Genomic DNA, 53,431 nt, shown 5'->3' with positions numbered 1-53,431 from the left:
AAACATTGAAGGTTTGCTGCTATCTGCAACATTTCCATTAACATCCATTTCCAAAGTCCTTATTCATTAAATTAGCGGATCATTAACTAAGCCCTATTATGAATAAAAAACTACTTCTACCAACCTTACTCCTATTTACCTCTTCTTTTGCTTTTGCGCAAGACAGGAAAGTAATCGACAATATCATCAAAGAAGTAAATGAAAACTCTCAATTAGAGAAACTGGCACATGAACTTTTAGATGTTGTTGGTCCGCGATTAGTGGGCTCTCCGCAAATGAAACAGGCCAACGATTGGGCTGTAAAAAAATATAGCGACTGGGGCATTTCGGCTAAAAACGAAAAGTGGGGCGAATGGGCCGGCTGGGAACGCGGTGTTACACACATTGATTTGATAAGTCCGAGGGTTAGAACGTTAGAAGGTACACAGTTGGCCTGGAGCCCGTCAACCAATGGTAAAAGCATTAATGCAGAAGCGATTATCCTTCCGAAAATTACAGATTCAATATCTTTTCAGAAATGGTTACCCAATGTAAAAGGTAAAATCGTCTTAATTTCCATGAACCAGCTTTCCGGCCGACCAGAAAAAAATTGGGAAGAATTTGCTACAAAGGATCTTTTCGAGAAATTTAAGACAGAAAAAGCCAATGCAGCAAAAGCATGGATGGCCAATCTGGCTAAAACTGGTTTTACAGCAAAAACGCTTCCTATAGCTTTGGAAAGTGCAGGCGCAGCAGCTGTGGTGATCAATAATTGGTCGCAAGGTTTTGGTGTAGATAAGATTTTTGGTGCCAACACCACCAAAGTACCTACTTTAGATTTATCCGTAGAAGATTACGGCCTTGTGTATCGTTTGGCTTTAAATGGCAACAAACCGATGCTTAAAATCGAGTCGGGATCAAAAAAACTGGGAGTTGTACCGACGTTTAACACTATTGCGGAGCTAAAAGGCAAGCAAAAACCGAATGAATATGTAATGCTTTCAGCTCATTTTGATTCATGGGATGGTGCAAGTGGTGCAACGGATAATGGTTCGGGCACCATTTTAATGATGGAAGCCATGCGTATTTTAAAGAAATTTTATCCTAATCCAAAACGAACAATTCTTGTCGGCCATTGGGGTAGTGAAGAACAAGGTTTAAATGGTTCGAGGGCCTTTGTAGAAGATCATCCAGGGATTGTGAACAACCTGCAGGCTTTGTTTAACCAGGATAATGGTACAGGTCGTGTGGTTAACATTGGCGGACAGGGATTTGCCAAATCGAAAGATTACATTACCCGTTGGTTGACAGCAGTACCAGACACGATTAGAAACCAGATCAAAACCAGTTTCCCAGGTACGCCGGGCGCAGGGGGATCAGATTTTGCGTCATTTGTAGCTGCAGGAGCATTGGGTTATTCGCTAAGCTCTACCAGTTGGGATTATGGCACCTATACCTGGCACACCAATCGCGATAGTTATGATAAATTGGTTTTCGACGAAATCAGAAGCAATGTGATCCTGGCCGCCATTATGGTTTATATGGCTTGTGAAGATCCAGAGAAAACTTCAACCGAAAAAGCAACCGATTTACCGGTAAATGAACGTACGGGGAAACCAGCAACATGGCCTGTACAAACAAAATCGAATAGAAGAGGTGGAATGTAAATTAAAATTTTGAATCGTTTTATAAAAGAGCATTTGAAAACAAGTGCTCTTTTTTGTTACCCTCAGTCGTCAGTTCCGGCGGCGTGTAACATAGATGAGAACCACGCAATACTCAACGAAGTTTAAGTTTATTTAGGTGGATTTCCTCATTTAACTGTGCTCTAGAGATGACGACGCTTTTATTGAAATCTGCTCATAATTTGAGCGTCGTCACCCTGAATTTATTTCAGGGTCTTATTGCTGAATAGATGCTGAAATAAATTCAGCATGACGATTGCGCAAAAACATCTACTCCTCTTTCTTCTGAAACTTATAAAATAAATACCCTAAAAAAGGTAAAATCAGCACACTCCCCAATAAAAGCGCCAAACCTAAACTGTAAATGGTTTTTTCAGGTCCGATCGTTTCAAGAAGTGATATAGCATCTCCGCTTTTTAAACGGATAAAATTTGGAAAGTGGGCATAACTGATCGCCAAAAGGATCATCGTTACCTGGAAGCCTGCTAAAACGCGTAAAACTTTGGTTTTGCCTTTGATTAATAGGTACCAAAGAAGCACGAGTGATAAACTGGCCAAAATAATGGCCAATAGCCCTACATTGCTTTTAAAAACCCAATCAATCAATGGAATTCTATCCCGTTGTGCGGCAATAAATACCATTGCACCAAAAACAACCGCTGCCACATTCATAAACATCGCCTTTTTAATAAACCGACGTTTGTCATGAGCTTCAGTTGTTTCGCCGATGAGATAAATGGCTGCCAGGAATCCACAGAGTGAAACCGTAAAAAACCCCACAGCGACCGAAAACCAGTTTAACCAGCCTGAAATATAGGCCGTATAAAAATCGGTCGCCTGCGCATCGATATGTCCAGAGATCAGACTTCCTGCAATGATGCCCAAAAACAAAGCGGTTAAAAAACTGGAATATCGGAATATTCGGTTGTACAACCATTGCATATCATCTTTCACAGCATCATAATGGCGAAATACAAAGGCGGTACCACGCGCTATAATACCAATAAGCATAATGGCTAATGGGATATGCAGGTAAACCGACATAGTGGTATAAATAAAAGGAAAACCGACAAAGAGGATCACAATCGCGATGATCAACCACATATGATTCGCTTCCCACACCGGACCAATAGCATGATACATGGTTTTACGTGTTCTACTCCTATTTTTTGTGGAGGTAAACAGTTCGATAATCCCCGCGCCAAAATCAGCCCCACCCAATAAAAAGTAAAGCAGAATAGCCATGCATAAAAATGTAATTACTACTTCTTTCATATTTTATATGATTACACCGATGATTTAATTACACAGATCATCAATTCATTTTGCAATTAATGGTTATCGACATTAGGCTTACTATACAGTACAGGCACCATCTTAATCTGCCGGTAAAGCAAAAACGTTACAATGATACTTAGCGATACGTAAATGGCAGAGAAGATATAAAAGGAATACGAAATACCTGGCATAGGCGTTACCGCATCCTTAGTACGCATTACACCATAAATAATCCAGGGCTGCCTTCCCACCTCTGTAACTACCCAACCAGCCTCTAAAGCGAGGTAGCCTAAAGGAATGGCAAAAACAAACAGTTTTAGCAACCAACGTTTTTTGGTTAATGGTTTCTTTTTAAAAAGAATGAAGAAGTAAATTAATGATATTAAAAGTAGCAATGTACCGATCCCGACCATTATCTGGAAAGCATTATGTGTAATGGCTACCGGCGGGCGTTCATTTTCAGGAATCTGATCCAAGCCTTTAACTTCAGCTTTGAAATCGCCATGTGCCAAAAAGCTTAATGCACCCGGAATTTTGATTGCGCCGGTTACGGTTTTATCTTTTTCGTTTACTATACCACCGATTAATAACGGGGCAGGTTTTTCGGTTTTGTACAAGGCTTCCATTGCGGCCAGTTTTGAAGGTTGACGTTTGGCAACGTCTTTTGCAGAAATATCTCCACTTATTGGCTGTAACAAGGCAGCAATGCAGGCAAATACAGCTGCTATTTTAAAGGCTTTTAAATGAAAATATGCATTTCTGTTCCTTAAGATCATCAAAGCGTGTACGCCTGCCACCGCAAAACCTGTTGCGGTAAATGCCGCTAAACACATGTGCAAAGCCTGACTGAACCAAGCCTTATTGAACATGGCCTGTATAGGATCGATGTTGAGGTATTGTCCGTTTACAAAGTCAAATCCTGCCGGACTGTTCATCCACGCATTGGCGGCAACCACTAAAATACCCGACGCCAAACCACTCACCCCTACTACCATGCCTGTAAACCAATGAAACCACTTATTTAACTTATTCCAGCCATAGAGAAAAAAGCCAAGGGCAATGGCCTCGATAAAAAAGGCTGTTCCCTCAAGTGAAAAAGGCATCCCGAATATCGGTCCGGCATGATCCATAAATTTAGGCCAGAGCAGGCCTAACTCAAAAGATAACATAGTACCCGATACCGCGCCTGTAGCGAAGAATATAGCCACACCTTTACTCCAGGCTTTGGTGAGGTTCTTATAAACCTCATCATTCGTTTTAAGCCATTTATAGTGTGATACAGCCATAAAGAAAGGCATTACCATACCTATACAGGAGAAAATAATGTGGAAGCCTAGCGATAAGGCCATTTGCGAGCGGGCTGCGATAAAATCATCCATGGGCAGTAGATTTTGAATGGTAACAAATATAGTTGTTAATGCTTAAAGCCTATGGTAATTCAGTGACATTGAAAGGATTATTTGAAATATAGAACGTTTATAAATTGAAAATAGATTTGGAAGGCTACATCTGGAGAATATGTAAATTTTTAACAAAATATAGGTAAAGATAATACAGAAAGATCATGTCAGTTCGACCATAAAGTAGTGGAATGATGAAATCTTGAATTATGTTAAAAGATCTCTCCCCGCCTGTACGGGCAGGCCTGTCCGCACAGGCTGGCACTTCGCGTTGCTTCGGTCGAGACGATTTTTACTCAAAATATGAAAATTAAGCTCCCTTCAATTCATCATAAGCAGCGGTTAAGCTTCTTTCAATTCCTTCGCCCTTCCATTCTGGTGCATTTGGGATCGTAGTGGTTTTTAAAATATCTTCCTTACTCTTGCCCGCTTTAATTTCGTTACCCACAAAGGTTAAAAGGTTTTGAAGATAGTTTTGATATGCCTTCACATCAGCCTTGTTTCCAGTTACTTTTTCCGGATCCAAACTATGTCCCCAGATAAATAAGGTATCATTGTCAAACTGGTTTTGTATCTTATCTAAAGCTGTAATCCAGTTACCAATATGGGCACCATTTTCCCTATCAATATATGGAAATTTGCGGTTGAATACCAGATCGCCTACATGTACAATATTGGCATTTTCGAAATGATAAACGGCATCACCATTGGTGTGACCGGAACCATAATAATAAGCTTTTATATTTTCGTCACCTACTTTCGCGCTCCATTTTGTGCCAAAAGTGCTATCAGGCAAAAGCTGTTTATCTAAATTATTTGCTTTCTCTGCCCCTCTTTTTTGGTTTACCAGCGAGTTTTGGTGAGCAACAACTTTTTCGGCCAGTCCTTTAAAAGAAATATTCCCCGCGGTATGATCGCCGTGGTGATGTGTATTAATGAGGTATTTGAAAGGTTTTTCACCCAACTTTTTCAACTCATCAATTACATGAGGTGCCGTGGTCGGGAATTGCGCATCTACTACTACAAAACCGCTGCTTGAATTTAACCAGCCGATGGTTCCACCCTGCTCGGTAAATATACCAACGTTATTACGAAGTGGCTTAAAATCATAAGCGCGCAATAATTCTTGCTGCGCAAAAACATCGGTTTTATAAACTGAAAGCAAGGCCATAGCAAGCGCCGAATTTTTAATAAAGTTTCTTCTTTCCATTTTTGGGATTAAGCTAAAAAACCACAGCAAATGCTGTGGTTTAAATTTAATGATTTAAATGCTGAAATAAGACAATTATATACCTGCGCCTGGCGTAGTACCTGGTTCATGCCCTGGACCAAATGAATTATTCTTACGGTCTTTATCTTTGTTAAACAGATTGGTAGTAACTTTCGATGATTTATTTTCATCTAAATTTCTATCCTCTTTAATATCTTCTGCTGTTTTATCCAGTAAATCGTTCTCAACAACTTTACCTTGTTCTTTATTCGTTTCCATAGTATTTGCAATTTGATATACAATAGGAACAATCGAAAAATAAGATTGTTTTTAATAGTTGTTTTTGGAATGACTTTCGGCGATTAAATGTTTGCTAGCTCACCAAGCACTAATGATGTTACGGTTAGTGAGGCACCAACCAAAAAATGTAAATGAAGTACACATTTAAAACATTGCCCCGGGTAATTTTCCCAATTCATGAATATCCCCGAAAGAATGGAACTTCCTTTTATGGATTTTATTGAAATGGTTTGATGATTCGAATGAAAAAGGATTAAGGATAAACTTGTAAATGTGTTTCCTTTTTTCATTTAACTTCTGTCCGGATTTAGCATTTTCCTGATGCTGATTGTTGCGATTTGTTTCCATGATGATATAAATTATTGAAAACCTGGCGGCTTTCAGGGTTAACAATTTTAATACCTGATAAAAAGCATTTTAAAATTTGCATAACCTTATACCATGGGGTGTTTGATAAGGTTTCGTACTGGAACAACAGGTTAAATGGCGTGGATTGCCTTATGTAACGTTTAACTAAATATAGGCTTAATTTTTAAGTTTTGCAAGTTATTTTTAGTGCTCCGATTTAGTTAATTACATTTTTTCCTAAATCATCTTTTTTGGAAAGCAATTACAGTATTACTTATTTCAATACAGTCCTGCTCTTCACTTTACTACACTATGCTTCGTGTCCGTTCCGATCAGGTTTAGGTGGCACGGCCAGGAATACTATTTGGGGTTGCCGGGAGCAGAGAATTTATCTGTAAGAAAAAATATCCTCTTTGTACCATACAGCCATAAATAGCAGCACTGGCATAATAAGCTAGACCTCATTGAAGCAGAAAACCCGGAGTGCCGATTTTTGATCGGCATGAGGATTTGGAGCGTAAAGCAGGACAAACATTAAAATAAAATGCCGCACCTGCTTTCCTAAAAACTCTTATAAATTACTCCTAACAAAAAAGTCTGGACTTACACCAAGACTTTAATCTCAAATTTGGTGACTTACCTTAGGATGAGGAGTAAATAGAAATAATATGGTTGGTGATTCACCAACCAAGGAAAAGTATTTTATGCTAAAGCATTTTGTTTCACTACCATTTTAACTTTTTCAATCACGTAATCCAAATCCCCTTTTGTAGTGTATTTACTGAATGAAAAACGCACTGAAGGACGGTTTGGATCGGCCTTAATACCATTTAAAACATGCGACCCAATGTTCGAACCTGAAGAACAGGCACTACCGCCAGAAGCGCAGATTCCATTGATATCCAAATTGAACAATAACATATCGGCCATGTCCATCTCTGGGAAAGAAACATTTAATACCGTGTAAAGACTTTTATCTGCATCGGTTTCGCCATTAAAAGCAATTCCAGGGATTTCACTAATTAACTGTGTTTTTAGATAATCTTTAAGTCCCTGAATATAGGACTGATGCTGCTCCATTTCTGCATAAGCAATTTCTAAGGCCTTGGCTAGGCCAACAATTCCGTATACATTTTCGGTACCGCCACGCATGTTGCGCTCTTGTGCACCGCCATAAATCATAGGTGGAATTTTAATATTGCTATTTACATATAAAAAACCAACGCCTTTAGGTCCGTGCAGCTTATGCGCAGCACACACAATAAAATGTGCTTTAAGCTCGCGTACGTTATGCGGATAATGGCCCATGGTCTGAACAGTATCAGCATGGTAAATGGCATTATATTTCTCGCAGATATCGCCAACTTTAACCATATCGGTTAATGTACCCAATTCATTATTGGCATGCATCAAGGAAACAAAAGTGCGTTCGTTATTTTGAAGCAGTTCTTCTAAATGGTTGTAATCTATATTGCCTTTTTCGTCAATATTAACGAAACTTAACTTATCAATCTCACCATTTTTAAGCATTGTATTTAAAGTATGCTCAACGGCATGGTGTTCTATTTTTGAAGTGATGGCATGTTTAATACCATAGGCTGAAATGCCGCAGCGAATGGCGGTATTATCGGCCTCCGTACCACCAGATGTGAAAAATATTTCAGATGGAGACGCATTTAACAGACCAGCAACCGTTTTACGGGCCTTCTCAACCAATGTTCTCACCTCGCGGCCAAGTGCATGAATGGCAGATGGATTACCAAAATAGTTTTCCATCACGTTTGTCATTTCCGCGATTACTGACTTGTCTAAAGGCGTTGTGGCCGCATTATCTAAATAGACCCTTTTCATTTTATGAGTATTAAAAAGTTAGTTTTGCAAAGCAGCCTGGTAAAGGGCAGCCTTGTTTTAAATGTTCGCGATTTAAACATTTTGTCAAATCCTGAACAGGTATTTTTGATCCCAGAATCCGTTTTAGAGATTAAAGGTGTAATATTTCTTTAATATCAGAAATAATTTTGTTTGCCAAATTTTCAGCAATGGTTTCATTTTCTGCCTCGCTGTAAATCCTGATGATGGGTTCAGTATTAGAGCGGCGCAAATGTACCCAAGTTTTATCAAATTCTATCTTCAAACCATCAATGGTGCTGTAGGGTTGATTTTTATACTTCTCTTCTACCTGTTTTAACAAATGATCGATATCCATTTCCGGAGTAAGGGTAATCTTATTTTTAGAGATGTGGTATTGAGGATAGCTGCCCCTAAGTACCGAAATAGATTTTCCAAATTTAGCTAAATGCGTTAAAAACAAAGCAATACCCACTAAGGCGTCCCTACCGTAATGCGATTCAGGGTAGATGATCCCACCGTTTCCTTCTCCACCGATAATGGCATTGGTAGCTTTCATTTTATTTACAACATTTACTTCGCCCACAGCCGAAGCATTGTATGCTGCACCTGCTTTTTCAGTTACATCGCGTAAAGCACGGGTTGATGAAAGATTTGAAACTGTATTTCCTGGTGTGTTTTTTAACACATAATCAGCTACTGCTACCAACGTATACTCTTCGCCAAACATGCTGCCATCTTCATTCACAAAACATAAACGATCAACATCAGGATCTACTACAATACCCAAATCAGCATTTTGTTTCTGAACTTCTTTCGATATTTCTGTTAGGTTTTCTGGCAGTGGCTCAGGATTATGCGGGAAGTGCCCGTCTGGCGTGCAATATAATTCTATTACTTTATTTACACCTAGTGCTTTTAATAAAGCCGGGACAAAAATACCGCCGGTAGAATTTACACAGTCAATTACCACTTTAAAATCAGCCTTTTTAATCGCTTCAATATCAACCAATGGTAAGGCCAAAACCTTATCAATGTGTTTTTGCAGGTAAGTATCATTTTTGATTACTTTCCCTAGCTTATCTACCTCTGCAAAATCAAAATCGGCACTTTCTGCTAAATCCAATACTTCTTTACCATCAGCATCATTAATAAATTCTCCACTTGCATTTAATAACTTTAAGGCATTCCATTGCTTAGGGTTATGGCTGGCGGTTAAAATTATTCCACCTCCGGCATTTTCATCAGGAACCGCTACTTCAACAGTTGGTGTGGTTGATAAGCCTAAATCGATGACTTCAATACCTAAACCCTGTAGTGTTCCAATGACCAGGTTATTCACCATTTCTCCGGAAATCCTTGCATCGCGTCCCAAAACTATTCTTTTATTACCTGTTTTGTTTACTACCCAGCTACCGAAAGCAGCAGTAAACTTCACAATATCAAATGGTGTTAAGCCTTTTCCAGCACTTCCGCCAATGGTTCCCCGTATTCCTGAAATCGATTTTATTAGAGTCACTTCTTATAATTTATTAGAGGTCCAAAAATAAGAAAAAAAACAAGATAGCTGTTATTTAACCGAGTTACAGATATTAAATTACATAGTTTTTATATCTACCAATACGATCAGTTTTGTAGAACAGTGTGAAGCGCCGAACCTAAATGGGCGGTTATTCAAATTTGTGATTGATTTTTGATATAATCTTGTCCAGCTTCGATATAAGAAGTTGATTTGCTGCCAATAAAAAAATCAATACATAATATTCTTGCAACATTATTGCATAAAAGTGTATTCTGACTTTACCAATGATTGTAAAACCTTATATTTGCATCTTTTTAAATACAAACGGCTTTTATATGCAGCGCAAGTGGTTTCAATATTGGTTCAATTCGCCATATTATCATATTCTTTATCAACAAAGAAATGATGCTGAAGCTGAATTTTTTATTGATCAGCTTACCGCTTTTTTAAATCCTGAAGCAGGTGTTAAAATGCTTGATATTGCCTGTGGAAAAGGCCGGCATTCGATTTACCTGAATAAAAAAGGTTTTGATGTTACGGGTATAGATTTATCGGAACAAAGCATAAGGTACGCGAAACAATTTGAAAACAGCAAATTACACTTTCTGGTTCACGATATGCGCAAGTTGTTTTACATCAATTATTTCGATGTAGCTTTAAATCTCTTTACCAGTTTTGGTTATTTTGATACAGAAAAAGAACATGTAAATGCACTTAAAACATTTCGCAAATGTTTAACTGCAAAGGGCATTTTGGTGCTGGATTACTTCAATACCGAAAAGATCGTCCGCAATTTGAATTCCTGCGAAACGAAATCACTGGATGGTATCACTTTTCAAATCACCAAAAACGTTGTTGATGGAAAAATTATCAAAAAGATCAATTTCGAGGATAAGCAAAAGGCATATCACTTTGAAGAACGCGTCCAAGCATTTAGTTTTGAAGATTTTGAACGCATGTTGGGCAAATCCGGGATGATTATTGAAAAAACTTTCGGCAATTATGACTTAGCTGATTTTGACAGAAACAATTCAGACCGATTAATTTTAATCTGTAAAAAAGCATGATAGAAAGCATACAGCAGTTTGATGTAGCATTGTTTTTGAAAATCCACCGCGGACTTTCAAATGGCTTTTTTGATTGGCTGATGCCCTTAATGCGCAACCGTTACTTTTGGTCGCCACTTTACCTCTTTATTATTATTTTTTGCATCAAACAGTATAAAAGACAAGGTTATTATATCATCGGCATGGTATTATTTACCTTTGCCATGGGCGATTTAATTGCCTCGAGACTTGTAAAACCCTGGGTATCGCGTGTGAGGCCTTGTAATGATTTAACTTTAGCGAACGATATTATCCACCGTGTACCCTGCGGAAGTGGTTTAAGTTTTCCGTCGGCACACGCTACCAATCATTTTGCCATAGCTGTTTTTTTAATCTGCATTTTTTATAGCAGGTGGAAGCCCATTCTACCTATTGGCCTCTTTTGGGCGTTTATTATCAGTTTTGCGCAGGTATATGTTGGCGTTCATTACCCAGTTGATGTAACCACTGGTGCTTTATTAGGCATAACAATTGGCATGATCTGTTCGAGAATATTTAAAAAATTACAACCTGATTTTTAACCTATGGAAATCTGGAAACTCTGCGTACTCTTTTTCTGTGCCTTTTTAGGCGGAACCGCTATCTTTTTGGTTAAAAGTGATAAATCCAAATTACTTAAACTGATTTTATCTTTCAGCGGGGCCTATTTATTTGCCATCACGGTTTTACATTTAATTCCAGATGCTTACAGCGGACCTGACAAATGGCAGATTGGCATCTTTATCCTGATTGGTTTCTTATTACAGATATTCTTAGAACAGTTTTCTGAAGGTGTAGAACATGGTCATATCCATAAACATCACGATGGTCATGTATTTCCTTTTGGAGTTATGATCAGCTTGTGTTTACATGCTTTTTTAGAAGGAATGCCACTGGCTAAAGAACAGCATAACGAATTGATTTTTGGCATTTCCTTACACCATATTCCTGCTGCCTTTGCATTGGCCAGTATATTGATGCAGAATCATTTTAAAAAAGGCAGCATCATATTTTATCTTATTGTGTTTGCCATTATGGCTCCCCTTGGCTTTTATGTAAGTGTTGGTTTAAGCAATGGAACGATAGGTGGCCTGGATGCCTACTTTAATAAGATTATGGGGATAGTTATCGGTATCTTCCTGCACATCTCTACCACGATCCTATTCGAATCAAGCGCTGATCACAAAATCAATACCCGCAAGATGATAGCCGTTTTGTTGGGGATTGGCGTAGCATTGATCGGCTTTTTTGCCGGGCACTAGTTCAGTTAAGAGTTAGCAGTTAACAGTTGACCATCGGCAGTTTCGCTTAACCGTTTTTAAACGCTTAAATCGTTTATTTAGTTAACATTTATAAAAAACATCCATAAATTTAGATATGGATGAAATTGTAAATGAACCTGCTGTAGCCTACCAAAAAAGGCATTATACTATTGAGGAATACCTGGAGATGGAAAAAGCATCGACGGTGAAACATGAATATTACCAGGGGGAGATATTTGCCATGTCTGGTGCCGGGGAGAATCACAATGAAATTTTCAGTAATGTTTTTGTGGAAATAGGCAACAAGCTAAAAGGCAAGCCTTACAGACCTTACGGAAGTGATAAACGAATGAATATTCCGGAAAACACTTTATTTACTTATCCGGATATTTCCATTTATTGCAATGGTTTAACGCATAGTGATTTTGATGAAGATACTTCCATTTTACCAACTGCGATTATTGAGATCCTTTCGCCTTCAACTAAAAATTACGATAGGAACAAAAAATTTAACCTCTATAAAGATATTCCATCTTTAAAAGAATACATCATGATTGATTCCGAATCTATTTTTGTACAGTCTTATCATATTAATGAAGAAAGAAACTGGTTGTTGACAGAATACAAAGAGATTAGTGATACTTTAACCTTTGTTTCAATGGGGTTTGATATGGCGCTAAGCGATATTTACTATTATGTTCGTTTCTGAAAATGGAACAACAAAACGATAAACAACTGATTACAAAGCATTCCGGTTAACTGCCAACTGAGAACTGTAAACTACTTTACTTTTTTTCTTTCTTCTTGCCGTAACTCCAAGGACAATGTTTGCATTTATTTTTACAGCAATAACCGCGTTTTAAATGGTAAGCTTCCGTAAAAACCATAAATCCATCTTCATTAAAATAAAAATCTTCACCTTCTTTCATTTATGAGCAATTAAAGATCCTGAAACACCCGTCCGACTGGCCGGGCGGAAGTTCAGGATGAGGTGTAACCTATATTTAATGTCAATCTCAGTAATCATAATTACTAGTTAAGAATTTTTACCTCCAATTTATCTTTAAAATAGTCTTTAAGCTGCTTACCATCACCATGTAAAGTCCATACCTGCTTTGGTTTAACTTTTTCGATTGTTTCCAAAATTGCATCCCAATCGGCATGATCAGAAATATAAAGTGAAATTCCGTTTTGCTGCTGCAGGTTTTTCCATCCCGAGGCAAAGGCACGTACAACATTAATGGCCTTATGGTAACTGTGAAATACCATTGGCGGTACAATATAAACCTGATGCTCATGGTTATTTTTCATCACTTTTCTATCGTAAATTTTGTAATCCCCTACCTTAACACCATAATCCTCATAAATTTTTACAAAAGGCATAATACTATGGTGAACCATAACATTCTTCGTAGGACAATGGTCATTAAGCAACTGAACAATTCGCTGGCTTTTACCCAATGCATAAGCACCCAGCATGATATTTGCATGGGTTTCGTTAAGTTTTCTAATCTCGGCTACTGGTGAAGGATGTTTGGTTTCTGGATTAGCAAAAGTACTTTCTGTAATTAAAACATCAGCTTCTACAAATTCAAATGGCTCACAAGTATTGTCTGGCTCAATCTTATAATCACCAGTATAAAGATATTTTATACCCTTATGTTCCATTAATACCTGGGCGGAGCCCAAAATATGTCCGGCAGAATAAAAAGTAATGGTAACCTCTTTTATTCTGAACGCTTCATGATAACTTTTGGTAAAAAAATCAACCGCTGCAAATTTACGGTACCGGTGTTTCATAAAAGTTGCGGTGGCAGCAGTACAGTATACATGCTGACTTCCACCGATGGCATGATCACCATGCGCGTGCGAAACCACTGCCTCTTTAACCGGCTGTTGCGGATCGAGGTAAAAGTCCCCATAAACACAATACAAACCCCTTGGAGTAACAGTAATAAAATCTGCTAGAATCATATTGGAATGAAAGGATTTAAGAATGGTATGATTGGAATAGATAATTAGGCATTGGCAGACTTCAGGGATTCAGCAACCTTTAAAAATTGCTGATGCAAAGCCATTACTTGTTCAATGATAGACTTTTGCTCATCATTTACAATAAAATGATTAGCCAGTTTAGATTTCTCATCATCATTAAGCTGTTTATTTATACGCGCTTTAACCTGTTCTGCCGAAACACCATCACGTTGCATCACTCTTTTTAGCTTCATTTCATAGGGTGCTGTAACCAAAGTGGTGGTATCACACATCTTGTAAGAACCACTTTCAAAAAGCAGTGCAGCCTCTTTAAGTGAGTAAGGTACAGATTTAGGCAGAGTTTCTTCCCAGGCATCAAACGCCCTAAAAACGGCAGGATGAACCAATGCATTTAATTTTGCCAGCGCTTCTTCGTTATTAAAAACAATGCCTACAATATGTTTATTATTCAGTTTTCCATCTTCGAAATAACTTTCTTGTCCGAAGGCAGATTTAATTCCGGCTACCAATACAACATCTTTGCACATGATTTCTTTAGCAACCGTATCAGCATAAAACACTGGAATACCCAATACCTCAAAAACTTTGCAGGCCGTTGTTTTACCGCTGCCTATACCACCTGTTATGCCTACTTTATACATTATTTTTCTACAATGAAATCTATTTTGGAAGGTTTTACGCTAACCAACTTACAATAATCTGGAAATTCGGTTATCTTGACCGTAAACTGATGATGCCCTAAATTTTGCCATTCATCAACATCAATAGTTGCTGTAATAAAACTTTCATCAACCTGATCGTAATTACTCAAAGCAACTAAAAAAGTAACCTTAACTTTCTTAGGATAAAGTTTGATGTTGTTGTAGCTCCGGTTATTCGTGATTTTTAAAGGCACCTCAATGGTTTTTTCCGTGAACTCATCTACAGGAAGTTTAACTTCAACAGACGATGGATAAATACTTACGTTCTTGTGAATGCTGTGCTGTAAAGCCACCCTGGTGGTAATACCGCTCTGTATTTTATCCTGTTTAAGTGTATCGGTTGGCCAAAATGCTATTTTTGAGAGCTCTTCTAAAGGGCCTGCAACCTTTACATATTTAGGATTGAGGATCACATCGCCTGATCGGCCATATTGCTTGGCAAAACCCAATTTATCAATCAATTTTACAGGAACTTTTTTTACCACACGTTTAGTAAAATCGAAATAAAGGGTATCGGGCTTTACTGAAATTACCTTTTGCGTACTTTCCAACTGCCTGTTGATATTAAAAAGCTGATCAGAAAAAACAATAAAATCTTTGGTATTGAGTTGACTCAAACTAACCGAAACAGAAGGGGGATTGATTCTTAAACGGGCAAAAAGCAACTGCCAACCCGTCCCTTCTACCTGTAAATCTATCGTATCAGACTGTAAAGGATAAAAAGCTCTTTTAGTGGGACTATTTTTAAAAACCAATACCGTTTTGGCTACATAAACATACTTATTATTTAATGCCATAAAGAGCCATGCCGCTATAGCCAGTAACAGGCAGGCCAATAGGCTAAACACACGTCTTTTTTCAATCTTCGTTAACGTAATGAAAGGCATAATAAATTAAATATGAGCTGTAAGCCGGAAAAATACTTTTCCAAAATGCATTTAATCAAATGTAATAAAACAAAAACAGTCCCGAAAGTTTTCGGGACTGCACTTAAATTTTATTGATTTATTATGCTTTAGGTGCTGCAGCCGCTTTCGTTGCATCTAACGAAACTGCCGATTTATCGAAACGGATTTTCACCCCACCTTCAACTTCAATTAAAAATGTGGTTTCATTCATATCTGCAATACGGCCGTGAATACCAGCAGTGGTTACGATTTTATCTCCTTTTTTCAATTCTTCAACCAATTTTTTATGGTCTTTAGCTTTTTTAACTTGTGGACGGATCATGAAAAAGTAGAAAACTACCATGATCAGTACCATAGGTACTATGGTAGTTAATGTACTACTTCCACCTGCTGCCTGTAATATTACTGTTGATATCATTTCTTATTTATTTGTTTTTTATGAATTTTGATCGTTGTGGATGATGCTTAAACCACCGAACCGATTTATTTTTTTTCCAGCACCTCTCCTACCAAATGAACGGTACTTATCGTAGGATTTGCATTGGATGTTACCGTTACCACCTTATCTTGCATACCCATTTTGCCTTCGCTATTAAAAACTACACTGATTACCCCCTCTTTACCTGGTAAAATAGGTTCGCCAGGTACCTGCGGAATGGTGCAGCCACAGGTTGCAGTTGCATTGGAAACGATTAGCGGACTCTTCCCCGTATTTTTAAACTTGAAATCATGCTTAACTTTTTCACCCTGTGTTAATTTACCGAAATCGAAAATATCTCGTTCGAAAACGATAACTGGTGCATCTGCTGACGCAACTTTAGCTGTTTTTGATGTATCATTGCCAACGGAACCAGCTGAAGCACTTTCACTGGTTTGATTATTTGCATTGCGACACGCTACAAATGAGAGTGCAGCAATAGCAAGTATAAATGTTTTTTTCATTTCTAATCTTCGATTAATCCGCGTCCGATCTTTTCAATGGTATTGTTTTTCTTAAGATCGCCTAAAATTTTGTCTAAAATACCGTTTATAAATGAATTACTTTTCGGTGTACTGTAATCTTTTGACAGCTCTAAATACTCATTAATGGTTACTTTAACCGGGATAGAAGGAAAGTTTAACAGCTCGCAAATGGCCATTTTCATTAAGATGGTGTCCATTAATGCAATACGTTCCGATTCCCAGTTCTTGGTCCGGTCAGCAATCATTTCCTGGTACTTTGCGTCATTCTGCAAAGTATGTACAAAGAGGTCTTGAACAAACTTGCTATCTTCAACCCAATCAGCACTAATTTCGGTCAGTTTATTTTTGAAAGGATCTTCGGATGTAAAGTTTTTTAAGGTTTTGGCTACCATTCCTTTCATCACTTCGTGATCGACCTGCCAATTAATGAATTTCTCTTCAAAAACCTGAATAATAGCCTGGTTTTTTAAGATGATTTTACGGAAAATGTATTTGATGATATCTTTTGACGATTCTAAACTTTCATTTGGATCGGCCAGATAATCAGCATATTCTTTTGATGCCTTTAAAGAACTGTAAACGGTTTTACGGATTTCAGGATCAAAACCCCAATCAACCTTGTATTTTTTAATTGCAGAAACATATTCTGGATTCTGCTGCAATAAAACGCTAAACTTATTGTGTAGCAATTTCATATTGGGATTAATATCCTCTGCAGTTTTGATAAACTTATTTGCGCGCTCTGCTGCGTCGTTAGCAGTAAATTCGGTAACTTCTACCATTAAAGATAACATCCAGATGTACATTTCGTACACGCTATCGATACTTTGCATTAGGGTCTTTAAATCACCCTTAATGTCTTTTTTGTCTGCCATGTGCCAAGCAAAAATATTTTGCAAAGCTTTGATTCTTAAGTGCCTTCTGTTTAACATGAATGTAAGAACGAGTGTGGTTAGTTAAAACCTGTTTTAATGATTATGATTTAATATGACGATTTAATTTTTTTAATATCTGCAATCCGCTTTTCGGCAATCCGGTTGGCGGCAATGTTTGTTGATATATTTTCCGCTTTACTCAATTTTATTACGCTGCGTGTAGCATCGTAAATATTCTCGGTGAGTTGTACGGTACGTTTTTTACCAAAACCCGTTAATTCCGAATAACAGGAAATTAACCCACCTGCATTGATCAGGTAATCAGGCGCAAATAAAATTCCTTTTTTTAAGAGTAATTCGCTATCCAGAACCTCATCTTTTAACTGGTTATTTGCGGAACCTGCAATAATGGCGAATTTCATTTTTTCGATGGTTCTGTTATTAACGGTAGCACCCATTGCGCATGGGGCATAAACATCAGCATCAGTGGTAAATATTTTATCAGCCTCGATTGGTTTTGCTTTATATTTGCGGGCAACATAAGTTAACTGTTCCTGGTTAATATCGCTGATCAATACTTCAGCGTTTTCTTTTCGCAATAAGGCAACCAGGTGTTCACCAACATTTCCAATCCCTTGAACTACAATGGTTCTTCCGGCAAGCATATCTGTACCAAAAACTTCTTTAACACTTGCTTTGATGCCTAAATATACACCTTGGGCAGTGAAGGGAGCCGGATTACCTGCACCACCAATAGATTCAGGAACGCCGGTAACATAATTGGTTTCCATACGGATATATTCCATATCACGCGTATTGGTGCCCATTTCTTCTGCGGTAATAAATTCGCCATTTAGGTTTTTGATAAACCTGCCATAGCTACGCATTAAAGTTTCAGTTTTGTCTTTTCTGGAATCGCCAATGATTACACCTTTTCCGCCGCCCAGGTTTAAACCCGTTATTGCTGCCTTGTAAGTCATACCGCGGGATAACCGTAGCGCATCTTCTAATGCTTCACTCTCTGTGCTATAACTCCACATGCGTGTTCCACCTAAAGCAGGGCCTAATGTAGTATCGTGTATAGCAATAATTGCTTTTAAACCTGTATCTGGATCATTACAGAAAACCAATTTTTTATGCCCGTAAGCACTTAATTGATCTAAAATTGATGAATCTGACGGAGAATTTGCTGGCATATGAACGTTCGGATAACCTGCTGCAAAATTAAAATAAAAAACCATTATTACACGTATTTAAGAAAACTATGACAAATTAATTTGGTTATCAATGCAATCCGTTCCCATCATCACTCTGCGTACCAAAGATCTATAGTGGAAAAAAGTTATAGCATTCATGCTATTGTTAGAATTTATCACTATCGTTATCACTGCTGTGCAGGCTAATCGCATAGATGCATTTTTATTAGCTTAGATTGTTGGGGTAATCACCACACTTAATAAATGAACTATCTTTCAGTATAATAAACCGCAGGAGAAATACTAGTGTCAAATGGAGACATCCGATATCACGATGATTACGGAACCAAGAAACACAGCTCCTGTAAAATAAACCTGACAGTAATGTAAAGCTCGGCCCTTCAACCGGCTTGACATGAATAGCAGGACTGCAAATACAATGAAAAGCGGAGCCACACATTTCCAAAAACAAATAGCCTGGCACGAATGGCATTTGCACTCATAATGTCATTAATATTTAGAACTCAATTTCAAATGGACAAATAAGTAGAATGAAATAACAAAATTATCTAAGTTTGTACAACATGAAACATCTGAGCCGATTAAACAAATACTTTCTCAAATACAAATGGTGGATTATTCCCGGAAGTATTTTTGTGGTGATTTCTAATATTTTTGGCGTAGTACCCGCACAGGTAATTGGCTATGCTGTTGACTTGATTAGTGAAAATATTCAGCTATTTAACCTGTTTGCCGGTTTCGACCGGCAGGCCATTATTTACGATATATTTAGCAGCAACCTTTTATTTTTTGGTTTGCTGGTTATTGCACTTTATTTATTGCGGGGTCTGTTTTTGTTCTTTATGCGCCAAACCATTATATTAATGTCGCGGCATATAGAGTTCGATATGAAAAACGATATTTACCAACATTACCAGGAGCTGAGCCTGGGCTTTTACCGTAGAAATAATACGGGTGATTTAATGAACAGGGCAACAGAGGATGTGAACAGGGTAAGGATGTATGTTGGCCCGGCGATTATGTACACCATCAATACGTTTGTTTTATCTGTGCTCATTATCTGGTCGATGTTTGATGTAAATTCCAAACTGGCCGTTTATTGCTTGTTGCCCCTCCCTTTTCTGGTGGTGATTATCTATTACGTAAATACCCTGATCTTTAGAAAAAGCGGGAAGATCCAGGAGCGTTTATCAAATCTTTCCAGCTTTGTACAGGAGCGTTTCTCGGGCATCAGGATTATTAAATCATATGTCCGCGAAGATTATACCAGGAATATGTTTGAAATCCAGAGCAATGAATATAAAAAAGATTCGATGAGTTTGGTTAAAGTATCGGCCTTGTTTTACCCTACCATGCTGCTGTTAATTGGATTAAGTACGATTTTAACCATCTATATAGGTGGCATCCAGGTGATGAACGGCAATATTACTGCAGGAAATATCGCCGAATTCATCATTTACATTAACCAGTTAACCTTTCCTGTAACCATGTTGGGCTGGGTTACTTCTTTAATTCAACGGGCAGCTGCATCGCAAAAAAGGATAAACGAGTTTTTAGACATCCCATCAGATATTCAATCCAATGAAACTGGGGAAATTGAACTTAATGGTAATATCAAATTCGATAGTGTAAGTTTTACCTATCCAGATACAGGCATTGAAGCTTTGAAAAATGTGAGTTTTGAAGTTAATAGCGGCGAATTTGCAGCGATTATTGGAAAAACGGGATCGGGAAAATCTACTTTAGCAAATCTTATCATGCGAATGTATGATGTTGAAGATGGAGCAATAAACATCGATGGCAAGAACATAAAAACATTAAATCTAAAAGATTATCGTGGCCAGGTTGGCTTAGTACCACAGGAAGTTTTTCTTTTTTCGGATACCATAAAAAACAATATTGCCTTTGGCTTAGATGAGGTTACGGATGAAGAAGTGCATGCTGCTGCAAAAAATGCTTCGGTTTATACCAATATTATTGATTTTGAAGAAAAATTTGAAACCATGCTTGGCGAGCGTGGGATAACCCTCTCCGGAGGACAAAAACAGCGCGTTTCTATTGCCAGAGCATTGATTAAATCGCCTAAGATCCTGATCTTCGATGATTGTCTTTCGGCTGTTGATACAAAAACAGAGGAGGAAATACTACAAAATCTGGGTAAAATCATGGCTGGAAAAACAAGTATTTTAATTGCCCATAGGATTTCGACCATTAAAAATGCAGACAAAATTCTGGTAATGGATAACGGTAAAATCATTGAACAAGGCACACACAATGAATTACTTAGGCTAAACGGCAGTTATAAGGAGCTTTATAATAACCAACTGTTGGAGGAAGAAACGCGAACTATTTAAATTGTATTAAAATTGTATTTTGAACTTTAAATATTTGCTTTATATTTACCGAAACCAAAAACCAACATCAATACCAACCATGGGAGAATTCGACAACAAGGAAAGAGAAGAAGTTTTTTCAAAGAAAGTAAGAGCAGGAAAGAGAACTTATTTCTTCGACGTGAAGGCTACAAGATCGGGTGATTACTATTTAACAGTTACCGAGAGCAAGAAAAGATTAGAAGACGGTGTATTTGTAAAACATAAAATCTTTTTATATAAAGAAGATTTTGAAAAATTTGCAGAAGGACTAAATGAAACTGTAGATTATATCAAAACTCACCAGGATGTGGTTGAAAAACGTTATGAATATTCTGAAAATGGAGAACATAGCACAAAAACAAGTGACGATTTTACTTTTTAAGTAATATAATTTCAATAGAAAGCCTCTCGATTTTAAAAATCAGGAGGCTTTTTTTATGAATTCGTTTTTTCTTATCTTATACCCACACTGCTTAGTGCTACTGCAAAAATTAACAGAAAGTAGCTTGCCAAAAACACAATGGTGAGTATACCCCAAAATTTAAATAGTGATTTAACATTTGCAATGGCATCATTAAAATTTTCCTGATCGCCAAACAGCACACCTTGTTTGCCCTTGGCTGAAAAACGCAACAGCAATAAACTTGGATAAAAAAACAGTAAGGCTAATAGCAGGTAAAATATGGTAATGCCTGTTGCGCCGATACCGGCCAATGGCCCTAACTGATTAAGCATTGCAGGGTTTGCAGATATTGCAGCCCCTATTCCAAATGAGCTTATGGTTAAAAATGCAGAGACCACAAAGCCTACAACCGATAAAAATCTTGCCCACTTACTCATATCGTAAAAATAGCTGCGCATTTCTTCGGTAACAACCAACTTTACTTCCTGAGGCACTTCTTTTTCAAAATCTTCCATTTAATCGCTATGTATTTTGGGCTAAACTTAGATAAAATATAGATTTGATACAAGAGCAAGGGTTTAAATAAAGGTTTTAAAAGCTTATCTTTGCGCGGAATTTGAGGTAGAAGGTAGAAGGTAGAAGGTAGAAGGTAGAAGGTAGAAGGTAGAAGGTAGAAGGTAGAAGGTAGAAGGTAGAAGGTAGAAGGTAGAAGGTAGAAGGTAAAATGGTTGTGGTTGACGGTTTGATAGATCATGGCCAGAGCATCAATACAAAAAAATTAATAATGAGCATACGGCTATTGACCATAAGACTATGAACCAATAGCCAAAATAGACATAAATACTAATAAATAATGGCATTACAATGTGGTATAGTAGGTTTACCAAATGTGGGAAAATCGACTCTTTTTAACTGTTTATCAAATGCAAAAGCACAAGCTGCAAACTTTCCGTTTTGCACTATTGAGCCGAATGTTGGTGTAATTACAGTGCCTGATGATAGATTAACCAAACTGGCCGAGTTGGTTAAACCAAATAAAGTGCAACCCAATACAATCGAGATTGTTGATATTGCAGGTTTAGTAAAAGGCGCATCAAAAGGTGAAGGTTTAGGAAACCAATTTTTAGGAAATATCCGTGCAACCAATGCCATTATTCACGTTTTACGTTGTTTTGATGATGGAAATGTAATCCATGTGGATGGTTCTGTTGATCCGATCCGCGACCGTGAAATTATTGATACCGAGCTGCAGCTTAAAGATTTGGATACCGTTGATAAGCGTATTCAAAAAGTTGAAAAAATGGCTAAAACAGGTGGTGATAAAGATGCAAAACGTACTTACGAAATTTTAACATTGGTTAAATCTCATTTGGAAAGCGGTAAATCTGTTCGTACGGCACCGTTGGCGCAAGATGATTTTGATTTTATCGAAGATTTAGGCTTACTTACTCAAAAACCGGTAATGTATGTTTGTAATGTGGATGAAGCATCGGTTGTTACCGGAAACAAATATGTTGATCTGGTTAGGGCAAATGTTGCTGATGAAAATGCTGAGGTTTTGGTAATCTCTGCTAAAATTGAATCAGAAATTGCTGAACTGGATAGTTATGAAGAGCGTCAGGAATTTTTGGCTGATTTAGGTTTGACTGAATCGGGTGTTAATAAATTGATTCGTGCCGCTTATAAATTATTAAACCTTTATACTTATTTCACTGCTGGTGTACAAGAAGTAAGGGCATGGACCATTACCAAAGGGTTTACTGCGCCACAGGCTGCTGGCGTAATCCACACCGATTTTGAAAAAGGTTTTATCCGTGCAGAGGTGATTAAGTATAACGATTTTGTAACCTTAGGTTCTGAAAACGCTTGTAAAGATGCTGGTAAATTGGGCGTTGAGGGAAAAACCTACGTAGTGGAAGATGGCGACATCATGCACTTTAGGTTTAATGTATAAGCCCTTACCCTAAACCCCTGAAGAGGCTTCGGACAAATAATATTGATCAGCCATTCGCAAGAATGGCTATTTTTTTTTGCAATGAACCTTTAGCGGAGATCCGCGGTGGCTATTTTAGAGTTGACAACTTAATAGCACGGTTGCCAAGAAAGTTGTCAACTCATCTGCTTTTATCGCACTGAAGATCCTGAAATAAATTCAGGATGACGAACGAGATAATAGAATATATATTAAACCTCCAAACCATATGCGGCTAGTTGCGCTTTGGTATCTTCGTAATTGCTATGATGAATGCCTTTTAAACCCAAACCTTCAGCAACCTGCACGAATAACATACGGTCGTCAATGTATAAACTTGTTTCTACGTCGCTTTGCGAAATATCTATAGCTACTTTAAAGATATCGGCATCGGGTTTACGGAAATGCACAAAGCTTGATGAAACAAAAAAATCTACAAACTCATTCAGTTTAAAGGTATTAATACGGTATTGATTGAGTTCCCTTCCTTCGTTGCTGATTACGGCTACCTTTAAGTTGTATTTCTTTTTTAAATCACAGATCAATTGTATCATTTCGGGATAAGGAAGCGATTTTTTAAACATGAATTCCTTAAAATCATCGTAGGTGAAATTGCGTTCTTTAAAAAAAACGATACGCTCCAGGTATTCATCAAGCGTTAATTTACCCACTTCATAAGTATCGAAGGTAAGGTGATGCCTTTCTTCGAGGTCAACAGAATCGAGGTTAAAAAGTACTGATGCCTCTCCCCTTGCCTGCCTATCCCAGCCATTGGTTAACAGAACGCCCCCGATATCAGTAAAAAGTGTGGTAATTATCTTTTGCATGATTTAAATTTAAAGTAAAACGCCTTTCAAAATCAATACGGCTACACTAAAATAAATGACGATTCCGGTTACATCTACCATGGTGGCTACAAAGGGTGCCGATGAAGTTGCCGGATCAAGTTTCAGTTTTTTCAGAATAATTGGCATCATAGAACCGATTAAGCTACCCCATAAAACAATCCCAACAAGGGTGAAGAATATGGTCGTTGCGATTAAAAGCCAGTGGGGGCCGTAATTATAAAGATGTAGTTCTTGCCAGGTTACAATGCGAACGAAACCAATTGTTCCCAAAATGATCCCTAATAAGGCTCCTGAAACAAGTTCGCGGCGCATTACACGCCACCATTCTGCGATGGTTACCTCGCCTAAGGCCATGGCCTGGATAATTAAGGTCGAAGCCTGGGAACCGCTGTTACCACCGCTACTCATAATTAATGGAATAAAAAGAGATAACACAACTGCCTTTTCGAGTTCGATTTCGAAGTGCTGCATAGCCGTTGCGGTTAACATTTCGCCCAAAAAAAGAACGATTAGCCAACCAGCACGTTTCTTCACCAGTTTTAAAATCGGGATATCCAGATAAGGCTCATCCAAAGCCTCTGTTCCCCCTATTTTGTGCATATCCTCCGTATACTCTTCATTGGCGATCCACAAGATATCATCAACGGTAACAATACCTAAAAGAATGTTGTTCTCATCAACTACAGGTAAAGCCACGCGGTTATTCATCCTAAAGATGTTAATCGCATCTTCCTGAGGGTCATTTGCTTTTAAAGCAATGAACCGTTTATCGGTCAATTCGCCGATAATAGCTTCAGGATCGGCCAATAAAACTTCACGTATCCTGATATCATCCAACAGCACTCCATCCTTATCAATTACATATACCACATCAATGGTTTCGGAGTTTTTACCGTAACGCCTAATGTGTGCCAAAACCCTTGTGATAGACCATTCAGGTTTTACGGCAATGTAATCGGGTGTCATTAAACGGCCTATACTGTCTTCTTTGTAGCCTAAAAGTGCAAGTGACTCTTTACGTTCTTCAGTCGGCAAAAGGGTGATCATTTTTTTCACTACATCGCCTTTCAACTCGCTAAAAAGTGCGGTACGATCATCGGGCGGCAGATCTTTAATGATCTGATTAAGTTTATTACCTGAAAGTTTTTTAATGATACGTTCCTGTGTAGGAAAATCCAGGATCCTGAATACATTTACGGCCCTGTTGAGAGACAAGGTTTCAATAAATTTAGCTGCATGTTGTGGAAGTTCATCTATCAGTTCTTCAACATCCGAAATATTCAGTTGATCCAGATATTGCTTTAATGCTTTGTCGTTCTCTTTTTCAAGTAGTTCCTGAATTTCTTCCACAACCATTTCTTCCATACACAGCTATTTTATTTGTTACATGCTTTAAACCTATTTAACGGTTCGCAAAGGTGCATTTTATTTCTTAAAAAGCCAACCTAAGCCCCTAAAATCCGTATGCCAAACAGCCTAATTTAAAAAGACAAGTGCATAAAGTCAACATCAGAACATATTATATAAATGATTTAATCATTTTTTAACATAAAATAAATCGGGTTAAAAAGATTTTCCTGCACACCAAATTTTATTGTATTTCCGGAGCTTTATAACCAGACTTGCCCCTTTATGAATGTGAAGATTAATCACCATATCGAAATGACATATTAAAAATTTTTGTGCTTTTCAATCAACAAAAACGTGACGATTTAAATTCTATTATCAAAGCTTTCAGATAGCCCTGATTCTAACCAAGAATATTTGTATCTTGTCATATCTAATATATCTCTCATGAATAATACAATCCCCTGCATCATTATCGATGATGACCAGTCAGCTATTGACATTCTTGAAGAATTTATCTCAGCATTTCCACGGCTCAGGTTGGAATCAACCTATGTAAAATCGGTTTCAGCTCTTAACGATATTACCATGCTGAAGCAAAGCCACATCATCTTCACTGATATCGACATGCCTAATCTTTCAGGAATTAACCTGGCAGAAAATTTGAAGGGCGAACCCCACAACATCATTTTCATAACCTCCTACCCTCAATATGCGATTGAGGCTTTTAAAGTCAGGGCAAAACATTATCTGCTTAAGCCTTTTGATCTTTCAGAATTCGCAAAAGTGGTCAATGACGTATTAAAAGAATGCTACGGAAGCCATAATTTTGAAGGAGATGGTGAAGAAGTATTCTATTTTAGAAAATCTAGAGACAAAAGCACAATACTAACCATTTCAAAAAACGACATCATCTATATCCAGGGTTCAAATAACCATATTCATTTGTATACCCCTACCGAAAATCACTCTGTTTACATGACCATCAAGGAAATGGAAGGAAAACTTAAATACCATACAAGCTTTTTCAGGGTACACAAATCTTATATCATCAATTCGGCTTACGTAAAGAAAATTGAAGGTAATAAGATAAACCTTGGAAAGTATGAAGTATTGATGGCGGCCCATTATAAGGCAGCTTTTAGCAAGTTCATTGAAGAACGGTTTCTATTATCCGGCAGAACTTAACCTGAGCTGTGACGGTAATAGCTGAATTTAACTGTAATTTTTTTATTAAAAATGCAAAAAAAATAAGTTTTCAAATCCTATATTTGCAGCCTTGCTCCCGTAGTTCAATGGATAGAATTATGGTTTCCGGTACCATCGATAGTACGTCTCAAGTTACTGATTTACAGACAGATAATTTTTAAATAATTTTAATTACAAAACATTTGTAAAATATTTCTACTGGTGTTTTTTCTTTGCAAATTATATCAGTGAGTTTACAATTTATCCAATTCATTTTGATCTTTGCAAAAAAATTAAATCCCAAAGATTAAATTCAGAACTGAAACGTAAATTACATATTATAGACTATTCTAACACTAGGCACTACTTTTATATCAAACTGGCTATGTCTAAGGTTACATATTGCACTATTTTTCGCTGGAAATTGTTCAAAAGCTGGTTTTAAACGGATTTAAGATTGTTCAATTTTGTTGACAAGCGAAATTCGATTCTTGATGGACGAAATGGGGCTTTAATAGACTAAACCGCGCACATCCTTCTGCCCAGTTCAAGTGCCGCCAGGATAGCACTGGACTTGGCTAACCCAACTCCTCTAAACCTGGAAAGAGATTTATGATCCTGCGCAGCTAATAGATCAAGCCTGCCCCCGACAGCTTTTAGAATGTGTTCTGCCAACGCTACAGCACTCACATCAGTCCGACCTGAACCGATGAGCATCGCAATCAGTTCTGCGTCAGTCAGCTGACCGGATCCTTGTGCGATAAACTTTTCCCTTGGCCTTAGGTTTGGGTCCCATGATTTAATCCCTTTGTTCGCGCGGACATCATTAAGGCGGACTACATCAGCCACACTGAAATTATCCTGGCTTAGATAAGCGGCTGAATGAAACAACGAAGACATTGCCGAAATCAAAAAGTGAAAGTCCTGTTCGAAGACCACCACGGTTGAACGTTTGTAGCTACCATCGTACTGTTCATCACTCCTTGTAATGCACAAATAACGGCTATCATTGACAGCCCTTTTAAAATCCAGAAAATAATTTCTCTTCCCTGAAGAGAAGTTTTCGGTTGCAAGATTGATATTTTCCATCTTCATCATTTAAAGTTTAGACAAAATTGGATATTTGATTTCAAGCTAATCGGTTGTATATTAGCGTATCCGATCCGATCGGATAAAAAACGGATAGAAAGACCCTGATAATTATTTAAGATGCAACAACTCAGAGAAACCCGCCGGCTCTGCAGTTACAAATACTGCGGCAATACATTTGAGGGAAGAAGCGATAAGATCTTTTGCAGCGACCAGTGCCGCAACAGGGCGCGGCGTGATCAGTTGAAGACCGAAAAATGGAACGCACCCCTTTTCTTAAATAAAATAATAGACATCCTGCAAAACAACCATAAAATTTTAAAAGCACAGTATGGTGAAAACAGGGAGCCAAGTGTTGTCAGCGAATTCTTGTTAAGGGACCACGGTTTCAATTTTGAGTTCCAGACCAGGATTCTCGTTACATCGAAAGGCATATATAAATTTTGCTTTGATTATGGCTGGCTTGAGCTTGAGAATGGTAAAATACTTATTGTCCAGAATGACAAGATGGTGAAACTTTAATTTGCCGGATTTCACAACTTATACATCCATTCACCTAAAAAATAGAATAAGCTTAAAGATAAGGCTAGTGTTAAAAGCTTAAACATCACTATTTTCTGATACTGCCTCTTCGGGGTTAGCTTTTACACTTGCATTTCCATAATCTTTCCCCATTATTAGCTAACGCTCCTATTTCCCTCTTTAAAAAAAATCCAGGGCATGCCTGAACAGGGGGCCTAAGCCCCCTTCGGTGGAAAAAGAATAACCAATTATCTAGCAAGTCGTTTTTTCTCATCCAGTTCAATGTACTTTTCCTTTATCTAGGGCGCACATTGGTTTATTACTTTACGATTAATCTGATTTAAGTTCCTGTCATAAAAATCAAAAAATCTATAAATGCGGGTTAGCTGTCACAAAACCATTTGTCTCTTTGCAGGTTTTCACGAGTAATACTTCATGAACATTACCCTGTTCGAGATTTCTCAAAACTGATTCATTGATCCGGCAGTTTTAATGCCAAGGATAGCAAACTTATCGATCACATGACGAAGGTTAAGACCATGTTTATCACCACAATTTTAATATTAAAACCTTTGTCCGGATCCCATTTTGTGAGGTCCAGCTATAACCAGATCCTTTCTCTTTCGTTATTTTTGAACACAACTAGTTTATTGACCGTATAACCGGAAAGCAGATTAAAACTTTCTTTACCTGCTATCCACAAACCATTTTTTGCAGGAAAGACATGACAGATCAAACTGACCACATTGTCCGGCATAAGTGTAGCACGACACTTATCCAACAGGTATCTCTGCAACTCCTTATTTTTCAGACAGTATAGTTAGTAATGAACCGCATATGCAAATTCATGCCGATTATCTCCATATTCTGCCGGAATATTCATACTTAATTTCAATTTGAATTCAGAAAGCCCATCTTCAATGCACTCCCTTAACTTTCTGTTTAAAACTGTGCCAAATCCTGAATATTTAAGACAATCATAAAGGGGTTTTAAGTTATTTTCTATCATAACCCGCAGATGTATTTAAAAGCTAATTATTTTCAAATAAAACTGACGGGGGGAATTAGCCCCCTATCAGTTACATGGGTAGGTAATTCAAATTATCTAGCCCTCCCCATTTTTGCTTCCTCCGACGCCTCCTCCACCACACTTACGTTTACTTCATTTGGTTGCGTTGCTTTCACAAAAGGCTCCCTTAAATCTACCGCTTTACTATAAACCAAGCTTAAATCTTTATCATAAAAGTCCAGGGTTTTGTATTGTGGGTTAGCAGCGACAAAACCGGCTGCTTCTTTTCCATTCTTCATAAACGATACCTCATGAAGATTTCCACGTTCAAGACTTTTAAGCAACTGATCCTTAAAACCAGGCTTCTCCATATCCAGTATATTAAATTTATCTACTGTTTGCTTAAGGTTAAAGCCATAATTTTCGCCATAAGAATTGACACTATAACCTTTTTCCGGTGTGTGTTCTGAAAAATTCAGCTTAAGCCAAAGATTTGCCTTTTCTCCGCTTTTCAGGATGACATCCTTGTTGACCGCACGGCCTGACAGCAGGTTATAACTTTCTTTGACAGTCACCCCTTTTCCTTTATTGATATAAAAGGTCTGCTCAAGCTTGTTATCCAGTCCTGGTTTCTCCAGAGATACATGATATTTATTAAAAAAATACATATCCGTTTCCCTACTCTTCGAAAAATCAAGGACATAAGATAGTGCATTTGCCAACTCCGGTTTGTCTTTGGCGTTGGTTGTGTATTGTACAATATTAAAATTTAAGGAAAACTCCGGCAATTGTTTTTTTATAGCTTCCTTTAGCTGCTCCGAGAGTGATTCTCCAAAGCCCAAGTACTTTAATGTATTCTGTAAGTACTCTGCATTATTCTCATTCATAATTGAAAAAATTAAGGTTAACATTCATTTGATTATTTTTAAACAGAATTATCTCGACAGCCCTGATCTGCCATATCCACGCGAGTATTCGCTATTATGTGATATTGCCGAGGTTTTTTCTTCAGCATCCTTGACCGTAGACTTCTGCGCGGCCATTGCCTGAAGCGCGTTATGATAATTTTCATTCCGCTCATCCTTTTGCGGCAAAAGTCCTCTATCTCCAACCATAGCTTTTAGGCCTGTTAACAGGAGGTAAGATAAACCACCGTCCATCAGCAGAGAGACGACAAGTGTCAACCTATTGGAACGGATTCCATCCGGTGTCGTGCTACTGGCCTGAAAGGTTGTCCCATCCGGCATTTCAATTTGCCTTCCACTACCAAAACGTTCCTTCTGATAAGGGGTGAGTGGCATACCATTAATCATTTCTGGCACCTTCAGCCTGGATGTGTCAGTAACCATAAATTCACGCGTGTCCCAATCATATTCCACCATCATTTTTTTTTGTTGCCCATTCTCTGTAGTTTCTTTGATGATATTGGCTTTCAGGCCTGTCAGCAGGTCATCTCCTTCTTCGCGGGAAATAATAGAAGGAAAATTAGCCTGTTTGTAAACAGGGTGCACCAAAAGTTCAGCTTTTCCATCTGCATTTTTTGCCAGGGAGAGCTTTACACTCATCTCCTTTATTTCAATGTCCCCGTGGTTGATATTATTTAGTTTTATGAGCCCTGTCCGCATCCCGGCCAATAGCGCATCTATATCTTTTTTGGGAAGTCTGATCTCTCCTTCCCTAAACAGCCCAAGTTCGCGCAGATCTTCAACCGGAAGATCCCGCGCATTCATGTTTGCAGTCTGCATATTGAATCATTTAAAATTTGGATTTAAATTTTGGTAGGAAGGTGTTTGTTTCCTTATCTACCGTACAAATAGTGTCTAAGTTTGTCGCCTGACATTGACAGGATTATCAAAAGAAAATAAAGGGGGTTAATGCTCATACCTCCGCGATAAACGGATATATGCAGATGTTCGCCCGTTGTCCTACCTGTTGAGCCGGTAAAGCCGATTGGATCACCCGTTTGGAGAACCTGACCAACTGACGAATAGATTTTAGAAAGATGAGCATAGTAAACCATATAAGCTCCATATCTCACAGCAACATAATTACCCATTATAGCGGTATAGTCAATTCTGTCAATTATTCCTGGGAGTATCGAAACAACAATCTCATTTTTACCTGCTATATCTATTCCTTTGTGGAAAGAATATCTTTCGCGAGTTACCGGGTGATTCCTGATGCCGTAAGGAGAATTTAGTTTAAAAAGTTTAAGTGGAAGTGTTGCGTAGTAATTTTTGCAAACAAGTGTATCCTGAACAGACCCAAATTGGTTAGCACTTAGCATCGAAGTATTACATAAAACCAGCAACCAAAACTTCAATTTCCTGGTTGATCCGTAAAAAATTCCGCCTGAGGATCTCCTCCTTCTTTCCCCCGAAGTCGTAAAAAATAGGTAGTTCGACATATCCCTCCTCCTCCCTTTTAATTTCTTTTAGATCCAGGTTTATCTTGCAGTTAATAGCTGAGGTTTCATATTCACCGGTATACTTGTCATCTGCATCGGTAGCAAGTAAACCAACCAACTCCCCGGCGCCAAGTGTAGTGATCTTACCGGCAGGAATCAGCACTTCAAGCTTTTCACTAATTGATTTTGATACTTTACTCCTATCAATGGATATACTTTCACCGATCTGTTTTGACTTACCTAAAATCTTTTCGAGCCAGTCGAGTGTTTCTTTGTTCCTTGCAGAACCTGACAAAACATTACCAACCACAGAAGTGATGGTAGTTGCTGTATCTTTGCCATACTGCTGTTTGAATTGAGGCAGCTCCTGCATCCCTATCAATACAGCAACCTGGTTGGATCTGGCAGTAGCAATGAGGTTTTCAATCCTGTGAACAAAAAGCGTTGGTCCTTCGTCAAGTAAAATTGCAGATGGGAGATTGCCTTTTGAATTGATCAGCCTGGTAAGGCGGTTAATCACTACCGAATAACATGCGGAATTTATGTTCTGGGTATTGGGATCGTTTGCAAGAACCAAGATACCAGGGGATGTGGGATCAGAAATTTTCAGGTTGAAATCGTCCGCGGAAAATACCCAGAATGTTTCCTTTGTAGCCATCCGGCTCATGAATATCTTTAGCGTTCCGATCTGCCCTTCTAACTGATCAAAGGCCTTTGCTGCAAATGCAGACTTAAATGGAGAAAGCAGTGAAACCAGCTCTGGATTGGTAAAAAGAACAGTGAAAATTTCTTCATAAGAGCGGTTTAAAAAAGCCATTACATGTGGAAGACTGGAATATTTTCCTTGTTCATGCCTGCTCATAAAATAAATACATGCAGCCAAAAAATTAATGGCAGACTGCGTAAAAAAAGCATCACTTCCACTGGCCTTATCCCCTTTTTTAAGTGCTTCCACAGTTCCTTCTGCTGTCTCTGACGCGTCCGCAAGCATGGTAATATATTCACGTCGGAATGGATTTATCCTCCTGCTATTTTCGACATTAGTCAGATTGATCACGTGAAACTCAAAACCCTTTAGATTTCCATTTTTCTTTCCCTGCAAGAAATGGTAGTAAGCGATCTTCCCTAAATCCGGAAACTTAAAATCATACAGACATACAGTAAATGATTTGGCAATCATCTGCCGGATAAAGGGATTTACGACCGAAAAAGATTTTCCGGAGCCCGGCGTGCCGATCAGAAGTGTTGCACGAAAAGGGTTAACAAGGTTTATCCAGCCTCTCCACACCCTTCTCTTATAATAGAAAAGCATCGGTATATTTACCGAGTAGGGATTTTCTATCTTTCTGACCTGTTGCATGAAACTTTCGGCCTCAACATTCCATTTATCCTTGCCCAATCCCGATCTGATGATCTTGGAGACATTATCCATGGAAACGCTGATGAGTATTGCACCAAAAAAAGAAGATACCATATAGATAAAATCCATTATGGAAGTATATGCAAACAAAAGCCGCCCAGGTTTTCCATAAAAAAACAGGCTACCGAAGTAAAGGAGCAGACCAAGGCTCAAAGGATAAACTACCTTTGTTTTTGGGTCAAAGTCCAGCTGCTTTTTTGATAATGTTCCAATGCTAACCAGGCAGATCAATAACAGCACAGATAGTTTACTGTAGATCAGTTCTTTGAAAATGATAATTGTTTTGATCTTTACCAGCCCTATATTGAAAATGCCCCAAAATGGCGCACCCAAATAAACAAATACACTTATCTCCAGCGCGATTGCAAAGTAAATCAAGCACTGCAGAAAACCGTGGAGCTTCTGAATCTCTCTAGTCTCTTCCATAGAAAGCGCTTTTAGATGATAATCTTTTTAGCTTTAAGAATGTCGGAATAACGGATATTAAAAGAAATGGACCGTCCTGAAATCTGCTTTTCTGAAAGTTCCACCTTGAGCAGTTTATGATCTGGAAAGGTCAACCTGCGCAGCACAAAAATATTCCTGTAACTTTTCTCAAAGGTCTTGATGTTTTGCAGGCTCGATACCGGAAGAATTTCCAGTGACTGTACCGTTGTCGCCTTATGCTGTTTTTGGTCTTCAATACGAAACCTTAAACCATCAATCTCATAAGGGATATCGGTTCTATTATCAAAACCGACATCCAGAAGAATATATTCTCCAAGTATACTAATGCCATTTAACAATGCATGGATACCATTTTTACTTTTTCTTACCGCTGTTTTTAACGGTCGATGTTCCCACAACGTCCTGGAAATACTATCAAGTTCAGTACTTGATATCATTGAAGCTTTCGGTTCAATAACCCTCATCTCGCCTGCGCCTATATCAATCAGGGAACTGAATACGGTTTCAGGCCTGTCATCGTAGATTATAGCATACTGCTTGATCCGTTTTTCCCCTAGGATGGTAAGTACGCCAATAAATGCCTCCTTGATTTTAGCCGAATCAGGGATTTTAAGCCTCAGCAGGTATTGATCCGGCAGATCGCCAACTAGCGGTTTTGGAATGTCGACATATGTAATCTTTTCCGGAGCGAGAAAATGCAGGGTAAGGGATTGCTTGATAAAAATCTTTGGGATCGCTGAAGACGACCCGGCTGTATTAGCCGAAACTTGCGCAAGAAGGTTCCAAGTGATTATAATAACTAAAGTGGCTGTTAAAATTATATTTTTCATACTTTTTTTTTATTTTTTGCCTTGAAGGTCCTGAGGATCAACAAGGAACACTTGATTGTTATATTTTAATTTTGCCCTGTTTTTCCTGACCATATTGGCAATCGCTGCAGAAGATGACTGGAACAGGCGGTCAACAGTACTCATCACAAATTCATTCTGGCTCTGTGTACTACCCATCGTATTGAATCCCTGGACAGGGTTAGAGCCAAAACCCTTTGAAAATTCCCTAAAGGCAGACGCAGGAACATACAATCCGGGAAGGCCATCCATGTCATAGACTAAAAGTTTTATGGGCAGAATTTTACCTGCGCAAAGCACCGAACTGATCTCCAACTGGACCCGCTGTTCGGAAAATCCGCTGATTCTCGCATACATTTCTGTTCCTTTAGTTAATTTCGACTTTCCGGCATAAATATCATCAAGCAACCTAAGCCTGATCCTTGACCCGGAATATCCCGTAATATCTTCATCGATTATTGCAGTAATCATCTCTCTGCTTTCATCCGCTAAAAGCGTATTGAATTCGGTTTTGACGGCAGCCTTCCTGGAAACCGGAAGAATCTTTTCTTCTCTGATGAACGCTTCATCCTTTTTCATTTTTTCGTTTTTGCTGTTGATATAAGCAGGGTCGTTGACCTTTTGCACACTATCTATATAAGCCATCTGTTTTTTAAACAGATCCATGGGATCAGCTTCTTTGCTTGTGCTTGGAGATGGTGATCTCTCCTTATTCCTTGCCTCGGCCAGGCTTGCAAGCACATTTGCCATTTTACGGTCTTCCGGTGTTATAATGCTACGGTTTTCAGTTCTTCTCGGCGGCGAAGGGCTATGGGCTTCAAAACGCTGCTTTGCGGGCGGGTAAGCCTGACTTTTTATTGATTCTTCTATGGAATCCAGCCTCTTTTTCTCCAGATCAGAATATAGGCTTGCCATAGTCGCCTGTGGAAGCTTATCTTCGTTTACAGCTTTGATTGCCGAGTAACCATCAGACTCCTTATAATTGTTTTTATAGGCTTCCAGCTTATCGGAAAGCCCGCGTTCACGCACCTGGTCTGATATCTCAGCAAGGTTGCTATTCATATCTTTTTCGGCCCTGACTGCCCGGTTTGTTGACAGGCTCCCGCGGTACACAAAAAAGAAAAGACACAAAAAAGGGATGGCAATGAGTGGAACAATATACCGTGGTTTTTTAAAATCTATTTTCATAACAATATGGTTAATGTAGCTTTCTAAGCTCCTCTAGTTTAGCTTCCAGAAAAACCGAATCAGATCTGCTAAGCATTGCTTTGTTCAGGACTGAGTCCACCTGCTTTCTGATCTCCAGCGTTTTTCTAAGTGTTGCACCCGTGGTGCTGATCCTGGATAACCCATCTTCAGCGGCATATGACCGCTTGCTGCTTTTTTCTTTGCCATTGAAAGGAAATGCCTTCGATTCCTCTTTATCCTGCAATTGAATTAAGCCAAATGAAAACAGTACGGACAAAGCAACCATTGCAACCATCAGCACAAATACCGGTCTTGGATATGCCTTTAATAGCCTTACCATCCGTTTGCGCAATAGAACCAGATAAGGACGGAATTCATGATAGAGCTCGACAGGAACTGTCCTATCAGGAGGTCTGTTACATCGGATTTTTCTGAACATTTTCGATATCTTTATTTTCAAGGGTTTTCCAGGAAAGAATCAATACGCCGTACAGGTTATTATCGCTTTTTGGTATATCCCTTAAATAACCTTCAGTAATCATCGAACGGGTAACAATAGAACTTCTACGCTCGATACGCTGCTTTCCATAATAGCGGAAGTATTTCTTTTTGACATCAATGTAGATCGAATCAGTTTGAAGGGTCAGCACCGAACTGCTGGAAAGAATAGAACTAAAATATCCTTTTTCCTTTAGGTTCAGATATTGCTGCATCCCCGACTCATCAATCAGGTACATCGCTTTTTTCATCTGATAGTCGATATATCTGTCATCCGGGGTGAGGGAAAAGAAAAGCGAATGAAAAAGCTCCACATGTCCGCGGTAAACAGCAGGCCGGATCAGTCGCTCATCGGTCTGTCTCGCCAGTACCGGAACATTGTTTTCAAAAATGTAAATGCTGCGCCTGGCAATCTCAATTTGCTTATAGGCAAAAAAACCAGTCGAAATACAGATCAGAAACGCACAGAGCAGACTACCTAAAGAAACAATGGTAGCCAAACGGATCTTGGATTCGATATTTTTTATGATCATGATTGTTGGATTATGGTTTAAAAGAACTTACCCGTAGCTTTTCTGGCCATTCCGATAACGGTCTGTGACCCACGTCCAAAATTAGAAGCCGCAGAACTGATACCTGATGTGGATATAATCCAGGTGGAAATACTCGGCACAGTAAACATACATATGGCACCAATAAGAAAACTCACGATTACCGTTCCGAAGGAAAGGATACCATTGCCTGCAAACCAGGCCATTTTCTCCAGATTTGCAGCTTCTCCGTTTTCACCAATAAGTTCTTTGTACCTACTGATCTCGGTGGTCATCGCATATTTCTGCAGTAGCGCCACCAGGTACATAATCAGATAAGCAATCCCCAGATAAAGATTAACTGATACAAAACGTGCTATCCAGGTGCTCAAGGAATCACGGAAAGCCGGCAGGATACTGACAGCAACAGCAAAAGGCCCCAAAATAATCAGTATCGTGGAATATATAATCTGGATCATAAATATCACATAGGTCGCGAGTCTAAGTATCCAGATACCCAGCAACTCCAGCAATTGTGTCAGTAACAACTGCATACCGATCTTCAGCCGGTTCTTTAGTTCTATTACAGGACTGACTACTGTTGACATCCCCTCCTTTACTGTGCTGGTTACCGAATCCCATGCCCTGCCCATCCAGGTATCAGATTCCTTTTCAGCCATTTCGGTTTCCGCCTGAAAACTATATAGAGAATTCGCGACCTTCTGCATATAATCGGCGCGGATCAGCCTAAGCGAATTGACCTCCGCCTGCTCACTAGAAAACATCATTTCGGTCCTTGCGGCCACAAGATCCGTCGGAAAAGCGACCATTTTAACAAAAGCACCCCACCACAGGATGATCATGACCAGACCGAAAGGCCTTAAAAGCGGCATAATTTCCAACTGTTTATCCCCTGCTATCATTTCATAGGATTTAATGGCAAAAAATATAATCATAAAAATCGCAGCCAAAGCTTTGGCATCAGCAATGAACATATCAAAATGAGTCCATATCGAATCCTTTAACCCTTTTAAGATCACCATCACCCCTTCCTCATATACACCATTTCCCTGCAGAAATTCGAAGGACCTGCGATAATCGGTGGTCTGCCCAAATGCTAAACCAGTGGTCAGCATGGTCATGCCTAACAATAAAGTCTTTTTCATTTGCCTTTTGGTTTAATATTTTCGTTTGTTAAGGATTTCTTTTGCGGTCCTGACATCTGATTCCGGTGTCCAGCCATCTATTTTTACTTGCTGACCGGCCAGATCCTGCCGGATCTTTACCCGATCAGGTTCCCGGGTAGCTGCAATGACCTTATCGTTCCACATTGCCGAAATCCTGCGGTATTCAGCAAGTAGCCTGTGATAAGATAAAATCCTCTTCCCCCTTTCCAGTGTTGTTGTCCGGGCAGCCTGGAGCCTTTCTGAAAGAATAGCGATCTCACGTGTATACCAGTCCAGGCTACCATTAACAATGATCTGCACTTTTGCAATCTGTGGAAGAGATGCAAGCAATTTTCCAGGATCAAAATCTGTTATCCCTTTTAATTGTCGGGAATAATAAAGCATCCAAAGTGGATCCGTAGGCGAAAGCATTCCTGACATTCCCGCAATCTGTAAAAGCGAAGTCTGCGCCAGGGTATCAGACTGCAGCTCATAATTCTTATCTGTTTGCTGCATTCCCGTTACCAAAACCAGGCGCTGATTCTGCGTACCTGCCTGCCCTAATGGACGCAAATCCGTTTTTGGATAGTTGGGGTGAAGCCCCCATGTCAGCCAGTAATACGGATTAAGGCCCAGAAAGCCGGAAGTAGGTGTAAACTTTTTTCTGTCCCACTGTTTAAATACCATGCGTTCCTGCTGGTTGACAATACTTTCATCCCTGATCTGTTTCTGCGCCCGGGCTGAAACAAGCATAGTAGTCAGGAGCATCCAGACCATCAATAAATTCTTCATAAGCTTTAATTTTATTTTTTTAAATACCTCGTTTTTCTAATAATATCAGATACGATCTGAACATCACGGTTGATAAAACCTTGAAAGGGGTTTACCATCGTGATCACCCCCCCTTTCCTTCGCCCAGTACATTGCTTTCCATGCGCCATAAGCCAGGCCACGTATGATTTGAAGATCAGTTCTGATGCCCGCGATCAATTCATCCCTGCTGTTATAGTCCATCAAAATATTCTGCCCTTCTTTGAGCACAAAACCCGAGATATCAGTCGTCATCTGCGCACTCCTTTTTGAAATATCCCTGATCATCTGCTCACTAAAAAGCACCAGATAGGGTTCACTTATTCCCAGCTTGCCTATTTCCCTGCCATAACCGATAATCTCCTCACATATCGTATACATATCGCGCAATGCCAGTCCATTCTTAAGTGCCGAATTTACATTGGACAGCGAGGAATAGATTATGCCTTGGGCGATAACGATGCTCGAAGTATTTAGATTGATGTTATCCAGTGATTTGTTGATCTTGCCCAGTAGTTCGTTATGGGTGATCTCTGCCGCATTTCTCACTACTGCATTTTCATTTACAATGGCCAGGTGCCTGGCATCAAAGACCACCCGCTGTGCCAGTAGCAAAAACGGACACATGCAGAAACCCAACAGGTAAAATATCAGTTTCATTTTTTCAGGTATTTAGCGTTTTCAAGAATATCTTTCACAATGGCACGGTCGATATCAATATACTCCGAAAAAGGATTGGCCCTTTTGATCATAGCCCAAAGGTTTCCATATTCCAGGCTCCGGACAATTGCAGCTGCCAGGTTCCTCAAGACCGACAGTTCGGTGAGCACATGGTCAAACAAGATCTTCCTGTCCGAAGCTTTCATCTGGTTCACTGCGCCGATACTGGCGGCAAGCCCAGCCAGATAATAGACCAGGTCACGGGATTTCTCCAGCAAATCAATCTCACTCTGGAGTACCAGCGGCAACAGGTAGGGATTTTTCCCGGCCAGTTCATATAACCGGGATTGGTCCCTGGTGATCTCGCTGACCATTGGCATCGCCCGAGTTCCGATATCCAATGCATCGATTGCGGTACCGATAATACCGAAACGTGACTGCAGATCCCTGAAACTGTTTTTAAACTTTGCCAGCAATGTCCTGTTCGCCTGCTCGTTGACCGTATTACCCGCCTGCCGGTTTCTTGCCTCCGACTGCCGCTCATGCTCACTTTTGGAATCCGAAACAAGCTGATGGATTGCCGGAATGTTGAGCGCTTTTTGCTGGGCCCGCGCTGTGTGTAAACACCACACAAAAGCCAAAAGCAGAACCGCCACCCTCATTTCTTTAAGTATTTTGCGCCCGATAAAATTTCGTTCGCGATGCGCACATCCATATTGACCCAGCCAGACCAGGGGTTAAGCGAGGCGAAAATCCCCCGCATCTTTGCCCAGTACATCGCCCGGTGCATCCCGTAAGAAGTCCCCCTGAGGATGCGCATTTCAGATGCAATGTGATTCAGCAATTTCGAGCGCTCGCCGGCATCCATCAGGTTATCTCTACCGCCCCTAAGGACAAAAGCACCAACCTCTGAACCCAGCCTGACCGCCCTTGTTTTGAATTCACGGGCGTTCTGCTCGGCAAACAACAGCAACACCGGATTGGACTTCCCAATTTCAACTGCCTTCTCTACATCTCTGACAATATCAAGTCCGATATCGGTAATCTCCTTAACGGACATCAGGTTGTTGAGTATTGCCGAAACTTCTGTAAGTCCCCGATATATCCTATCCTGCATATCGTTCACGACAACAAGCTGTCCGGTTATCAGTAGCTGCCCCCTTGAGATCAGGCTTAAATTGTTATTGGTACGGTCCAATTGCCTGTTGATAATTCCCGAATGACCAGCCATTGCTGCCGCAGTAACCGGATCCACATAGAGCGTCTGTGCATTTATGCTCCTGCATAAAAAAGCACAAAAAATAAGTACAATTACTTTCATGATTTTAAGTTGTTTAAGCGTTTGTTAATGGTCCAGAAGCATCCGAATTGACCTGTTTAACGAAATCACCAAGGGAAAGTCCGGAATTTTTAAGATCATCAATAAAGGCCTGGACTGCCCCAGGGTAAGAACCAGCCCTTGCCAGATAACTTTGCACAGCCAGCTTTTCAGGTTTTTCCGTGGTATAGGTCAGGTATTGTTGAAGTGAAACCTCAACACCATAGACTTCTCCAATGTCTCCCCTTCTGATATACACTTCCTTAAAAGGGCTTCTGCCTTCGCGGTTATCCAATTGATTGGTACTGAAGATCTTGTTCCTTTCAGTCTTTGAGATAGAGAGCATCGCCGCTATTTCATTGTAGTTGTCCCGGAATTTGGACTGATCAAGCAGGATGACCGTATCCGAACTGCTTATGATGGTATCTTTAACTACCGCATTACCTATCACATCCGCAAGATCCTGGGTCACCAGTATCAGTTCGCCCCAGAATTTTCTGACCGTTTTATCGACATAAATCAGGAAACCTACCATTAAGGGTGACGAAATCGCTTTCCATGCTTCCTCGATGACTAATGATTTCCGCTGAAAATCCCTGTAGCGCATCTTCTGGATGAAAATGTCCATGATGTTCAGCGTAACGATGGCGAAAAGCAAGGCATGCTCTTTAATGCTGTCTATTTCAAACACGATCAGCCGCTCATTCAGCAGGGATCTATCTGCATCTTCATTAAGTATTGTGCCAAATTCTCCGCCAGTGCAGAATTTGCGCATGATAAAACGGAAACCTTTAAAATCAAATGGAACAGCATTCTCCTTCATGATCATTGGAATTTTTTCCATTGCATAAGCATAAAAAGAATCAAAATTAAGTTTTTTGATCCCTGACGATTCCATCATCGAAAACCATTTTGCATAGTAAGATGTAATCACCTCGGAGATCACATCCCTTTCCAGCTGGCTGGCTTCACCTTCCGGCCCTTTTAAACAGACGAGGATCAGCACCAGGATAAATTCCTTCTTTTCAATATTATACTCTCCCTCGCTGATCGCAAAAGGGTTCATCGTGATGGGACTGGTATCGCTATATGTGATATACCTGCCACCGGCATATTGGCTCAGCCCTGAATAGGAATGACCTGTGTCAATAATCACGATATCCATTTTGTATATCAGATACTGTTCGATCAGGGAATTCATGAAAAAGGACTTACCGGTACCAGACGGACCAAGAACGAATTTATTCCGGTTCGTGATCCTTCCGGAAGACATCGGCAGATCCGCAAGATCAATAGCGATCGGGATTCCGGACCTCTCTGTAAAACGGACGAGAAATCCTGATTGTTCATCTTTGGGAAGGCTCTCTTTGAATAAAAGACAGATAGCAGCTTCGGCAGTGGTCAGAAACCAGTCATACCTCCTGAGTTCGGCAGCGTTCCCAGGTAACGCCGTCCTGAATAATTCCAGTTGGTTATAGGCATTCCTGCTCGGGATAATTCCAGTGCGGAACAGCGCGCTTTCAATATGATTGTAAGCCCTGTTGAGTACTGACCTTTCTGCACATACAACGATATTGAAATGCGCATTGATCAGTAACCTGCCGTCCCTGGCCACATCATCCAGTAATAAGGAAATATCTTCCACGCACAGATTGTTGGCAGGATCGGGTATTCCGCTATGCCGTTTCCGCTTCAATTCCATCTGCCTGACCGTCATGGTCTGCGATGGAATTTCAAGAATCTGGTTGTATAGAATGGAGGAACAGTCCGGTACTTTAAAAAGAAACGAAAGCATATCAGTAGGAAATCCCTTAAGACTTTCTCTGTCCGATAGCTTTACCGATGTGGGAAGCATGGCAGGAAGATCGACCTGGTCGATATTGATCAGCGGTATGGAACGGAAAGAGCGGGATCCGATATTTACTTCAGTATCAGTGGGATGATAATTATCCAATGAAATGCTTTCCTGATCAAACTGCATGGCCATAATCCTCATCAAAAACAGGTTGATCTCTCTTTCCCTCAATACCCTTGGCCCCATTCCGGAATTTTCCAGCAGCCCAACAACCTTGAGAACGGTTATCTTAAATTCAGCAAGCAATTTTTTATCATGCACAAAAAACGCCCCTTTTTTTACCTGTCTGGTAATGGTGAGTATTGTCTGGAGTTTTACATATGGCCTGCCCTCGAAATGCCTGTTATAACTATCCTGCAGATAGTCATCTGCAACCTTATACGGGTATTCAGCTTTATAGATGATATCCTGCTTCTGAATGGTATGACCTTCACCAATAACCCTGGCCAGGCTTGCAAAGAACTCATGAAAATTGTCATAAGCTCCATCATCACCTCCATACCTGAGCACCGGATTGGTCATATTGATCAGCACAGAGAATTCACCGTTCAGCCCATATAAAATATCCATTTCAGCATCAATATCGATCCCTAAATAGGGTACCCTAAATTCTTTTTGTCTTACCATAATGATTGATTTTTGAAAGATGGCTGGTCTGAAGAAAGATCCCGGTGGCACGGGTCTTATGGTGCAATCCCCTTTTTTGGCACATCCCGATATAATAAAAGCCACCGATCATCAGCGAGAGCATAATTACCGCTCCAACATACATATTGATTAGTGCCATGGTCAGTGCACCGATGACGAGTGATAGCAGCAGGACTCCTATTCCCCAATAAATGAAACGTCCCTTAAAGCCTTTATAGGTTAACGGGCGCTGTAGACCTCTGTAAACCGGAAAAAGCCTTTCCATTTTTACAGTCCAAAAAAAGCTTTGACGATAAGGGATGAAAGAACCAGAAAGAGACAGGAACCTCCCCAGCCCATCAGCTCCTTGTTGATGTCCTGATCTCCGCTGTTCCATTTGGAGTATACACGGATGCCACCAACGATGCCAACCAGTCCACCGATCACCAGTGCAATATTGGTCGCCGGATCTACATAGGTTTTAAGCGTACTGGTAGCGGTGTTCAATCCGTTTACCCCGCTCTGTGCGACAACGTATCCGTTGATCGTACACAAGTATAAAAAAAAGATAAACCTTAAATTCTTGATATTTTTCATTTGATTGGGATTTAGATAAATGGTTAAGAAATAAAAAAAACCGCCGTCAGCGGTTAGTAACAGGTCCCTTCAGAGTCCGAAAACATGCACCAGCACGATATGTATGACAATGATAAACAGAGCGGAAAAGAACCATGCAGGGACATCCGCATTCACATCCTTTCCCATCTGCATCTTATGATATACATGGATGGCACCAATAATTGAAATAAGTGCGGCCAGCACTAATGACAGATCCCTCATGGAAAAAAATGATTCCCTGATAAAGCGCCTTGCCTCTCCCATTTCAGCAATTCCGGGCTGGGCGAGTGCTGCTGTCCTGGTCAACATCCAGATGACCAAGAACATCAAAATCCTGGTATTCATCATCAGAAGGATACCAAAGAAGTGTATTCGATCGACTCGGAACGCGCAAGGGCAAAAAGCTCTTTGATGGAAACCCCTCCAGAAAATATAATCGGAGGCTCTTCCAGTTCCCCATCATCCAGGAAATAATCAATCTCTTCATCTTCGATCTCCTTGAGTGACACTTTTTCTGGTTCGGGAAGATCAATAAAAACAGTGGTTTCATTTGCTTTTTCCGCATCGATCTGCTGCCTGTTTCTTGCCAGATCGAAGGCGATAAGTCCCGAATAATAAAGCACGTAACAGCACAGCATCCAGGACAAAAATTGTATCCAGCTCATAGTTCAAAATTTTCTAACGATGTTTTAATAAACTTTTTGATCTCGGGGTGCTGCTCAAAGAGACGCTGCAGGGCAAAGGCTATTACCCGGTTCATATCGAGCCCTGAGGCCAGCTTTAGCCTGTTGAGCAGCTGGACCGTTCTATTGTTCAGTCTGGGATGCAACATATGGGTGTTACCAGAACAATCAAAGTCCCTTATTAAGGCGATAATGTCCGGCTCCTTATTACCTGCCTTATGTGATGTGCCGGCAGTTTTTCCACCTGTAACGGGGTCCTTATTTGTAGGGACAATTTCTGGTGGCCTGATGCTTTTTCTGATTTCATCAGCCAGGGTTTTAATTTCTACTTTCATAAATTCCTTTTAAGGTACAGGTGCGGTGGTTTCGATGTGATCAGCATAGATCTGATCAAATACAGGGATAATCACAGGAAATAGTGATAAGGGGGTCTGAGCGGTATCGGTCCGCTGGAAATCTACACGGTCCGATATCGGAGCAGTAATTTTTCCGAATTTGGAAAGCTGCCCTTCTACTTCAGCTGCCGTATCATACCTGACATTCCCTTTGATCCGGTTTGGGATAAAGACCAGGTGTCCCGACGGGTTGATCTTCTTCAGCACGACCGAAAAAAGAACGGTTGAATCGAAGCTAAATTCATCATAAGAGAATGGACAGAGTATCAGATCAGCTGAACCGAATACCGGGATAAGCCCATCATCATCCAATTTCCCGGGCAGGTCAATGATCACGATATGTTCCCTGCTCTGGCTAAGCACGGTATACATAGAAGGAAAATGCTCCAGTCCCGCGGCGATGATCTCATAGTGTTCAGGCCTTTCAGCCAGTTTGGCCTTTTCGTATTTCTGCGCAAGCGACTGCTGATAATCCATATCGATCACGGTTACCTTCCGCTTTTTGACCAGGGTTAAAAAGTTGGCCAGTAAAAGGGTGAGCGTACTTTTCCCAGCCCCTCCCTTTTGGTTTCCAATAATAATTAGCATAATAAAAAAGGTTTAAAAAATTAACGGGTGTTTGTACGGGCCTTGCCCTTGCGCTGACGGTTGCGACCAAGGATAGCTTCATCATCGATATCCTCCTGGAGATCAAGCGTCCGGATTGGCTCTTCACAGAATCCCGCCCCCTCCAATTCAGAAAGAATATAACTAACTTCGACTGACGGATCTGCGAGAGATATCCTGTAGTCCGGACGCGCTAAATCATTTTGAAGATTGAAATTCAACAGTGGAATAATATCACGAAGATGCATCACCTCTGAACCTTTCATAACCGTTTTACGCGAATGATCGATCAGGGTATAACCGTAAGGAATTTCACTGTCCTTACTGTGAAAGATCAGTTCAGCGCCTGTTCTGTTCTTGGCCACCCTTGAAAATTCTTGCAGTTCTGATGTGATATCGGTCGGAGAAAGAAGATCAGAATTTGATAAACGTTCGGTCAGGATTTTTAAAAAGATAGCCTTCAGTTGTCTGTACCTATCCGTATCCCTGCCCTGATCCCGGCATAAAGATTCAATGTCTGAGATCTTTAACTTAGAGATCAATTTCCCGGACCGGGACACTTCCATGTTTTCTTTTTCAAAACGGACATCAAATCCCGATCCTTCCAAAAGGGTACGCACCTGTATAACAGTAACGAAACGATATTTAAGCAACTTACCAAGCTTTGCAATATCAGCCTGCTCCCGCATCACTACATTAGAAAGAGCCCTGACTGACCGGAGTTTTTCAAAGGCCGAAGAGATCTTCCTCCCATTTTTATCAATCCTGGTCGAGACAATATGTACATGGTTATTTTCCGTGTCATTGTGAAAGATCACCAGATATGGATTTTCACCATAACCCATTTCGGCCATCCATTTTTCAGCAGTATCCAAAAGTTCTCCTTTCGATGTCGTTTTACCCTTAGCAGAGATCACCGCATGGAACTGCGGTTTACTTACCCTTTTGTTTACCATAGATACAGCTTTCAGATAATTGATAAAATCCTGAGGGCCAATTTTATCCAGTCCCATTAGGCTGCCGAAGTTCCGTACGTTTAAAAGCTCCCCCTTTCCAGACCGCATCTTCTCGTGGTTATATCTTACTCCGGCAAAAGTTGCAGAAGAACTGAGTATCTTTACAATCATATAGCCGATTCACTTTGCAACCTGCTCAGCAGATCACGGGATTATAATTAAGCTACATAGCCAGCATCGTTGTCTTACCGTTACCTTCGTAACCAGCTGGCAGTATTTCAAGCCCCCGGGTTATACTCAAATCCAGCAATATAGATCACCTACAAGCTGGTTACCAAACTACCACTGGAGCTCCGCAACCATATAACAGTGTAACAATAGCATATTAAAACAGCATAACCCGATATGCACCTGACTACAAAACACCGTAGCCCCTTAGCTGCCCATCAACCTTAACATTCTTCTGATTTCCATATTGAGACTTTTTACAAGAAGCGAATGTTTATAAAGCTCTTTACTATACCTGGTGAAGATTACCGGCGAGAGTATCCGCTGCTTATTCAATATATTGGCGTACCTGGCAAGCTGATTAATATTGTTGCCGGTTCTGGAAAGTTCCAGTCCGATCTGATCAATGCTAGCTAAAACCGAACGCCCGTCGAAAATTAGCGGCAAATTGACTTCAAGTACCCTTTTTCTGATGATATCAGCCCTTTTTAACCCAAGAAGTTTTTCAAGCGATACAATAGAATTAAATTCTTCCTCCGAAAACCGCACACTTATCTTTCTGTTTCTCTTGCCACTTTTGAGGTGAGGCCTTCCGACCTGTTTTTTCTTTCCTTCCATTTTAACATCATCTAAAAGAGAAAACGAGTTGCGAGTTTTCTCCTCCCCAAATGCTCCGCTTTGGGGCAAGATTCTTTTTGGAGGTGTAATCCGCAGGATTATTGTCCGACAAAAAGACATCTTGCATGGATAAAAAACAAAAGCCCTCCGCGCCTGTCCCAAGGGTTTACTTATAAATACCGGATAAGGGCTTTAGCTTTAGACACCGACTCGATCTCCAGCCATTCTATTCGCCAGGAAGCAGAATGGGACCCATCCTTACGGGCGGTTACCAGCCCCTTCGCAATCCAGCGCTCCACATTCCTCCGTCCATACAACCTAAAAGCTTCCGCCTTCTTAAGATAAGGCTTCAACTTACCGATCCTGGAAAGCGCAACCCTTCCCCCCATCTCCGCCGCCTCTTCGAGCAACTTTTCCAGTATATAAATGCTGATTTGTATTTCCATAAAAATGCCCACAAAAAAAGGGGCCACATGGCCCCTTATTACCTAAACTAAACATAACACTCAAAGTCTTCGGTGGTCGGAACTACTCGCGTCAGTCCATACGGACCGGGCCCTCGCCTGCCCCTGCGCTTTCGTCATCTTGATACGATCTCAACTTCGCAGGATTTTCCGCTCCTCACGGAATAATGCTTCATTCCAGTATGTCAAAGAACAGATGCCAACAGGCACCCTAACGCTCCGCCACTGGCAGATAACTGATTCTGTTGCTTTTAGAGGCGACTGCTTCCAGTTCACTTCTCAGAATAGATTTTCTGGGACTCCCCTTACCACCAATTCGGGTAGCAATAAGCTTTTCCGTAATCCATCTGTCTACATTGGTCCGTCCATAAATGGCGTAAGCTTCAGATAGGGAAAGCTGATTTTTCAACAACCTTCCATCACGGAAACATCTCTCCAATCCGACCTTGACGGCCGATTGAAATAAAACGGATAGCTCTTTTGTAGCAATCATATTAACCTTGAAACCAGTTATATAGGTTTCATAGCCCAAACATATCTATGAATCAAAAAAAATGGAATTTTTGGACTGAAATGGACTAAATTGGACTCGAAATGAGCTCAAAGTGAGCTTCAGCTCCGATCCGGATGCGATGACTTGAAGGCCCGAAAAATATCCTGTAGCCTGTCAGTTAAAATAACCCAAGTGCATTTCTCTTAGCTCCGAGAGCCAGGCATAATCGGTTATTGATCCAGTTCCAAATCACTACTTACGCTATGTCACCTGGCATGTATATACAACTAGCTGAACACAGCAGTGAGACGAAAGACATTATCACAGCTGTAGCCCAGTGGATTTGAAGGGTTGGGGAATTTTTCTCGTTTTATGCGTACCGGCGCTGATGAAGGTATTTGGATCGTTCATTAGATATCCCGTTATCATTGAAGCCAGTATGACCATTGATAAACAAAATACAGCAAGGTTCAAACCCACAGTCCAATTTTACAAAGTTGAAATCGGCAGCCGGACAGTTATTGAACTTGAAAGTTATCCTTTGAATGAATACGGAACAATTGAGGGAAAACCGATCACCATCTCCGATAGCTCTTATCACGACAGTCTTATTGCTGGGCAAATAGGTTTAAATAAACCCGTAATGATAAATCCGAACATGTTCACCCCGGATTTTGTTACCTGGCATAACTGCCTGATAATTATAGGGACATTTTGCCCGTAAAACTTGAATATCATCCGTAAGCAGGTGGCACCGCAGTCCATCTGGTCAAACTGTTTATAGAAAGGGAAATTATTTCCCAAAATATGATTATTTAATTAGGTGAATGGTTACGGAAATATCGGGTTATATTTATTAAATCAATCAGAATATAACACATAATTTAGCAGTATCGAAGATTAATTTCTTTTCACCTGATAAGGGACAACGCTTTCTGCAATACCAGATCTTGCCTCGCCTTGACAGACTCAACGGACTGTTGACAATAGACATCAGGCTTTATCCCTTTCAAATGGTGTTTTTTGCCCTTAGCAGTTTTGACCAGCATCCCTGTAAAATAGACCGTCAGCTTTCCCGGCAGATATGCAATATTCACGTCGCCGTTTGTCCCAGACGTCGGGGTACCGACTATTGTTCCCAGATGATAGTCTTTTATCAGTCCAAGTATTGACTCAGCCGCACTTTGAGCCGAAGCATCCGCAAGGAATATTAATTTTCCACTGAGATGGTTAGCTGGAGAGGGGTTGTATCTTTCTGTCAAGGGAAGGAAATTTACCTTTTTAAAATCAGGATATAATATTTCCGGGATGAACATCCGGGTTACCTCTAATTTTTTTGTAATGATGGCTTCGATGAGGTTGTCACTAGCTGTTTGGTCAAAAGGATAACCCCTAAGATCAAATATGATATTGGCTGCCTGGGTCAACTCCTTAAAACTATCGGCGTTCAGGGAATTTCTTGTAAGGTCAAAATAATAGACGGAGGGGTTTAACCAACCATTGGGCCGTTTCAGGTAACCGGAATTACCCGGCACTAAAAATTTAACAGGCTCATTGCGTTGCAATTCCGTTCTAGCCACCAGGTTGCCACGCCTGATCTTAAGGGTGACATTCCCAGGCTTATCGCTGCCAAGGACATTGTTTAATGCTAAAAGTGTTTTCATCTGGGGTGAGCCCGAACTGTAGTCAATCAGGGAATCCAATAAGCTTTTGACCGGTCGATTATTAATCTCCTCAATAATATCCCCTGGGGAAAGACCATAGGAATAAGCTTTATTCAGCACGTCCTTGACAGCTACTTTCTTCTTAATTTTGATCAGGGCAAGCGGTGGTCCGTAGAGGCTGTCATTTATACCTTTGGCGACAACAAACATATGGGCATCGTTGTAGTATCCAGTCATCTTCTTGATATTCTGTACAAACCGTTCCTGCGTCTGCGGGACAGCGGCATCAGCTAATGCTTTTTCCAATATACTCCCGGCGGGCACCTTAACGTCTTGCCAATAAGGGTAGGAATGTCTCAGGATATTCCAGAGGATGATTACATCGGCTATCCTCACCTCAGGAAACGAGAAAGCACTACCACCATAATAGTCTTTATTCAGCGTTCTGGTCAGGAAATCTGACAAAGTGCCGCTGATTTCGTTGGCACTTGGAAAAGTTTTGCGCTCATTTCCCAAAACTACCAAAGGCATCAGAAAGTGGATGTCCTTGACCAGTTCTGTTTTGATATACTCCCCAAAATGTAACTTTTCATTGAAAAGGGGAACATCTGTCGACTTCACCTCAAGGCTGATTACCTGATTTTTTAATTCTTCCTCCTGGTCTTTAATCTCCAGGGACTTAACTTTTTGTCCGTTGTCAATAACCTTGAATTCCGCTTTCCCCAGGGACATGGGGATGCCCAGATTTGTATTGAGCTTAAATACCATGTAATTTGTGGAGTCCCCAATCTTGCCGGTAAAGACATAATCTTTTCCAACCGACTGATCAAGTACAACACTTTTGCTCAATGGCTCCCCGCCGGAAATACCCAGCGATAGCGGCAAACTAAATGTACTGTCCTTAACCTGGGCATAAATCCGGAACTCGAAAGGAAGGCCACGGTATTTTTTAACATCATATCTTCCGGTAATATTGGTTGTGTATTGATTTCTCTGCTCGAACGGTGAACTACGGTTTACCCGGATGCTATAGTATGGTCTTTCCATAACTCCACTGTAAAGGTTGAACCCCAAATGTTGCCAGAATACGGGCAACAAATCTTTTTCATCAAGTGGATTCATCTTCATTTTTTCAAAACTGATCATCTTCGCATTGTCAGAAAATTGAACGGACGGCGCTATAGGCAAGAAAATCGACTTCAATTTTTGGAGGAGCTCCTGATCATTTTTTACCTCGAGCATCATCTTACTGCCGTTTATCGCCACATCGTCCCAAATTCCAAGTTTTGCTTCATCAGCGGGGTGGAAATACTGAACATACCCCAGCGTTTTAGAAAACGCTACCAGATTTCGCAGTTGCTGCCTGGATAGTTGTGAAAAACACAAACAGGGAGATATCGCAAGGACGAAAATAACTGAATAGAATTTAAGACTCATGTTTTTTGATATTATCAATTAATGTTTTGAACTGTCTTATTTGATGCGACTCGCTAAGCAGGGGAATTGAATTTTCCCCGTGAGCGAAATTCCTTCATGAGAATACATCATTTTTAAAAGGGCTTCGCCGCTAAGATGGGCATTTGCAGACGCTGGCTTTGAAAAGTCGGGATCATTTTTAAAATCATGGATAACATCAAAGTAAATGTGCTTGACTCCCCTGCTCGTTAATTCTTATTTTTCCGTATTTTATGATTTCATGCACTTGTGCTACCTTTCCCCCTTTAAGCGGATCGGAATCTTGACCAAATTCCGGACCGTACCAGTCAGCATCAAGGGCCAGATAGCGAATGCTATTTTCAGAGGCAAAATCTACCATCCTTTTCCAGGAAGGAGGAGACATTTCATATTTAAAAACCCTCCACCTGGGCGCCTGCAATCCGCCAGTCCCAAACGGCAACTCCGGCTTGACCCAAGAAAAAGCCATCTCTTTTGATGGAGGCGGGTTCAACAATTCCAGAAGGTGAGAATCAACCATTTGTCCAGGTGTAGCTCCATACATAATGACCTTCCAGGCATCACTTGGTTTGGATACTATTTTAAACGTGGTTTGTTTTTTTGCAGACTTTAATATCAAGGGTTCACCATATGATAAGCTGGCTTCGTGAATAGCCATATAATTATTATCATCAACTTTGATTGTCATAACAGGCAAATGTATATCGCTGCAGTCCGATAGTTTTTCCGAGCCAATGTTGGCCCTTTCGCCATTGTAATACCAAGCGGTATAATCGCCGTTAAAGTTGAACTGGGTCAATTCTTCAGGTGCTTGCTCCCTAATAAAAATGTATCTGAAAGCTCTATACCGTCGGTCATAGGTTCTCAAAACGAGTTTATAGACCTTGTAATCCAGTGTAAGCTCATTATATATCTCCGGTACTGTCTTTCTTTTTCCCCAGATTGGTTTCCAAACCGCATTAACGGACCGACGCGACACCTTAGCCGAAAGCCCTTCTCCCAGACCGGTCAATCCGAGTTTCGATCTTTTAATGAGCATCCTGGAATTAGCAGAAAAGGAATAAACAAGATCGCCAACTGAAGTGTAGGCCAGGTTCAAATTCAATTTTCCATTTGGGGATGCGATCATCAGCGGGAATAGCACGGATCCCGGATTTCTTATACCTAACGCAAGAGCGGCTTCAGCACGGAGCGATAGAGTGGCACATAAGAATAAAAGGGTTAGCAATTTGTTTTTCATAGATATTTAAAGCCTGTTGGATGTATCGATGTAGGGGAAATTACCGCCATAAGATCTTCGGCCGGTGAAGGCGGTCTTTTCAGTATAAAATTAGATAACATCATCTATAGCTCAGTAATTACAGCTGCATATCCACCATTCCTGCTTAGTTTAACCGGGATGGCAACACCAGATTTTACCGTTTGGGAACTCTTTCTATAATCCATTGCCTGGCGACTGGCGTTTATTCCATCTGAAAACGAAGTGAGCTGATAAGATTTGCCTTTGGGTAAAAAGCTCAAATCCAGGCTAAGCTCTCTTTCTGTTCCATTTGTGATCCCACCGATAAACCATTTATTCCCTTTTCTTTTTGCCACTATGGCAACCTCTCCTACTACTGCATATAAAGCTCTGGTCTCATCCCATGTAACCGGCACCTGGGTAATGAAATCCGTACAGTCCTGGTTTTTATAGTATAATGTTGGATTGTCACACAGCATCTGCACGCCACTTTCAAAAAGGACAAAAAGTGCAAGTTGGTATGCCCGTGTACCTACACTTGCAGCGTTCGGGCGCTTTCCTCCATAAACATCAGGTTGCATATTAATCATTGCACCCGGCGTAAAATCCATAGGACCAACGACATTTCTGATAAAGGGCAGGAAGATCGTGTTATCAGGCTGACAACCTTCCATCTGCTCCAGTCCCCTTACTCCTTCATACGAAATCACGTTAGGATACTTGTGTTCCAAACCTTTAGGAGTGAAAGATCCGTGAAAATCTACCATTATCTTTATTTTTGCAGCTTCCTTTGCAACACGTTCATAGTAGTTTACCATCCACTGATCGTTTCTATCCATAAAATCGATTTTCACCCCCTTTATCCCCCACTCCGCAAATTTCCTGAACAGGTCCATGTTTTTTTCAAC

The 53,431-nt window shown here is 40.1% G+C and carries 57 protein-coding genes; 10 read left to right on the top strand and 47 right to left on the bottom strand.

The window, feature by feature from the left end:
• Positions 1-98: 98 nt before the first annotated feature.
• Positions 99-1,646 carry a M20/M25/M40 family metallo-hydrolase gene (locus PGN18_RS21020; RefSeq protein ID WP_335321542.1) on the top strand — a complete coding sequence of 516 codons (1,548 nt, stop codon included), beginning with the start codon at positions 99-101 and terminating at the stop codon, positions 1,644-1,646.
• Positions 1,647-1,934: 288 nt separating this feature from the next.
• Here PGN18_RS21020 and PGN18_RS21015 read toward each other — a convergent pair whose 3' ends face one another.
• The 7 genes from PGN18_RS21015 to glmM all read right to left on the bottom strand — a co-directional run bounded on the left by PGN18_RS21015 (position 1,935) and on the right by glmM (position 9,567).
• The gene (locus tag PGN18_RS21015) at positions 1,935-2,939 is read right to left on the bottom strand and encodes a cytochrome d ubiquinol oxidase subunit II (protein WP_335321541.1); all 1,005 of its coding nucleotides are present in this window, start codon (positions 2,937-2,939) and stop codon (positions 1,935-1,937) included.
• 56 nt (positions 2,940-2,995) lie between these two features.
• Entirely contained in the window at positions 2,996-4,321 is a 1,326-nt protein-coding gene (locus PGN18_RS21010; protein ID WP_335321540.1) for a cytochrome ubiquinol oxidase subunit I, read from the bottom strand.
• Between the two features lie 331 nt (positions 4,322-4,652).
• A complete protein-coding gene (locus PGN18_RS21005) occupies positions 4,653-5,552 on the bottom strand; it encodes an MBL fold metallo-hydrolase (RefSeq protein ID WP_335321539.1) in 900 nt (299 codons plus the stop codon).
• A 75-nt stretch (positions 5,553-5,627) separates the two neighbouring features.
• Positions 5,628-5,831: a hypothetical protein gene (locus tag PGN18_RS21000; protein ID WP_335321538.1), complete on the bottom strand. Its 204-nt coding sequence runs from the start codon at positions 5,829-5,831 to the stop codon at positions 5,628-5,630.
• Between the two features lie 165 nt (positions 5,832-5,996).
• Positions 5,997-6,200, bottom strand: coding sequence for a hypothetical protein (locus tag PGN18_RS20995; RefSeq protein WP_335321537.1), 204 nt, complete (start codon positions 6,198-6,200; stop codon positions 5,997-5,999).
• A 702-nt stretch (positions 6,201-6,902) separates the two neighbouring features.
• On the bottom strand, positions 6,903-8,051 hold the full coding sequence (locus PGN18_RS20990) for a cysteine desulfurase family protein (protein ID WP_335321536.1): 1,149 nt from the start codon (positions 8,049-8,051) through the stop codon (positions 6,903-6,905).
• A 130-nt stretch (positions 8,052-8,181) separates the two neighbouring features.
• On the bottom strand, positions 8,182-9,567 hold the full coding sequence (gene glmM / locus PGN18_RS20985) for a phosphoglucosamine mutase (protein WP_335321535.1): 1,386 nt from the start codon (positions 9,565-9,567) through the stop codon (positions 8,182-8,184).
• Positions 9,568-9,905: 338 nt separating this feature from the next.
• Between glmM and PGN18_RS20980 the strand changes: the two genes are divergently transcribed.
• The 4 genes from PGN18_RS20980 to PGN18_RS20965 all read left to right on the top strand — a co-directional run bounded on the left by PGN18_RS20980 (position 9,906) and on the right by PGN18_RS20965 (position 12,626).
• A complete protein-coding gene (locus PGN18_RS20980) occupies positions 9,906-10,637 on the top strand; it encodes a class I SAM-dependent methyltransferase (protein WP_335321534.1) in 732 nt (243 codons plus the stop codon).
• A complete protein-coding gene (locus tag PGN18_RS20975) occupies positions 10,634-11,197 on the top strand; it encodes a phosphatase PAP2 family protein (protein ID WP_335321533.1) in 564 nt (187 codons plus the stop codon). Before PGN18_RS20980 ends, PGN18_RS20975 begins: the two co-directional genes overlap by 4 nt.
• Positions 11,198-11,200: 3 nt before the next feature.
• Entirely contained in the window at positions 11,201-11,917 is a 717-nt protein-coding gene (locus PGN18_RS20970; RefSeq protein WP_335321532.1) for a ZIP family metal transporter, read from the top strand.
• Between the two features lie 115 nt (positions 11,918-12,032).
• On the top strand, positions 12,033-12,626 hold the full coding sequence (locus PGN18_RS20965; protein WP_335321531.1) for a Uma2 family endonuclease: 594 nt from the start codon (positions 12,033-12,035) through the stop codon (positions 12,624-12,626).
• 76 nt (positions 12,627-12,702) lie between these two features.
• Here PGN18_RS20965 and PGN18_RS20960 read toward each other — a convergent pair whose 3' ends face one another.
• From PGN18_RS20960 to PGN18_RS20925, 8 genes are all read right to left on the bottom strand, one after another.
• Complete coding sequence (locus PGN18_RS20960) at positions 12,703-12,846, bottom strand: DUF5522 domain-containing protein (protein ID WP_335321530.1); 144 nt, start codon at positions 12,844-12,846, stop codon at positions 12,703-12,705.
• A gap of 103 nt (positions 12,847-12,949) precedes the next feature.
• Positions 12,950-13,891 (bottom strand): exonuclease, encoded by a 942-nt coding sequence (locus tag PGN18_RS20955; RefSeq protein ID WP_335321529.1) that lies wholly within the window; start codon positions 13,889-13,891, stop codon positions 12,950-12,952.
• A 44-nt stretch (positions 13,892-13,935) separates the two neighbouring features.
• Entirely contained in the window at positions 13,936-14,553 is a 618-nt protein-coding gene (coaE, locus tag PGN18_RS20950) for a dephospho-CoA kinase (protein ID WP_335321528.1), read from the bottom strand.
• Complete coding sequence (locus PGN18_RS20945; protein ID WP_335321527.1) at positions 14,553-15,500, bottom strand: YbbR-like domain-containing protein; 948 nt, start codon at positions 15,498-15,500, stop codon at positions 14,553-14,555. The genes coaE and PGN18_RS20945 overlap by 1 nt, the downstream gene beginning before the upstream one ends.
• A gap of 121 nt (positions 15,501-15,621) precedes the next feature.
• The gene (gene yajC / locus PGN18_RS20940; protein ID WP_335321526.1) at positions 15,622-15,939 is read right to left on the bottom strand and encodes a preprotein translocase subunit YajC; all 318 of its coding nucleotides are present in this window, start codon (positions 15,937-15,939) and stop codon (positions 15,622-15,624) included.
• Between the two features lie 65 nt (positions 15,940-16,004).
• Positions 16,005-16,463, bottom strand: coding sequence for a DUF1573 domain-containing protein (locus tag PGN18_RS20935; RefSeq protein WP_335321525.1), 459 nt, complete (start codon positions 16,461-16,463; stop codon positions 16,005-16,007).
• Between the two features lie 2 nt (positions 16,464-16,465).
• Positions 16,466-17,416 carry a transcription antitermination factor NusB gene (gene nusB, locus PGN18_RS20930; RefSeq protein ID WP_335321524.1) on the bottom strand — a complete coding sequence of 317 codons (951 nt, stop codon included), beginning with the start codon at positions 17,414-17,416 and terminating at the stop codon, positions 16,466-16,468.
• Between the two features lie 50 nt (positions 17,417-17,466).
• A complete protein-coding gene (locus PGN18_RS20925) occupies positions 17,467-18,555 on the bottom strand; it encodes a Glu/Leu/Phe/Val family dehydrogenase (protein WP_335321544.1) in 1,089 nt (362 codons plus the stop codon).
• A gap of 584 nt (positions 18,556-19,139) precedes the next feature.
• Between PGN18_RS20925 and PGN18_RS20920 the strand changes: the two genes are divergently transcribed.
• Complete coding sequence (locus PGN18_RS20920) at positions 19,140-20,930, top strand: ABC transporter ATP-binding protein (RefSeq protein WP_335321523.1); 1,791 nt, start codon at positions 19,140-19,142, stop codon at positions 20,928-20,930.
• Positions 20,931-21,009: 79 nt separating this feature from the next.
• Positions 21,010-21,333 carry a DUF3276 family protein gene (locus tag PGN18_RS20915; protein WP_090987565.1) on the top strand — a complete coding sequence of 108 codons (324 nt, stop codon included), beginning with the start codon at positions 21,010-21,012 and terminating at the stop codon, positions 21,331-21,333.
• A gap of 71 nt (positions 21,334-21,404) precedes the next feature.
• On the opposite strand, the gene PGN18_RS20910 is transcribed toward PGN18_RS20915, so the two are convergent.
• Positions 21,405-21,869, bottom strand: coding sequence for a hypothetical protein (locus PGN18_RS20910; RefSeq protein ID WP_335321522.1), 465 nt, complete (start codon positions 21,867-21,869; stop codon positions 21,405-21,407).
• 338 nt (positions 21,870-22,207) lie between these two features.
• Between PGN18_RS20910 and ychF the strand changes: the two genes are divergently transcribed.
• Positions 22,208-23,308: a redox-regulated ATPase YchF gene (ychF, locus tag PGN18_RS20905; protein ID WP_335321521.1), complete on the top strand. Its 1,101-nt coding sequence runs from the start codon at positions 22,208-22,210 to the stop codon at positions 23,306-23,308.
• A gap of 230 nt (positions 23,309-23,538) precedes the next feature.
• On the opposite strand, the gene PGN18_RS20900 is transcribed toward ychF, so the two are convergent.
• Both PGN18_RS20900 and mgtE read right to left on the bottom strand, forming a co-directional pair.
• Complete coding sequence (locus PGN18_RS20900) at positions 23,539-24,153, bottom strand: HAD hydrolase-like protein (protein ID WP_335321520.1); 615 nt, start codon at positions 24,151-24,153, stop codon at positions 23,539-23,541.
• A 9-nt stretch (positions 24,154-24,162) separates the two neighbouring features.
• Entirely contained in the window at positions 24,163-25,539 is a 1,377-nt protein-coding gene (gene mgtE / locus PGN18_RS20895; protein WP_335321519.1) for a magnesium transporter, read from the bottom strand.
• A gap of 429 nt (positions 25,540-25,968) precedes the next feature.
• Between mgtE and PGN18_RS20890 the strand changes: the two genes are divergently transcribed.
• Positions 25,969-26,709 (top strand): LytR/AlgR family response regulator transcription factor, encoded by a 741-nt coding sequence (locus PGN18_RS20890; protein WP_335321518.1) that lies wholly within the window; start codon positions 25,969-25,971, stop codon positions 26,707-26,709.
• A 519-nt stretch (positions 26,710-27,228) separates the two neighbouring features.
• Here PGN18_RS20890 and PGN18_RS20885 read toward each other — a convergent pair.
• On the bottom strand, positions 27,229-27,798 hold the full coding sequence (locus PGN18_RS20885) for a UPF0758 domain-containing protein (RefSeq protein ID WP_335321517.1): 570 nt from the start codon (positions 27,796-27,798) through the stop codon (positions 27,229-27,231).
• Positions 27,799-27,918: 120 nt separating this feature from the next.
• On the opposite strand from PGN18_RS20885, the gene PGN18_RS20880 reads away from it, so the two are divergent.
• The gene (locus PGN18_RS20880) at positions 27,919-28,320 is read left to right on the top strand and encodes a hypothetical protein (protein WP_335321516.1); all 402 of its coding nucleotides are present in this window, start codon (positions 27,919-27,921) and stop codon (positions 28,318-28,320) included.
• A gap of 1,101 nt (positions 28,321-29,421) precedes the next feature.
• On the opposite strand, the gene PGN18_RS20875 is transcribed toward PGN18_RS20880, so the two are convergent.
• From PGN18_RS20875 to PGN18_RS20740, 28 genes are all read right to left on the bottom strand, one after another.
• Entirely contained in the window at positions 29,422-30,216 is a 795-nt protein-coding gene (locus PGN18_RS20875) for a hypothetical protein (RefSeq protein WP_335321515.1), read from the bottom strand.
• A gap of 48 nt (positions 30,217-30,264) precedes the next feature.
• Complete coding sequence (locus PGN18_RS20870; protein ID WP_335321514.1) at positions 30,265-31,074, bottom strand: DUF4099 domain-containing protein; 810 nt, start codon at positions 31,072-31,074, stop codon at positions 30,265-30,267.
• Between the two features lie 53 nt (positions 31,075-31,127).
• Complete coding sequence (locus tag PGN18_RS20865) at positions 31,128-31,616, bottom strand: M23 family metallopeptidase (protein ID WP_335321513.1); 489 nt, start codon at positions 31,614-31,616, stop codon at positions 31,128-31,130.
• Between the two features lie 7 nt (positions 31,617-31,623).
• The gene (locus PGN18_RS20860) at positions 31,624-33,582 is read right to left on the bottom strand and encodes a type IV secretory system conjugative DNA transfer family protein (RefSeq protein WP_335321512.1); all 1,959 of its coding nucleotides are present in this window, start codon (positions 33,580-33,582) and stop codon (positions 31,624-31,626) included.
• Between the two features lie 11 nt (positions 33,583-33,593).
• Positions 33,594-34,433: a conjugative transposon protein TraN gene (gene traN, locus PGN18_RS20855; protein WP_335321511.1), complete on the bottom strand. Its 840-nt coding sequence runs from the start codon at positions 34,431-34,433 to the stop codon at positions 33,594-33,596.
• 9 nt (positions 34,434-34,442) lie between these two features.
• Positions 34,443-35,639: a conjugative transposon protein TraM gene (gene traM, locus PGN18_RS20850; RefSeq protein ID WP_335321510.1), complete on the bottom strand. Its 1,197-nt coding sequence runs from the start codon at positions 35,637-35,639 to the stop codon at positions 34,443-34,445.
• Positions 35,640-35,649: 10 nt separating this feature from the next.
• Complete coding sequence (locus tag PGN18_RS20845) at positions 35,650-36,078, bottom strand: hypothetical protein (RefSeq protein WP_335321509.1); 429 nt, start codon at positions 36,076-36,078, stop codon at positions 35,650-35,652.
• Positions 36,056-36,670, bottom strand: coding sequence for a conjugative transposon protein TraK (gene traK, locus PGN18_RS20840; protein WP_335321508.1), 615 nt, complete (start codon positions 36,668-36,670; stop codon positions 36,056-36,058). The genes PGN18_RS20845 and traK overlap by 23 nt, the downstream gene beginning before the upstream one ends.
• 17 nt (positions 36,671-36,687) lie before the next feature.
• The gene (locus PGN18_RS20835; RefSeq protein ID WP_335321507.1) at positions 36,688-37,833 is read right to left on the bottom strand and encodes a plasmid transfer protein; all 1,146 of its coding nucleotides are present in this window, start codon (positions 37,831-37,833) and stop codon (positions 36,688-36,690) included.
• A gap of 12 nt (positions 37,834-37,845) precedes the next feature.
• On the bottom strand, positions 37,846-38,625 hold the full coding sequence (locus tag PGN18_RS20830; protein WP_335321506.1) for a hypothetical protein: 780 nt from the start codon (positions 38,623-38,625) through the stop codon (positions 37,846-37,848).
• Positions 38,626-38,688: 63 nt separating this feature from the next.
• Entirely contained in the window at positions 38,689-39,303 is a 615-nt protein-coding gene (locus tag PGN18_RS20825) for a hypothetical protein (protein WP_335321505.1), read from the bottom strand.
• Positions 39,300-39,965: a hypothetical protein gene (locus PGN18_RS20820; protein ID WP_335321504.1), complete on the bottom strand. Its 666-nt coding sequence runs from the start codon at positions 39,963-39,965 to the stop codon at positions 39,300-39,302. The genes PGN18_RS20825 and PGN18_RS20820 overlap by 4 nt, the downstream gene beginning before the upstream one ends.
• Positions 39,962-40,624 carry a hypothetical protein gene (locus PGN18_RS20815; RefSeq protein ID WP_335321503.1) on the bottom strand — a complete coding sequence of 221 codons (663 nt, stop codon included), beginning with the start codon at positions 40,622-40,624 and terminating at the stop codon, positions 39,962-39,964. The genes PGN18_RS20820 and PGN18_RS20815 overlap by 4 nt, the downstream gene beginning before the upstream one ends.
• A gap of 13 nt (positions 40,625-40,637) precedes the next feature.
• Positions 40,638-43,103 carry a TraG family conjugative transposon ATPase gene (locus tag PGN18_RS20810; protein ID WP_335321502.1) on the bottom strand — a complete coding sequence of 822 codons (2,466 nt, stop codon included), beginning with the start codon at positions 43,101-43,103 and terminating at the stop codon, positions 40,638-40,640.
• Entirely contained in the window at positions 43,081-43,389 is a 309-nt protein-coding gene (locus PGN18_RS20805) for a plasmid transfer protein (protein ID WP_335321501.1), read from the bottom strand. Before PGN18_RS20805 ends, PGN18_RS20810 begins: the two co-directional genes overlap by 23 nt.
• 2 nt (positions 43,390-43,391) lie before the next feature.
• Positions 43,392-43,700 carry a DUF4134 domain-containing protein gene (locus tag PGN18_RS20800; RefSeq protein ID WP_335321500.1) on the bottom strand — a complete coding sequence of 103 codons (309 nt, stop codon included), beginning with the start codon at positions 43,698-43,700 and terminating at the stop codon, positions 43,392-43,394.
• 69 nt (positions 43,701-43,769) lie between these two features.
• Positions 43,770-44,069 carry a DUF4134 family protein gene (locus PGN18_RS20795; protein ID WP_335321499.1) on the bottom strand — a complete coding sequence of 100 codons (300 nt, stop codon included), beginning with the start codon at positions 44,067-44,069 and terminating at the stop codon, positions 43,770-43,772.
• Positions 44,069-44,386 (bottom strand): hypothetical protein, encoded by a 318-nt coding sequence (locus PGN18_RS20790; protein ID WP_335321498.1) that lies wholly within the window; start codon positions 44,384-44,386, stop codon positions 44,069-44,071. The genes PGN18_RS20795 and PGN18_RS20790 overlap by 1 nt, the downstream gene beginning before the upstream one ends.
• Positions 44,383-44,739: a hypothetical protein gene (locus tag PGN18_RS20785; RefSeq protein WP_335321497.1), complete on the bottom strand. Its 357-nt coding sequence runs from the start codon at positions 44,737-44,739 to the stop codon at positions 44,383-44,385. Before PGN18_RS20785 ends, PGN18_RS20790 begins: the two co-directional genes overlap by 4 nt.
• Before the next feature lie 9 nt (positions 44,740-44,748).
• On the bottom strand, positions 44,749-45,387 hold the full coding sequence (locus PGN18_RS20780; RefSeq protein WP_335321496.1) for a ParA family protein: 639 nt from the start codon (positions 45,385-45,387) through the stop codon (positions 44,749-44,751).
• A 20-nt stretch (positions 45,388-45,407) separates the two neighbouring features.
• Entirely contained in the window at positions 45,408-46,532 is a 1,125-nt protein-coding gene (locus tag PGN18_RS20775; RefSeq protein ID WP_335321495.1) for a relaxase/mobilization nuclease domain-containing protein, read from the bottom strand.
• Positions 46,533-46,796: 264 nt separating this feature from the next.
• Positions 46,797-47,207: a plasmid mobilization protein gene (locus PGN18_RS20770; RefSeq protein WP_335321494.1), complete on the bottom strand. Its 411-nt coding sequence runs from the start codon at positions 47,205-47,207 to the stop codon at positions 46,797-46,799.
• A 170-nt stretch (positions 47,208-47,377) separates the two neighbouring features.
• On the bottom strand, positions 47,378-47,653 hold the full coding sequence (locus PGN18_RS20765; protein WP_335321493.1) for a hypothetical protein: 276 nt from the start codon (positions 47,651-47,653) through the stop codon (positions 47,378-47,380).
• Between the two features lie 229 nt (positions 47,654-47,882).
• Entirely contained in the window at positions 47,883-48,164 is a 282-nt protein-coding gene (locus tag PGN18_RS20760; protein WP_335321492.1) for a hypothetical protein, read from the bottom strand.
• Between the two features lie 597 nt (positions 48,165-48,761).
• Positions 48,762-48,902 (bottom strand): hypothetical protein, encoded by a 141-nt coding sequence (locus PGN18_RS20755; protein WP_335321543.1) that lies wholly within the window; start codon positions 48,900-48,902, stop codon positions 48,762-48,764.
• A 173-nt stretch (positions 48,903-49,075) separates the two neighbouring features.
• On the bottom strand, positions 49,076-51,265 hold the full coding sequence (locus PGN18_RS20750; RefSeq protein WP_335321491.1) for a S41 family peptidase: 2,190 nt from the start codon (positions 51,263-51,265) through the stop codon (positions 49,076-49,078).
• Positions 51,266-51,461: 196 nt separating this feature from the next.
• A complete protein-coding gene (locus tag PGN18_RS20745) occupies positions 51,462-52,523 on the bottom strand; it encodes a glycoside hydrolase family 97 N-terminal domain-containing protein (RefSeq protein WP_335321490.1) in 1,062 nt (353 codons plus the stop codon).
• 104 nt (positions 52,524-52,627) lie between these two features.
• Positions 52,628-53,431: glycoside hydrolase family 97 catalytic domain-containing protein (locus PGN18_RS20740; protein WP_335321489.1), on the bottom strand; the 804-nt coding region annotated here is incomplete at its 5' end.

This window comes from Pedobacter terrae, from assembly GCF_036946585.1.
Lineage (GTDB): Bacteria > Bacteroidota > Bacteroidia > Sphingobacteriales > Sphingobacteriaceae > Pedobacter > Pedobacter terrae_C.
Note: the sequence above shows the minus strand (reverse complement) of the source record. Positions and strands in the feature narration are given on the sequence as shown.

Excerpts from the sequence above, each read along its gene's own strand:
- PGN18_RS21020 (WP_335321542.1), top strand. The coding sequence starts at position 99 with ATGAATAAAAAACTACTTCTACCAACCTTACTCCTATTTACCTCTTCT.
- PGN18_RS21015 (WP_335321541.1), bottom strand. The coding sequence starts at position 2,939 with ATGAAAGAAGTAGTAATTACATTTTTATGCATGGCTATTCTGCTTTAC.
- PGN18_RS21010 (WP_335321540.1), bottom strand. The coding sequence starts at position 4,321 with ATGGATGATTTTATCGCAGCCCGCTCGCAAATGGCCTTATCGCTAGGC.
- PGN18_RS21005 (WP_335321539.1), bottom strand. The coding sequence starts at position 5,552 with ATGGAAAGAAGAAACTTTATTAAAAATTCGGCGCTTGCTATGGCCTTG.
- PGN18_RS21000 (WP_335321538.1), bottom strand. The coding sequence starts at position 5,831 with ATGGAAACGAATAAAGAACAAGGTAAAGTTGTTGAGAACGATTTACTG.
- PGN18_RS20995 (WP_335321537.1), bottom strand. The coding sequence starts at position 6,200 with ATGGAAACAAATCGCAACAATCAGCATCAGGAAAATGCTAAATCCGGA.
- PGN18_RS20990 (WP_335321536.1), bottom strand. The coding sequence starts at position 8,051 with ATGAAAAGGGTCTATTTAGATAATGCGGCCACAACGCCTTTAGACAAG.
- PGN18_RS20980 (WP_335321534.1), top strand. The coding sequence starts at position 9,906 with ATGCAGCGCAAGTGGTTTCAATATTGGTTCAATTCGCCATATTATCAT.
- PGN18_RS20975 (WP_335321533.1), top strand. The coding sequence starts at position 10,634 with ATGATAGAAAGCATACAGCAGTTTGATGTAGCATTGTTTTTGAAAATC.
- PGN18_RS20970 (WP_335321532.1), top strand. The coding sequence starts at position 11,201 with ATGGAAATCTGGAAACTCTGCGTACTCTTTTTCTGTGCCTTTTTAGGC.
- PGN18_RS20965 (WP_335321531.1), top strand. The coding sequence starts at position 12,033 with ATGGATGAAATTGTAAATGAACCTGCTGTAGCCTACCAAAAAAGGCAT.
- PGN18_RS20960 (WP_335321530.1), bottom strand. The coding sequence starts at position 12,846 with ATGAAAGAAGGTGAAGATTTTTATTTTAATGAAGATGGATTTATGGTT.
- PGN18_RS20955 (WP_335321529.1), bottom strand. The coding sequence starts at position 13,891 with ATGATTCTAGCAGATTTTATTACTGTTACTCCAAGGGGTTTGTATTGT.
- coaE (WP_335321528.1), bottom strand. The coding sequence starts at position 14,553 with ATGTATAAAGTAGGCATAACAGGTGGTATAGGCAGCGGTAAAACAACG.
- PGN18_RS20945 (WP_335321527.1), bottom strand. The coding sequence starts at position 15,500 with ATGCCTTTCATTACGTTAACGAAGATTGAAAAAAGACGTGTGTTTAGC.
- yajC (WP_335321526.1), bottom strand. The coding sequence starts at position 15,939 with ATGATATCAACAGTAATATTACAGGCAGCAGGTGGAAGTAGTACATTA.
- PGN18_RS20935 (WP_335321525.1), bottom strand. The coding sequence starts at position 16,463 with ATGAAAAAAACATTTATACTTGCTATTGCTGCACTCTCATTTGTAGCG.
- nusB (WP_335321524.1), bottom strand. The coding sequence starts at position 17,416 with ATGTTAAACAGAAGGCACTTAAGAATCAAAGCTTTGCAAAATATTTTT.
- PGN18_RS20925 (WP_335321544.1), bottom strand. The coding sequence starts at position 18,555 with ATGCCAGCAAATTCTCCGTCAGATTCATCAATTTTAGATCAATTAAGT.
- PGN18_RS20920 (WP_335321523.1), top strand. The coding sequence starts at position 19,140 with ATGAAACATCTGAGCCGATTAAACAAATACTTTCTCAAATACAAATGG.
- PGN18_RS20915 (WP_090987565.1), top strand. The coding sequence starts at position 21,010 with ATGGGAGAATTCGACAACAAGGAAAGAGAAGAAGTTTTTTCAAAGAAA.
- PGN18_RS20910 (WP_335321522.1), bottom strand. The coding sequence starts at position 21,869 with ATGGAAGATTTTGAAAAAGAAGTGCCTCAGGAAGTAAAGTTGGTTGTT.
- ychF (WP_335321521.1), top strand. The coding sequence starts at position 22,208 with ATGGCATTACAATGTGGTATAGTAGGTTTACCAAATGTGGGAAAATCG.
- PGN18_RS20900 (WP_335321520.1), bottom strand. The coding sequence starts at position 24,153 with ATGCAAAAGATAATTACCACACTTTTTACTGATATCGGGGGCGTTCTG.
- mgtE (WP_335321519.1), bottom strand. The coding sequence starts at position 25,539 with ATGGAAGAAATGGTTGTGGAAGAAATTCAGGAACTACTTGAAAAAGAG.
- PGN18_RS20890 (WP_335321518.1), top strand. The coding sequence starts at position 25,969 with ATGAATAATACAATCCCCTGCATCATTATCGATGATGACCAGTCAGCT.
- PGN18_RS20885 (WP_335321517.1), bottom strand. The coding sequence starts at position 27,798 with ATGGAAAATATCAATCTTGCAACCGAAAACTTCTCTTCAGGGAAGAGA.
- PGN18_RS20880 (WP_335321516.1), top strand. The coding sequence starts at position 27,919 with ATGCAACAACTCAGAGAAACCCGCCGGCTCTGCAGTTACAAATACTGC.
- PGN18_RS20875 (WP_335321515.1), bottom strand. The coding sequence starts at position 30,216 with ATGAATGAGAATAATGCAGAGTACTTACAGAATACATTAAAGTACTTG.
- PGN18_RS20870 (WP_335321514.1), bottom strand. The coding sequence starts at position 31,074 with ATGCAGACTGCAAACATGAATGCGCGGGATCTTCCGGTTGAAGATCTG.
- PGN18_RS20865 (WP_335321513.1), bottom strand. The coding sequence starts at position 31,616 with ATGCTAAGTGCTAACCAATTTGGGTCTGTTCAGGATACACTTGTTTGC.
- PGN18_RS20860 (WP_335321512.1), bottom strand. The coding sequence starts at position 33,582 with ATGGAAGAGACTAGAGAGATTCAGAAGCTCCACGGTTTTCTGCAGTGC.
- traN (WP_335321511.1), bottom strand. The coding sequence starts at position 34,433 with ATGAAAAATATAATTTTAACAGCCACTTTAGTTATTATAATCACTTGG.
- traM (WP_335321510.1), bottom strand. The coding sequence starts at position 35,639 with ATGAAAATAGATTTTAAAAAACCACGGTATATTGTTCCACTCATTGCC.
- PGN18_RS20845 (WP_335321509.1), bottom strand. The coding sequence starts at position 36,078 with ATGTTCAGAAAAATCCGATGTAACAGACCTCCTGATAGGACAGTTCCT.
- traK (WP_335321508.1), bottom strand. The coding sequence starts at position 36,670 with ATGATCATAAAAAATATCGAATCCAAGATCCGTTTGGCTACCATTGTT.
- PGN18_RS20835 (WP_335321507.1), bottom strand. The coding sequence starts at position 37,833 with ATGAAAAAGACTTTATTGTTAGGCATGACCATGCTGACCACTGGTTTA.
- PGN18_RS20830 (WP_335321506.1), bottom strand. The coding sequence starts at position 38,625 with ATGAAGAATTTATTGATGGTCTGGATGCTCCTGACTACTATGCTTGTT.
- PGN18_RS20825 (WP_335321505.1), bottom strand. The coding sequence starts at position 39,303 with ATGAAACTGATATTTTACCTGTTGGGTTTCTGCATGTGTCCGTTTTTG.
- PGN18_RS20820 (WP_335321504.1), bottom strand. The coding sequence starts at position 39,965 with ATGAGGGTGGCGGTTCTGCTTTTGGCTTTTGTGTGGTGTTTACACACA.
- PGN18_RS20815 (WP_335321503.1), bottom strand. The coding sequence starts at position 40,624 with ATGAAAGTAATTGTACTTATTTTTTGTGCTTTTTTATGCAGGAGCATA.
- PGN18_RS20810 (WP_335321502.1), bottom strand. The coding sequence starts at position 43,103 with ATGGTAAGACAAAAAGAATTTAGGGTACCCTATTTAGGGATCGATATT.
- PGN18_RS20805 (WP_335321501.1), bottom strand. The coding sequence starts at position 43,389 with ATGGAAAGGCTTTTTCCGGTTTACAGAGGTCTACAGCGCCCGTTAACC.
- PGN18_RS20800 (WP_335321500.1), bottom strand. The coding sequence starts at position 43,700 with ATGAAAAATATCAAGAATTTAAGGTTTATCTTTTTTTTATACTTGTGT.
- PGN18_RS20795 (WP_335321499.1), bottom strand. The coding sequence starts at position 44,069 with ATGATGAATACCAGGATTTTGATGTTCTTGGTCATCTGGATGTTGACC.
- PGN18_RS20790 (WP_335321498.1), bottom strand. The coding sequence starts at position 44,386 with ATGAGCTGGATACAATTTTTGTCCTGGATGCTGTGCTGTTACGTGCTT.
- PGN18_RS20785 (WP_335321497.1), bottom strand. The coding sequence starts at position 44,739 with ATGAAAGTAGAAATTAAAACCCTGGCTGATGAAATCAGAAAAAGCATC.
- PGN18_RS20780 (WP_335321496.1), bottom strand. The coding sequence starts at position 45,387 with ATGCTAATTATTATTGGAAACCAAAAGGGAGGGGCTGGGAAAAGTACG.
- PGN18_RS20775 (WP_335321495.1), bottom strand. The coding sequence starts at position 46,532 with ATGATTGTAAAGATACTCAGTTCTTCTGCAACTTTTGCCGGAGTAAGA.
- PGN18_RS20770 (WP_335321494.1), bottom strand. The coding sequence starts at position 47,207 with ATGGAAGGAAAGAAAAAACAGGTCGGAAGGCCTCACCTCAAAAGTGGC.
- PGN18_RS20765 (WP_335321493.1), bottom strand. The coding sequence starts at position 47,653 with ATGGAAATACAAATCAGCATTTATATACTGGAAAAGTTGCTCGAAGAG.
- PGN18_RS20760 (WP_335321492.1), bottom strand. The coding sequence starts at position 48,164 with ATGATTGCTACAAAAGAGCTATCCGTTTTATTTCAATCGGCCGTCAAG.
- PGN18_RS20755 (WP_335321543.1), bottom strand. The coding sequence starts at position 48,902 with ATGATATTCAAGTTTTACGGGCAAAATGTCCCTATAATTATCAGGCAG.
- PGN18_RS20750 (WP_335321491.1), bottom strand. The coding sequence starts at position 51,265 with ATGAGTCTTAAATTCTATTCAGTTATTTTCGTCCTTGCGATATCTCCC.
- PGN18_RS20745 (WP_335321490.1), bottom strand. The coding sequence starts at position 52,523 with ATGAAAAACAAATTGCTAACCCTTTTATTCTTATGTGCCACTCTATCG.